At 65.4% G+C, this 56,097-nt stretch carries 54 protein-coding genes (2 of these 54 cut by a window edge); 25 read left to right on the top strand and 29 right to left on the bottom strand.

All coding sequences use genetic code 11. The features are described from left to right. From QF118_RS13295 to QF118_RS13275, 5 genes are all read left to right on the top strand, one after another. Positions 1-3,750: the 3' portion of a hypothetical protein gene (locus QF118_RS13295; protein ID WP_282299537.1), read on the top strand. 210 nt of this gene lie to the left of the window's left edge; the window shows 3,750 of its 3,960 coding nt (coding positions 211-3,960); its start codon lies beyond the left edge, outside the window; the stop codon is at positions 3,748-3,750. A 12-nt stretch (positions 3,751-3,762) separates the two neighbouring features. Next, positions 3,763-5,424 (top strand): Kelch repeat-containing protein, encoded by a 1,662-nt coding sequence (locus tag QF118_RS13290; protein WP_282299536.1) that lies wholly within the window; start codon positions 3,763-3,765, stop codon positions 5,422-5,424. 23 nt (positions 5,425-5,447) lie between these two features. After that, positions 5,448-7,463, top strand: a complete 2,016-nt coding sequence (locus QF118_RS13285) for a hypothetical protein (protein ID WP_282299535.1) — start codon at positions 5,448-5,450, stop codon at positions 7,461-7,463. A 66-nt stretch (positions 7,464-7,529) separates the two neighbouring features. Next, positions 7,530-8,399: a glycosyltransferase family 2 protein gene (locus tag QF118_RS13280; protein WP_282299534.1), complete on the top strand. Its 870-nt coding sequence runs from the start codon at positions 7,530-7,532 to the stop codon at positions 8,397-8,399. Between the two features lie 18 nt (positions 8,400-8,417). Continuing rightward, positions 8,418-9,347 (top strand): AEC family transporter, encoded by a 930-nt coding sequence (locus QF118_RS13275; protein ID WP_282299533.1) that lies wholly within the window; start codon positions 8,418-8,420, stop codon positions 9,345-9,347. Positions 9,348-9,533: 186 nt separating this feature from the next. Here QF118_RS13275 and QF118_RS13270 read toward each other — a convergent pair whose 3' ends face one another. Then, positions 9,534-10,748 (bottom strand): NADP-dependent isocitrate dehydrogenase, encoded by a 1,215-nt coding sequence (locus tag QF118_RS13270; RefSeq protein ID WP_282299532.1) that lies wholly within the window; start codon positions 10,746-10,748, stop codon positions 9,534-9,536. Between the two features lie 176 nt (positions 10,749-10,924). On the opposite strand from QF118_RS13270, the gene QF118_RS13265 reads away from it, so the two are divergent. Together QF118_RS13265 and QF118_RS13260 are read left to right on the top strand one after the other, a co-directional pair. Continuing rightward, on the top strand, positions 10,925-11,254 hold the full coding sequence (locus QF118_RS13265; protein ID WP_282299531.1) for a hypothetical protein: 330 nt from the start codon (positions 10,925-10,927) through the stop codon (positions 11,252-11,254). Further along, the gene (locus tag QF118_RS13260; protein ID WP_282299530.1) at positions 11,251-12,807 is read left to right on the top strand and encodes a methyl-accepting chemotaxis protein; all 1,557 of its coding nucleotides are present in this window, start codon (positions 11,251-11,253) and stop codon (positions 12,805-12,807) included. The genes QF118_RS13265 and QF118_RS13260 overlap by 4 nt, the downstream gene beginning before the upstream one ends. Positions 12,808-12,816: 9 nt before the next feature. Here the strand turns inward: QF118_RS13260 and QF118_RS13255 are convergent, their stop codons facing one another. The 4 genes from QF118_RS13255 to QF118_RS13240 form a co-directional block, all read right to left on the bottom strand. Further along, positions 12,817-14,028, bottom strand: a complete 1,212-nt coding sequence (locus QF118_RS13255) for a multidrug effflux MFS transporter (protein WP_282299529.1) — start codon at positions 14,026-14,028, stop codon at positions 12,817-12,819. 138 nt (positions 14,029-14,166) lie between these two features. Then, positions 14,167-14,526: a potassium channel family protein gene (locus QF118_RS13250; protein WP_282299528.1), complete on the bottom strand. Its 360-nt coding sequence runs from the start codon at positions 14,524-14,526 to the stop codon at positions 14,167-14,169. Continuing rightward, positions 14,523-15,173 (bottom strand): DsbA family oxidoreductase, encoded by a 651-nt coding sequence (locus QF118_RS13245; RefSeq protein WP_282299527.1) that lies wholly within the window; start codon positions 15,171-15,173, stop codon positions 14,523-14,525. Before QF118_RS13245 ends, QF118_RS13250 begins: the two co-directional genes overlap by 4 nt. Positions 15,174-15,243: 70 nt before the next feature. Further along, positions 15,244-16,755 (bottom strand): class I adenylate-forming enzyme family protein, encoded by a 1,512-nt coding sequence (locus QF118_RS13240; protein WP_282299526.1) that lies wholly within the window; start codon positions 16,753-16,755, stop codon positions 15,244-15,246. 66 nt (positions 16,756-16,821) lie between these two features. Between QF118_RS13240 and QF118_RS13235 the strand changes: the two genes are divergently transcribed. Then, on the top strand, positions 16,822-17,442 hold the full coding sequence (locus QF118_RS13235) for a helix-turn-helix domain-containing protein (protein ID WP_282299525.1): 621 nt from the start codon (positions 16,822-16,824) through the stop codon (positions 17,440-17,442). A 39-nt stretch (positions 17,443-17,481) separates the two neighbouring features. Here the strand turns inward: QF118_RS13235 and QF118_RS13230 are convergent, their stop codons facing one another. The 8 genes from QF118_RS13230 to QF118_RS13195 form a co-directional block, all read right to left on the bottom strand. Continuing rightward, on the bottom strand, positions 17,482-17,715 hold the full coding sequence (locus tag QF118_RS13230; RefSeq protein ID WP_282299524.1) for a hypothetical protein: 234 nt from the start codon (positions 17,713-17,715) through the stop codon (positions 17,482-17,484). 70 nt (positions 17,716-17,785) lie between these two features. Next, positions 17,786-19,075 carry a branched-chain amino acid ABC transporter permease gene (locus QF118_RS13225; RefSeq protein WP_282299523.1) on the bottom strand — a complete coding sequence of 430 codons (1,290 nt, stop codon included), beginning with the start codon at positions 19,073-19,075 and terminating at the stop codon, positions 17,786-17,788. Beyond that, positions 19,072-20,082 carry a branched-chain amino acid ABC transporter permease gene (locus tag QF118_RS13220; protein WP_282299522.1) on the bottom strand — a complete coding sequence of 337 codons (1,011 nt, stop codon included), beginning with the start codon at positions 20,080-20,082 and terminating at the stop codon, positions 19,072-19,074. The genes QF118_RS13225 and QF118_RS13220 overlap by 4 nt, the downstream gene beginning before the upstream one ends. Next, entirely contained in the window at positions 20,082-20,549 is a 468-nt protein-coding gene (locus QF118_RS13215; RefSeq protein WP_282299521.1) for a hypothetical protein, read from the bottom strand. Before QF118_RS13215 ends, QF118_RS13220 begins: the two co-directional genes overlap by 1 nt. Before the next feature lie 19 nt (positions 20,550-20,568). Further along, positions 20,569-21,393, bottom strand: coding sequence for an ABC transporter ATP-binding protein (locus tag QF118_RS13210; protein ID WP_282299520.1), 825 nt, complete (start codon positions 21,391-21,393; stop codon positions 20,569-20,571). Between the two features lie 139 nt (positions 21,394-21,532). Next, positions 21,533-22,168, bottom strand: coding sequence for a hypothetical protein (locus QF118_RS13205; RefSeq protein ID WP_282299519.1), 636 nt, complete (start codon positions 22,166-22,168; stop codon positions 21,533-21,535). Continuing rightward, positions 22,165-22,944 carry an ABC transporter ATP-binding protein gene (locus QF118_RS13200; RefSeq protein WP_282299518.1) on the bottom strand — a complete coding sequence of 260 codons (780 nt, stop codon included), beginning with the start codon at positions 22,942-22,944 and terminating at the stop codon, positions 22,165-22,167. The genes QF118_RS13205 and QF118_RS13200 overlap by 4 nt, the downstream gene beginning before the upstream one ends. A gap of 92 nt (positions 22,945-23,036) precedes the next feature. After that, positions 23,037-24,233, bottom strand: coding sequence for an ABC transporter substrate-binding protein (locus QF118_RS13195; RefSeq protein WP_282299517.1), 1,197 nt, complete (start codon positions 24,231-24,233; stop codon positions 23,037-23,039). Between the two features lie 150 nt (positions 24,234-24,383). On the opposite strand from QF118_RS13195, the gene QF118_RS13190 reads away from it, so the two are divergent. Together QF118_RS13190 and QF118_RS13185 are read left to right on the top strand one after the other, a co-directional pair. Beyond that, positions 24,384-25,466, top strand: a complete 1,083-nt coding sequence (locus QF118_RS13190; protein ID WP_394357060.1) for a PQQ-dependent sugar dehydrogenase — start codon at positions 24,384-24,386, stop codon at positions 25,464-25,466. Positions 25,467-25,547: 81 nt separating this feature from the next. Continuing rightward, positions 25,548-25,958, top strand: a complete 411-nt coding sequence (locus QF118_RS13185) for a hypothetical protein (RefSeq protein ID WP_282299516.1) — start codon at positions 25,548-25,550, stop codon at positions 25,956-25,958. Here QF118_RS13185 and QF118_RS13180 read toward each other — a convergent pair. Together QF118_RS13180 and QF118_RS13175 are read right to left on the bottom strand one after the other, a co-directional pair. Then, positions 25,942-26,451, bottom strand: coding sequence for a GNAT family N-acetyltransferase (locus tag QF118_RS13180; RefSeq protein ID WP_282299515.1), 510 nt, complete (start codon positions 26,449-26,451; stop codon positions 25,942-25,944). The genes QF118_RS13185 and QF118_RS13180 overlap by 17 nt on opposite strands. After that, positions 26,448-27,458 carry a GlxA family transcriptional regulator gene (locus QF118_RS13175; RefSeq protein ID WP_282299514.1) on the bottom strand — a complete coding sequence of 337 codons (1,011 nt, stop codon included), beginning with the start codon at positions 27,456-27,458 and terminating at the stop codon, positions 26,448-26,450. Before QF118_RS13175 ends, QF118_RS13180 begins: the two co-directional genes overlap by 4 nt. A gap of 177 nt (positions 27,459-27,635) precedes the next feature. Here QF118_RS13175 and QF118_RS13170 point away from each other — a divergent pair, with 177 nt between their 5' ends. Next, entirely contained in the window at positions 27,636-29,009 is a 1,374-nt protein-coding gene (locus QF118_RS13170) for a class II 3-deoxy-7-phosphoheptulonate synthase (protein WP_282299513.1), read from the top strand. Between the two features lie 162 nt (positions 29,010-29,171). Here QF118_RS13170 and QF118_RS13165 read toward each other — a convergent pair whose 3' ends face one another. Further along, positions 29,172-29,924, bottom strand: coding sequence for a PAS domain-containing protein (locus QF118_RS13165; protein WP_282299512.1), 753 nt, complete (start codon positions 29,922-29,924; stop codon positions 29,172-29,174). A gap of 283 nt (positions 29,925-30,207) precedes the next feature. On the opposite strand from QF118_RS13165, the gene QF118_RS13160 reads away from it, so the two are divergent. The 12 genes from QF118_RS13160 to QF118_RS13105 all read left to right on the top strand — a co-directional run bounded on the left by QF118_RS13160 (position 30,208) and on the right by QF118_RS13105 (position 41,315). Then, entirely contained in the window at positions 30,208-31,098 is an 891-nt protein-coding gene (locus tag QF118_RS13160; RefSeq protein WP_282299511.1) for a YicC/YloC family endoribonuclease, read from the top strand. A 3-nt stretch (positions 31,099-31,101) separates the two neighbouring features. After that, a complete protein-coding gene (gene gmk, locus QF118_RS13155) occupies positions 31,102-31,743 on the top strand; it encodes a guanylate kinase (protein WP_282299510.1) in 642 nt (213 codons plus the stop codon). Further along, a complete protein-coding gene (locus QF118_RS13150; RefSeq protein WP_282299509.1) occupies positions 31,740-32,261 on the top strand; it encodes a gamma carbonic anhydrase family protein in 522 nt (173 codons plus the stop codon). The genes gmk and QF118_RS13150 overlap by 4 nt, the downstream gene beginning before the upstream one ends. A gap of 109 nt (positions 32,262-32,370) precedes the next feature. Further along, entirely contained in the window at positions 32,371-33,546 is a 1,176-nt protein-coding gene (locus QF118_RS13145) for a trans-sulfuration enzyme family protein (protein ID WP_282299508.1), read from the top strand. A 12-nt stretch (positions 33,547-33,558) separates the two neighbouring features. Then, positions 33,559-34,593: a sensor histidine kinase gene (locus QF118_RS13140; protein ID WP_282299507.1), complete on the top strand. Its 1,035-nt coding sequence runs from the start codon at positions 33,559-33,561 to the stop codon at positions 34,591-34,593. A gap of 225 nt (positions 34,594-34,818) precedes the next feature. Then, positions 34,819-35,853: a substrate-binding domain-containing protein gene (locus QF118_RS13135; protein ID WP_282299506.1), complete on the top strand. Its 1,035-nt coding sequence runs from the start codon at positions 34,819-34,821 to the stop codon at positions 35,851-35,853. Positions 35,854-35,948: 95 nt separating this feature from the next. Beyond that, positions 35,949-37,406 carry a phosphate ABC transporter permease subunit PstC gene (pstC, locus tag QF118_RS13130; protein ID WP_282299505.1) on the top strand — a complete coding sequence of 486 codons (1,458 nt, stop codon included), beginning with the start codon at positions 35,949-35,951 and terminating at the stop codon, positions 37,404-37,406. Next, on the top strand, positions 37,403-38,755 hold the full coding sequence (gene pstA, locus QF118_RS13125) for a phosphate ABC transporter permease PstA (RefSeq protein WP_282299504.1): 1,353 nt from the start codon (positions 37,403-37,405) through the stop codon (positions 38,753-38,755). Before pstC ends, pstA begins: the two co-directional genes overlap by 4 nt. A gap of 21 nt (positions 38,756-38,776) precedes the next feature. Further along, positions 38,777-39,577, top strand: a complete 801-nt coding sequence (pstB, locus tag QF118_RS13120; RefSeq protein ID WP_282299503.1) for a phosphate ABC transporter ATP-binding protein PstB — start codon at positions 38,777-38,779, stop codon at positions 39,575-39,577. A 3-nt stretch (positions 39,578-39,580) separates the two neighbouring features. Next, positions 39,581-40,321, top strand: coding sequence for a phosphate signaling complex protein PhoU (gene phoU / locus QF118_RS13115; protein ID WP_282299502.1), 741 nt, complete (start codon positions 39,581-39,583; stop codon positions 40,319-40,321). Positions 40,322-40,325: 4 nt separating this feature from the next. Beyond that, complete coding sequence (gene phoB, locus QF118_RS13110) at positions 40,326-41,015, top strand: phosphate regulon transcriptional regulator PhoB (RefSeq protein WP_282299501.1); 690 nt, start codon at positions 40,326-40,328, stop codon at positions 41,013-41,015. A gap of 129 nt (positions 41,016-41,144) precedes the next feature. Then, complete coding sequence (locus tag QF118_RS13105; protein ID WP_282299500.1) at positions 41,145-41,315, top strand: hypothetical protein; 171 nt, start codon at positions 41,145-41,147, stop codon at positions 41,313-41,315. A 116-nt stretch (positions 41,316-41,431) separates the two neighbouring features. Here the strand turns inward: QF118_RS13105 and aroQ are convergent, their stop codons facing one another. The 9 genes from aroQ to cydD form a co-directional block, all read right to left on the bottom strand. Further along, positions 41,432-41,866, bottom strand: coding sequence for a type II 3-dehydroquinate dehydratase (gene aroQ / locus QF118_RS13100; RefSeq protein ID WP_282299499.1), 435 nt, complete (start codon positions 41,864-41,866; stop codon positions 41,432-41,434). A 132-nt stretch (positions 41,867-41,998) separates the two neighbouring features. Continuing rightward, the gene (locus QF118_RS13095; RefSeq protein WP_282299498.1) at positions 41,999-42,355 is read right to left on the bottom strand and encodes a DUF5368 domain-containing protein; all 357 of its coding nucleotides are present in this window, start codon (positions 42,353-42,355) and stop codon (positions 41,999-42,001) included. Positions 42,356-42,367: 12 nt separating this feature from the next. After that, positions 42,368-43,693 (bottom strand): NAD(P)/FAD-dependent oxidoreductase, encoded by a 1,326-nt coding sequence (locus QF118_RS13090; RefSeq protein ID WP_282299497.1) that lies wholly within the window; start codon positions 43,691-43,693, stop codon positions 42,368-42,370. 76 nt (positions 43,694-43,769) lie between these two features. Next, entirely contained in the window at positions 43,770-44,207 is a 438-nt protein-coding gene (locus QF118_RS13085) for a hypothetical protein (RefSeq protein WP_282299496.1), read from the bottom strand. Between the two features lie 139 nt (positions 44,208-44,346). Beyond that, positions 44,347-44,484: a cytochrome bd-I oxidase subunit CydX gene (gene cydX / locus QF118_RS13080; RefSeq protein WP_282299495.1), complete on the bottom strand. Its 138-nt coding sequence runs from the start codon at positions 44,482-44,484 to the stop codon at positions 44,347-44,349. 14 nt (positions 44,485-44,498) lie between these two features. Then, positions 44,499-45,659, bottom strand: coding sequence for a cytochrome d ubiquinol oxidase subunit II (cydB, locus tag QF118_RS13075; RefSeq protein ID WP_282299494.1), 1,161 nt, complete (start codon positions 45,657-45,659; stop codon positions 44,499-44,501). A 6-nt stretch (positions 45,660-45,665) separates the two neighbouring features. After that, positions 45,666-47,279: a cytochrome ubiquinol oxidase subunit I gene (locus QF118_RS13070; protein ID WP_282299493.1), complete on the bottom strand. Its 1,614-nt coding sequence runs from the start codon at positions 47,277-47,279 to the stop codon at positions 45,666-45,668. 122 nt (positions 47,280-47,401) lie between these two features. Then, complete coding sequence (locus QF118_RS13065; RefSeq protein ID WP_282299492.1) at positions 47,402-49,066, bottom strand: amino acid ABC transporter ATP-binding/permease protein; 1,665 nt, start codon at positions 49,064-49,066, stop codon at positions 47,402-47,404. Continuing rightward, complete coding sequence (gene cydD / locus QF118_RS13060; RefSeq protein ID WP_282299491.1) at positions 49,063-50,694, bottom strand: thiol reductant ABC exporter subunit CydD; 1,632 nt, start codon at positions 50,692-50,694, stop codon at positions 49,063-49,065. The genes QF118_RS13065 and cydD overlap by 4 nt, the downstream gene beginning before the upstream one ends. 118 nt (positions 50,695-50,812) lie before the next feature. Here cydD and QF118_RS13055 point away from each other — a divergent pair, with 118 nt between their 5' ends. Next, positions 50,813-51,289: an RrF2 family transcriptional regulator gene (locus QF118_RS13055; protein ID WP_282299490.1), complete on the top strand. Its 477-nt coding sequence runs from the start codon at positions 50,813-50,815 to the stop codon at positions 51,287-51,289. A 53-nt stretch (positions 51,290-51,342) separates the two neighbouring features. Here QF118_RS13055 and QF118_RS13050 read toward each other — a convergent pair whose 3' ends face one another. The 3 genes from QF118_RS13050 to QF118_RS13040 form a co-directional block, all read right to left on the bottom strand. Continuing rightward, on the bottom strand, positions 51,343-51,642 hold the full coding sequence (locus QF118_RS13050; RefSeq protein ID WP_282299489.1) for an SH3 domain-containing protein: 300 nt from the start codon (positions 51,640-51,642) through the stop codon (positions 51,343-51,345). Positions 51,643-51,848: 206 nt separating this feature from the next. After that, entirely contained in the window at positions 51,849-52,826 is a 978-nt protein-coding gene (locus QF118_RS13045) for a hypothetical protein (protein ID WP_282299488.1), read from the bottom strand. Continuing rightward, positions 52,823-54,763 carry a peptidoglycan-binding domain-containing protein gene (locus QF118_RS13040; RefSeq protein WP_282299487.1) on the bottom strand — a complete coding sequence of 647 codons (1,941 nt, stop codon included), beginning with the start codon at positions 54,761-54,763 and terminating at the stop codon, positions 52,823-52,825. Before QF118_RS13040 ends, QF118_RS13045 begins: the two co-directional genes overlap by 4 nt. A gap of 166 nt (positions 54,764-54,929) precedes the next feature. Here QF118_RS13040 and QF118_RS13035 point away from each other — a divergent pair, with 166 nt between their 5' ends. After that, positions 54,930-55,862: an IS5 family transposase gene (locus QF118_RS13035; protein ID WP_282299042.1), complete on the top strand. Its 933-nt coding sequence runs from the start codon at positions 54,930-54,932 to the stop codon at positions 55,860-55,862. Between the two features lie 121 nt (positions 55,863-55,983). Here QF118_RS13035 and QF118_RS13030 read toward each other — a convergent pair whose 3' ends face one another. Next, a protein-coding gene (locus QF118_RS13030) for a site-specific integrase (protein WP_282299486.1) crosses the window boundary here: on the bottom strand, positions 55,984-56,097 show its 3' end. 1,824 nt of this gene lie beyond the right edge of the window; the window shows 114 of its 1,938 coding nt (coding positions 1,825-1,938); its start codon lies beyond the right edge, outside the window; the stop codon is at positions 55,984-55,986.

The raw sequence follows: 56,097 nt of genomic DNA, 5'->3' as shown, positions 1-56,097 counted from the left end.
CTGCACTGGCTTTTGCCGCAGGCCTTCGGCCATGGCACCCAGTCCGGTGACGGCAGGCTGGTGCATCCGCATATTCCGAACCGCTGGCTGGTGCGGCGCATCCGCCATGCGCCGGGCCGCCAGGCCATCGTCGATATCGCCTCGTGGATGATCGAAAGCGATTTCCTGCACGACTTTGCCCAGACCCAGCGTCTTGAGGGCGCGGCGAATTTCCTGCACGAACCCAGCCCCCAGCTGTTCGCCAATGTCGGGCAGGCAACGCGGCTGGACAAATGGACCGAGACCCAGGCCGATTACCGGCTGACGCTGACGGCGCTGGGGTCGGGCAGCGCGGATTTCGCCGCCTCTTACCCGGCGTCCCGGGGCGTTCTGGGCTTTCACGATGCCGATCCGTCCGAAGGCGATGACGGGGACTGGCAGGTCAGCTATCAGGTGATCGGCTGGTGCTCGGACCCGGCCCGCGACCTGCTGGCTGGGGCCAGTGACACCGATCTGGCCGCGCGGCTTGATGCGCTGGACTTCGAGATCAGCGACACCGCCAAGGCGCTGGGGCCGATGAACCGGGTGCTGTGCCACGGCGCGGCGACGCGGGTGGGCTGGAACAAGGCCGATCTGCATGTCTCCTCGGTGCCCTCGGGGGCGGCGACGGTCTGTGTCGGCAATTCCTCGGGCGAGGCGCTGGCCAGCATGCTGGCCCCGATGATGACCGGCACCTCGGGCGATCCCGCGACGCTTGAACCGATCCTGACCGCCTTTCACTATGACATGCTGGGCAGCGATCACAGCCTCGAGGATGTGGGCGCCGAACTGCACCGCCACCGCTTCAACAGCCGCGCGGGGCCGGACCGCTTTTCGATCGACGCGCGGCGCAACCCGGTGTCGGCGCTGGCCGCCAGCGGCGCGCCCGAGGCCGTCCAGCCGCCGCGCCCGGTGGAAACCCTGCCGCCCGAAATCGCCCGCGCGCTGCACGGGCTGAACGAACAGGCGCGCGCCGCCTTTGATGCGACAGTCGCGCTGGCCCGCGCCCGGCAGGATCTGTTTACCCTGTGGTGCCAATGGGCCGCGCGGTTCTATGCCAGCCGCGCAGAGCCGCTTGACCTCGGCCTGCAGATCCTGCGCGCGCGCGAACTGGTCGATCTGGCGGCGCAGCAGGCCAGCGGCGCGGCCGATGACCTGGCCCGCCAGCGCAGCGCGCTGGAGCAGACCCTGGCGCAGCGCCTGCCGGACCTGGAGCTGGCGCAATCGACCACCGATCCGTTCTATCACCCTGCCGATCCGGCGGTGCTGATCACCGGCAAGGGCTTTGCCCCGCGCAATGTCTACACTCAGTACAGCCACCCCGACAAACTGCCCTGTCGCCACGGCGGAGAGCTGATCGACGGGGTCTCGGCCCTGCTGCCCAACCAGTCCAGCCGCGCCACCGTGCGTCTGCAGCAGCTGTTCCCGCTGACCGGCATGACCGCGCTGCCCGATCTGGCCACCGGACCCTATCGGGACCTGGCCGACGGGCTGTTGCGCGAAACCCTGCTGCTGGACCCGGTCGATCCGCGCAACGCCGCCCCGCAGCAGCCCGCAAGCATCGCGCCCCTTGTCGATGCCTTCGTGGCGCAAAGTTCGTCGGTGCCGTCCACCGCCGCGCTCAAGCAGCTGGGCGACGACATCGCGGCGCTTTTGTCAGGCACACCAAGGCCGGGCGACGATGCCCCAAGGTTCAGCGCCCTGACCCCGGCCGCCCCGGCGCGGCCTCCGGCGCAGCCGGGCCTCAGACGGTGGCAGGGCAATCCCTGGCGGCCGGTGTCCCTGACATGGCAGATCGCCTGGCAGCCGCAAAGCGGCGCGGGCGGCAATGGCGATCTGGCCAGCGGCTGGACCAGCTGGGGGCTGGACAGCGGCGGCGATGATTTTACCCTGCCTGACACTCTGACCTTCGACCCCGAGCCCAGCATTTACGAAGGCCACGCCATGCTGGCGCCCAATGCCGGATGGGTGCTGCGGCGGCGGCTGGAAAAGCTGATCGAGCACAAGGCCAACGACAGGCTCAGCGATATCGTTTCGGCGATCGACGATCTTCCGGCGCTGGGGCAGACCCTGTCCGGCTTTCACGAAGCGCTTGTACAATTGCTGCCCGGCCTGCAACTGCCGCCGATCAACCCGGCCTATGTGCTGGGCGGCGCGGGCGCCAAACCCGATGCGGTCGGGCGCGACATCGGGGATGTGGCGGCGCTGGACCCGCAGGCCATGCATGCGCCCGATCTGGGCGATGGCGGCGCGCCGCGCACGGCCTTTCAACCGATCCGCGCCGGCCTGATGAAGCTGCACCGGCTGGCGGTGGTCGATTCCTTTGGCCAGATGCGTGTGGTGATCGACCCGGCCGGGGCCAGCGCGCCGGTGGTTGCCTCGTTCGGCTTGCCGCAGACGGCGCAGGCCAGGGCCGACAATGCCATCATCCTGCCGCCGCGCCATGTGCAACCGGCGCGGCTGGACTTTCGCTGGCTTCCGGCACAACCCGGCACGCCCGGCGGATCGCCTTTGTGTGGCTGGGTGTTTTCCAACCATCTCGATCAAAGCCTGATGGTCTGCGATGCCCGGGGGCAGCTGCTGGGTGCGGTGCAACGGGTGATCCGTGCCCCCGGCGCCGGGGGCGGCACGGCCGGGGCCGGGTTCTTCTGGGTGCCCGTACCCGGATCGGACAATGGCCCCGAAACCATCGCCGACCCTGAACTCAGACGCTTTGTCGCCGGTCTGTTGCGGTTGGGTCCCGACGCGGGCGAGGATTTCCTGAGCGCGCTGGCCGCGGCGCAGGCCCAGGGTGAAAGCGCGGTACACCACGATGCCCGCTTGTCCGTGCTGGTGGGCCAGCCGCTGGCACTGGCCCGCGCCGAGCTGACCATCCAGCTTGAAGGGGCGCCGCTGCGCAGCATCGCCGCGCCCTTGCCGGACGCGGATTTCCCGGCGCCGACGCGCGGCGCGCAGGACGTGGCCTTTCCGCTGCAACTGGGCGGCGGGGCGCTGGCGGCGGGCGGGTTGGCGGGCTTTTTGCTGGCGGGCGACGATACCTTCTATCCGCGCCACGGGCTGCGCGGGCGCGATTTCCCCGGCGCGCTGGTGCATGGAAAACAGGTGCCGCTCAGCGCCGGCACCCCGCTGCCGGTGACCTTGCTGATGGACCCGCATGCGCCGGTCTATGCGCGCACCGGGGTTCTGCCGCGCCATGGGCTGACCCTGCCCGAAGAGGTGGCCGCAGGCCTGTCGGCGATCCGCGACGTGTTCTTTCAAAGCGCGCCGGTGCTGGGGCCGCCGGGCGCGCCGCGCGTGCCCAGCCCGTCGGATGACTATGGCCAATGGTCCTGGGCGGTGCGCCCGCAGGTGACCCACTGGAAGGAATACGCCGACATCTCCGATCCCGGCGATCGCGGCGGCTTTGGCCCCGCGCCGCAGGAATTGCAGGAAGGCTGGCTCAAGCTGGTGATGAACCCGGTCAACATCGCGGCCTTTTGGGTCAAGCAGGGCGCATTGAAGGTGCCCGCCGGAACCCGGGTGACGCTGGGCTGGATGGTCGAAGGCGCGCAGACCCTGACCCTTAGCGCCGAGGGCACGCCAGATCCGATCGCCCAATGGACCGCCACCCAGGACGACCCGCTGCCGCAAGACGCGCCCTATGTGGTCACCGCCGCCGTCAAGCTGGTCCTGACGGCCACTGACGCCAGCGGCAACCGCAGCACGCGACCGCTAAGATTTGACGTGGAATAGGACACAGCCGCCATGACCAAGGACAGTTTTACCCTAAAGGTTGTCTCGCAGGAGTTGCGCGTCAAGGATCCGCAGAATGCGCGGGTGTCGATCCAGATCACCAATGCCACCGACAGCGATCTTGTTCCGGTGCTTTACCTGTTGATCCCGCTTTCGCTGGTCGCGCAAAACGACATGGGCCTGGTGCGGTTCGCCCCGGCGGCGCTGAACGGCCTGGCCCAGCATCCGGCGCCGGACGGGATGGCGCGGTTTCGCCTGGGCGCGGCGCGCGGGGTGCGCATCGCCGCCGGGGCAAGCCTGACGCTGGAGCTGTCGCAGATCACCGCGCAGACCGAGGGGCCGCAAAGCCTGACGCTGCAATGGGACCTGTTCAGCCAGGCCAGCGGCAGCGCCGATGTCACGCTTGACGTGATGGGCGCCGATGCTACGCCAAAGATCCTGTCGTTCCGCGCCCGCGAAACCGTTCTGACCAACCACACCAACAAGGACCCGGTGCGGCTGGAATGGGAAACCAGCCCCGGCGCGACGGTGCGGCTTTTGCGGCTGAACGACACGATCGCCCCGGCCGAGGGCAAACCGTCCGCCCCGACCAAGACCCAGCCCGATTTCCGCGATACCGGTTACGAAGGCGTCGGCCTGTGGCCCTATCGGCTGGAGGTCAGCGAGGACGGCCGCACCATTTCGCGCACCGTCTATGTCCGGGTGCAGGCCCCCGGCTGGAACCAGATCGCCTGCGCGCAGGGCGCGCCTGTGGCGCTGCTGCACGATGCGGCGCGCGCGCTTTATGGTATCTTTCACACGCAGAACGGCTCGGCCATCTATCCGCTGGACCCGGCCACCGGCGACATGGGCCGGCAGGGTGCGATCTGCCCCAATGGCATCGTGCCCGACCCCCATGGCAAAAGCCCCGCGGCCTTCTTCAACAACAAGATCTACCTTGTGGGCGGCAGCCAGATCGACGACGGCGTGTTTTCCAACGCGGTGCAGTGCTATGATCCGGTGGCGCAGACCATGACGCAGGTCGCGCAGACTGCGCCCTGGGCGGCGCGGCTGGGGCACAGTTGCACGGTGCATGACAACCGGCTTTGGGTGATCGGCGGCGTCGATGAAAACGGCAATACGCTGAACGACGTGCACCATACGGCCAACGGGGTCGACTGGACGGCGGCGACGCCGCTGGGGCAGGGGCTTTGCCTGCATTCGGCGCACAGCTATGCTGGCAGGCTGTGGCTTTATGGCGGGGTCGACACGCCCTTTGGCATCCCGCAGACCGGGCTTTGGCAAACCACCGACGGCGCGGACTGGCGTGAAACCCGGTTCTTCACCTCGACCGATGGCGATGGCACCGATCCCGGCTTTGGCGCGCCTTTCGGGGCTGCCCTGACCACCCAGAGCAGCAGCAAGGGCGCGGAAACGCTGAAGGTGATTGCCACCTACCAGCCGCATTCGGCCGACCTGGTGTCGGGGATGTACCAGTTGCAGGGGCTTGGGCCGGCCAACCTGATCAAGGACAAGGACCCGATCACCGAACAGGCCGGTTGGGCCGTGGTGACCGATCCGCAAAGCCTGCCGCAGCCCTTCCGGCTCTGCGCCGCCAGTTTCAGGTCCTACATCTTCGTGCATTCGATGCTGGTTGATTATCCGACCAACACGCTCAGCTTTCACATCCAATAGCGTCAGCCCCCGGAGAGTTCCCGATGACCCAGACCGTCAAAACCATGATCCTCGCGGCCCTGACCCTGCTGGCAACGGCTGCCGCGGCGCTGGCCGGCACGATCCAGGTGGCGGTGATCCCCGCCACCATCAGCGGCGATGGCGACAGCTTTGCCCTGGGCGCCGAGGGCAAGACGACGGCCGATCTGGTCTTTGATCTGTCGATGCTGCCGCCGGGGGTGACGGTTTCGGGCGCGCAGCTGCGGCTGGTGCCGATCGGGCGCGGGGCGGGCTCGCAATTCGTGCGGATCTTCGAGACTGGCAAGCCGGGGCAGTCGATCGGATCGCTCAGCGTCGGGCCGGGCGAGGCGCCGGTGCTGTCCTCGGGCAATGGCATCGCCGATCGGCTGATGCAGGGCGGCGGGACACTGGGGCTGACGCTGTCGACCCAGTCGGTGCGGGTTGACCGCAGCTATGCCTCGATCAAGGCCAAGGCCAGCAGCACGCGGCCCCGGCTGATTGTCGAATGGAACGACACCGCCCCCGCGCTGACGCAGCAGGGCGCGCGGCTGACCTATCGCGGTGCCCCCGATGACGTGACCCCCTGGACCCTGATCCCGGTGGGCGGCGCCAGGCTGACCGGGATGTTTGCCGCGCGGCAGATCCTGACCGGCCCGGTCTTTGTCGGCGCCGATGTCATCGTAATCGCCGATGACGGGCAGGGCCCGCGGCTGGTCGGGCTGAACCCGCTCAAGGGGCTGTCGTGGCGCTATCCGGCCAACCAGCCGCTGCAGGCCGCGCCCTGGAAATACCTTCGGGTGGATGCGCGCGGGCGGCTTTTGGCCTTTCGCAACGACGGTGTGGTGACGGTGTTCGACGGCTTTGGCGCGCAGGGCCCCACCGGCATGACCGATCACGCCATCCCCGATCTGCTGGTGTCCAAACGCCCGGTGGTCAGCGCTGGCGGCATGATCGCCTTTCTCGGCGACCAAAAGCCCGGCGATCTTGGCAACCACATCTACAGCTACAGCCCGCTGCCGGGGGCTTTGGCGCTGTGGCGGTCTGACCAGACCGTGGGCAAGGCGACGGCGCCGGTGCTCAGCCCGCGCATGGGCGATCATCTCGTCTATGCGATGGTGGATGGCCCGGACCGGGGGCTTGCCATCTTTGAGGCCGCCACCGGCCTGCTGCGCTTTCCGGTGGACGGGCAGGGCGCGGGCTTCCCGCAGGGCAGCGACCTGGACAAGTTTTCGCAGTTTCACCCGGTGCTGCCGGTCGCGGTGCCCGGCGCGAACGGAGCGCAGGAATGGGCCTATCTGGCGGGCTATGGTGCCCAGACCGGCACGCTCGAAGGCTATGCCGACCTGACCCTGCCGGGGCGTCCGGCGCAATGGGCCGCGCCGCAGTCCGGTGCGATGTCACGCTGCGTCTCGCCGCCCGTGGCAGAGGGGGACAGGCCGGCCGTGATCTGCGTGCAGGACAAAGGCCTGCGCCGCTATGATTTCGCCAGTGGCAAGGAGCTGTGCCGCTCGGATCCGGCCAGCGGCGATTTCGTGGCCACCTCGAACCTGATCGGCGATGGCGCCGGCAACGTGGTCTTCTGGCAAGAGGATACCGCCAGCAGCGGCGCGCTGCATGGCTTTGACAGCGCCTGCCAATGGCAGTTCTCGCAGCCCCTGGATGGCATTCCCGCGCGCACCGACGGCATCGAGGTGCTGGAGCTGCGGATCGCCCCGGACGGGATGATCTATCTTGTCAGCACCACGCAGCTGCTGGCGATCCGGTTGATGACACCGGGCGACAGGCGCGTGACCGCCATGGCGGCGCAGACGCAATACGCCGCCTCTGGCGTGCTGTCCTTTGCCGGGGCGCAGGCCCCGGCGGGCGGGCCCATCGCGCTATATGCGGCGGATCGGCTGGCGCTGGCGGGGCTGAGCATTTCCGATGGCGCGCAGGTCTTTTGCACCGCGAGGAACGGCATCGGCTTTGGTCCGGGGTTTCGCGTCGAAAAGGGCGGGGCGCTGCGCTGCGGCTTTGACCGCTTTGAGGCACCGAACTAGCCGCGCGTCGCGCCACCGCTTGACACCGAGGCCGCCATGCGGCACCCGGTTCCCTGTGGGGGTCCGATGAAAATCTGCGCTTTGACAATGGTCTATCGGGATTACTGGGCGTTGTCGCGCTGGTACGCCCATCATGGCGCGCAGCTGGGCCCCGAAAACCTGTTCATCGTGGCCCATGGCGCCGATCCGCAGATTGCGCAGATCTGCCCGGGGGCCTCGGTCATCACGATCCCGCGTGACGATTTCGCCAACTTTGACCGCAACCGCGCGGCGCTGTTGAACGGCATCCATGCCGGGCTGGTGCAGGCCTATGACTGGGTCATCCGCACCGATGCGGACGAATTGATCTGCTTTGATCCGGATCGCTATAACTCCCTTGTGCAAGCCTTTGAGAAGAATTCGGAATTCCCGGTTTTGACGGCGCTTGGCTTTGATCTGGTCGAAATGCCGGGCGACGCCCCCCTGACAGAAGCTGCGCTATTCTCTCAGCGTACCAACCTGGGCTTTTCCGGCCATTATTCCAAGGCGATCGCATCGCGCAGGCCGATAGAATTCCTGCTGCATGGGGTGCGCGTCGCACCGCGCCGCTTGGACAGCTTTCCCTTTGCCATGCCGCGCGGGCTGTTCCTGGCGCATCTGAAATACGCTAACCGCGCCGTGCTGGACGCGGTCAACAAGGTGCGCATGGACATCGCCAACCGCGATGCCCCCGGCCTGCCCGGAACCGGTTGGAGCGAGGCCGACGCCGACGCCGCGCGGTTTCACGACAGCTTTGCCGAAAAGAAGCTGATCGACTGGGACAAGGCCGAGCAGAAGGCCTTTGACACCCTGTCGGTCAAACCCGCCCGCATCGAGAAAAGCGCCATCGTCAAGACACGCGCGCTCAAACTGCCGTACCGGACCCGGCTGCCCGCCCGGTTTGGCGCGCAGGGATGACCCCGGACATGACCTGCCATGCTTGACCCGCTGCTGTCGCTTTTGCCGATCTACCTGCTGCTGCTGCTGGGCGCCGGAGCCATCAAGACGCGCCTGATCCCCCCCGAGGCGCTGCCCCATCTCAGCCGCTTTGCGCTGGTGATCTGCATGCCGGTGATCGTTGCCTCGGCGGTGATGCGGGCGGGGGATCTGACGCAGTTCAACTGGCTGTTCATTGCCGGCTATGCTGCGGCGGCGCTGATTGTGCTGGCGGTGGGCGCCGTGATCATGGCGCGCGGCTTTGGCATTCCCGGCGCGCTTGCGGCGATGATGGGCATGGGCATGTCCAGCGCCAACACGATCTTTCTGGGCTATCCCGTCGCGCTGGTGCTGTTCCCCGAGCAGGTCGACCGGCTGTTTGCCTGGATCATCGTGGCCGAGAACCTTGTGGTGATCCCCGTGGCCATCGTCGCCTCCGAGGTGCTGAGCGGCGAAAAGGGGCGGGGTTTCGCGGCCTCGCTGCGCCAGACGCTGGGGCAGATGATGCGCAGCCCGGTGTTGATCGGGCTGGTGTCGGGGCTGGTGATTGCCGGGCTCGACGTGCCGCTTCCCGACCCGATAGACCAGACGCGCGCGCTGGTGACCGCGGCGGCGCCGCTGCTGGCGCTGTTCTTTGTCGGCGGCACGGTGGCCAACGCCCGCTGGCGCGAAACCGGCGCGCCGGTGCTGGTGATTGCCCTGGGCAAGCTGGTGCTGCATCCGCTGGTGGCCTTGGGCGTGTTGTCGATGCTGCCTGGGATCGCGCCGCAAACGGCGATTGCCGGCATGGTCTTTGCCGCCATGCCGATGTTCGCGATCTTCCCGATCCTGTCCGCGCGCCATGGCGGGGCCGAGCTTGCCTCGTCCGCGCTGGTGGTCACGACGCTGCTGGGCGCGCTCAGCGTCGGCGCGCTGGTGCTGGTGATCTGAACCGGGGAAGCCGCGCGCCCGGCCATGGTTGCCAAGTTCTGGATGCCGCCCCGCGACACGGACCAAGAGGTGCACAAATCAACCGGACAACGCCGGGCTCTCCGAGGTTTTGGAAACAATCCGGCACAACGCCGGTATTTGTTTCGTAAAAGGAAACGGGGCCGCGCGGGCCCCGTTTTGTCTGGCTTAGCCGGCCAGCGCCTTGTTCAGGTTCTCGTCGATCTTTTCGAGGAACCCCATGGTGGTCAGCCAGCCCTGGTCAGGCCCGACCAGCAGCGCCAGGTCCTTGGTCATGTACCCCGCTTCGACGGTTTCCACGATCACCCGTTCCAGCGTTTCGGCAAAGCCCTTGAGCGCGGCGTTGCCGTCCAGCTTGGCGCGGTGCCGCAGGCCACCGGTCCAGGCATAGATCGAGGCGATCGAGTTGGTCGAGGTCGCCTCGCCCTTTTGGTGCTGGCGGTAGTGGCGGGTGACGGTGCCATGGGCGGCCTCGGCCTCGACGATCTTGCCGTCGGGGGTCATCAGCTGGCTGGCCATCATGCCAAGCGATCCAAAGCCCTGCGCCACGGTGTCCGACTGCACGTCGCCGTCATAGTTCTTGCAGGCCCAGACGAATTTGCCGTTCCATTTCAGCGCGCAGGCCACCATGTCGTCGATCAGGCGGTGTTCGTACCAGATGCCGGCGGCCTTGAACTGTTCTTCGAACTCTTCTTCATAGATCTGCTGGAACAGGTCCTTGAAGCGGCCGTCATAGGCCTTGAGGATGGTGTTCTTGGTCGACAGGTAGACCGGCCAGCCGATGTTCAGGCCATAGTTCAGCGACGCGCGGGCAAAGTCGCGGATCGAATCGTCAAGGTTGTACATCCCCATGTAGACGCCCGCCGAGGGCGCGTCGTAGACGATCTTTTCGATCACCGTGCCGTCCTCGCCTTCGAATTTCATCGTCAGCTGGCCCTTGCCGGGGAAATGGAAATCCGTCGCCTTGTACTGATCGCCAAAGGCATGGCGGCCGACCACGATGGGATCGGTCCAGCCGGGCACAAGGCGCGGTACGTTCTTGCAGATGATCGGCTGGCGGAACACCACACCGCCCAGGATGTTGCGGATCGTGCCATTGGGGCTGCGCCACATCTGTTTCAGGCCGAATTCCTCGACCCGCGCTTCGTCGGGGGTGATGGTGGCGCATTTGACCGCGACGCCGACCTCTTTGGTCTTTTCGGCGGCGTCGATGGTGATCTGGTCGTCGGTGCGGTCGCGTTCCTCGATGCCCAGATCGTAGTACAGCAGATCAATGTCCAGATAGGGCAAGATCAGCTTTTTCTTGATGAAATCCCACATGATACGGGTCATTTCATCCCCGTCCATTTCGACTATCGGGTTGTCGACCTTGATCTTTGTCATCGCCTGTTCCTTTGAATGACGGAGGCTTTGAGCCCATCTCTAGCCCATGTTCGCGGCGGCCTCAATCTGTGTATGCAAGTGTATACCGAAAATTGGACGCTGATCCCGGGATAATGGCTAAAACTGAAGCGGAAACTAACGGTTTCGAAACGCGTCAGCCATTAGGTGTGATCGCCATGAAAGCGGACCGACGTGACGCAGTGGATGCAGGCATGGGGATTTTCGCGCTGGTGCTGGCGGCGGGGTTGTCGCTGCGCGGGCTTGTCGGCCCTTTGCCGCAGGACGCCGGGTTGCCGGTGCTGGTGGTCGCGCCGCCCTGGGGGGCCGGGGCGGCAGCGCTGGTGCAACAGGCGGGCGGCCAGCTGGTGGGGCCGGTCCAGGCCCCGCTGGGCGCGCTGGCCGTGTTCGAAGGACCCGTGCCCCGGCAAAGACTGTTGTCGCTGGGCGCGTGGATGGTGCGGGATGGTCGTTTCGTGGCGACCCTCTGCCTGGATGGGAAAGAATGATGGAAACGCCGAATACCTCCAAGCGGTCGAACGAAGCCGGCAAGGCCGTGCTGGCGCTGGCCTATGCGATGATCCTGTTGCAGGTCCTGTCCGATTTCAAACTGGGGACCAGCCTGCTGTCCGGGACCGCCGGGACTGTCTTGCTGGCGCTTGTGGCGACGCTGGCGGTGCGGCGCCAGTCGCGGCTGGCCGGAGATGTGATCGCCGTCTGCCTGGTCGGGCAGGTGGCGATCCTGACCGTCACCTATCGCGGGCATCCCTGGCAGATCGACACGCATATGGTCTATTTCGTGATGCTGGCGGGGATATCGACGCTGGGCAACATCCGCGCGCTGTTGGTCGGGGCAGGGGCGACTGCGGTGCATCACCTTGGCCTGACCTTCTTTTTGCCGGCGCTGGTCTATCCGACCATCGACCTGATGCAGAATATCGAACGCACGGTCCTGCATGCGGGGGTCGTGGTCTTTGAAACCGCGATCCTTGTGCAATCCATCGCGCGCAGCAACGCGCTGGTCCGGCGGATCACCGAACAAAGCGAATCGGTTGCCGACCAATCGCACCGCGCTGAAATCGCCGAGGCGAAGGCCCGCCAGATGGTGGCCGAGGCCGAGCAGGCCATCGGCCTGCTGCGCACCAACCTGCACCGCCTGGCGGATCGGAACCTGACCTGCGAAATCAAGGACACCATGCCCGAGGCCTTCGAAGACCTGCGGCGCGACTTCAACCTTGCGGTGCTGCGGCTGGACGCGGCGCTTGGCCATGCGCAGGGCATGGCCCATGATTTCGACGGCGAAGCGCGGCTTTTGGGGGATTTGCTTGAACATCTGGCCCAAGGGACCCAGGCGCAGGCCTCGGGGCTGGGGCGGCAGGCGGAACTGGTGCAGCAGCTCAGCGGACGGCTCGAGGCCTCGGCCCGGCAGGCAGAGCGGGCGGCGCAGCGCGTGTCCACCGCCCGGGACGAGGCCGACCAGGGCGGCGAGATCACCAACAAGGCCGTCGCCGCCATGCAACGGATCGAGCGCAGCTCGGGCGAGGTCAGCAACATCATGGACCTGATCGACGACATCGCCTTTCAGACCAACCTTCTGGCGCTGAATGCCGGGGTCGAAGCGGCGCGCGCCGGGGCCTCGGGGCGCGGCTTTGCGGTGGTCGCGGGCGAAGTGCAGGCCCTGTCGCAACGCACCGCCGAGGCCGCGCGCGGCGTCAAGGAACTGATCTCCAGCAGCGAGGAACAGGTTGCCTCGGGGGCCAAGCTGGTGAATGAGGCCGGCCGCCGCCTATCGAAGATCGTCGAACACGTCAACGAAGTGAACGCGATGATCGAGGATATCCGCAAGGATGCGGGTAGCCGCGCCACGGAAATGGCCGATGTGTCGCAACAGATTTCGGAACTCGACAGCAAGGCGCAGGCCATTCTTGACCAAAGCGCCGAGATGGCAGGCTCGGGGCAGCGGTTGCGCAGCCACGCCGATGAACTGGCCCATGTGATGGCGCGGTTCACCATAAACGACAGCGGCGCCGATGCCGGCGATGCGGCCCGGCGCCGGGCGTGACCCGGGTGGTCAGGTGACCGGCTGTGCCGCCTCGGCGCGGCGCAGCCACTGCATCGCGATCAACGCGCAGATCACCTGCACCAGAATGCCGATGGCGACCGGCAGGGGCGTGCCGTCAAACAGCAGGCTGACCGGAATGGCCAGCGCCACCGCGCCCACCGTCGCCAGCGCCCCGATAATCGAGGCCGCCAGCCCGGCGATATGGCCCATCGGCTCCATCGCCAGGGCGTTCAGGTTGCCCAGCGTCATCCCGGCCTGAAAGAACACCGTCGTCTGCCACAGGACAAAGGCCGCAAACAGCGCCGTGCCCGACAGCCCAAAGGCGATCAGCAGCACCATCGTCGTGCTGAACAGCACCTGCGCCGACAACATGCCCGTCACAAGACGGCGCATCCCGACACGCATCACCAGCGCCGCGTTGAGAAAACTGGCCGAGCTTGAGGCAATGGCAATGCCGCCGAACCACAGCGGGAAACTGTCCGCGCGCTGGAAAAAGACGTCATAGATCGGCTGCACGTTGGAAATCATGCTGAACAGCGCGGCAAAACAGAAGGTCTGCGCGACGATCGACAAGCGCACCACCGGATGCGTCAGCACCTCGAGCGTGGCGGCGCGCAGTTTTGCCGCCTGGAACGGGCGGCGGTTTTCGCGCGGCAGGGTTTCGGGCAGGCGCAGCGCGAACCATGACGCCGTCAGAATGGAAAACAGCGCAAAGCCCCAGAACACCGCGTGCCAGCCACCAAGCACGATCAGCTGCGCCCCCAGCAGCGGCGCGATCGCCGGAACCAGCGTGAAAATGATCATCACAAAGGACATGATCTGCGCCATGCCGCGCCCGGCATAAAGGTCGCGCACGATGGCCATGGCCACAACGCGCGGGCCCGCCGCCCCCAGCCCCATGAAGAACCGCGCCAGCAGCAGCATTTCCAGGCTGTGCGCCAGGATGGCCGTCAAAGACGACAGGATATACAGCCCGGCCCCCGCAAGAACCACGGGCTTGCGGCCAAAGGCGTCGGACAGCGGCCCGGTGACGAGCGTTCCCAGACCCATGCCCAGCACAAAGATCGTCACCACCAGTTGCACCCGGTTGGGATCCTCGGGCGAAAACTCGGCCGTCAACTGGGGCAATGCGGGCAGCATGGCGTCGATCGCAAAGGCGATGGTTGCGGTCAACATCGCCACAATGGCAACGAATTCACCCTTGCTGGGAAGGTTGGGCATGGGGGCCTCGGACGGTTGGATTTGGGGAAGGGGCGTAATAGCCCGATCAGACCCTGCCGGGTCTATACCCATTGCCTTGGGCAAGCCAAGGGCCCGCGGCGCAAAGCCCCTCTGACCTCAGGGCATGACGGCGCCGCGTCAGGGGGCGCCGCTTGTCGGGGCGTCATCCTCGTTGGCGGGGTCCGTGTCGTCGCCCAGCCGGGCAATCAGCCATTCGGTATGCTCTTCGCGCTTGCGCATCGCGAACAGGCCGAACTGCTGCACCGCCACGGCAAAGACGCCCAGCCCCAGCAGGATGAACACGGTGGTGCCGATCTTGCCCGCGACGGTGGCCGGCACAAGGTTGCCGTAGCCCACCGTCGACAGGGTCACCACGGTGAAAAAGTAGGAATCGAGCCAGGACCAGCCCTCGACCTGGCGGAAATAGACCGTGCCGATGGCAATGATCGCCACCAGCGTCGCCACCAGGGTCAGGATTTTCAGCCAGCCGCGCTTCATCCCTGGTCGGCCCCGACCTCGCCGCTTGTCAGCTCGCGGATGACCTGGCCCCAAAGCTCGGGCGATTGCGCGCCGGGCACCGCATGCTGCTGGGCGACGATGAAGGTCGGCACCGAGGTGATGCCCATCCCGCGCGCCGCGGCGTCGCGTTCAAAGATTTCGCGGCGGTCTTCTTCGGTGGCCAGCAGCCGCAGCACGACCGAGGCATCCATTCCGGCACCATCGGCAATGTCGGCCAGCACTTCGGGTTGCCCGATGTCGCGGCCATCGACGAAATAGGCGCGGAACAGCGCCGCAACCACCGGAGTCTGCGCGCCCTCCAGCTCGGCCCAATGGATCAGGCGGTGCGCATCAACCGTGGACGGCGTGCGCGCGATGGCGTCAAGGTTCAGCTTCAGCCCGGCTTTTTCGGCATTCTGCACCACTGGCATATAGGCGTCGATCGCGCCTTTCTTGCCGCCGAACTTGGTTTCCAGGTATTCGCGCCGGTCGATGCCGCCCTTGGGCATGTCGGGGTTCAACATGAAAGGCAGCCAGCGCACCTTGAAAGGATGCCCGGGGTGGGCCTCGAGCGCGCGGTCCAGATTGGCCTTGCCAATATAGCACCAGGGGCAGATGGGGTCGGAAAAGATATCAAGCTGGATCATGGGTCACCTTTGGTTCCCGACCCCCTTAGCAAGTCCTGAGCGCAATTGCGAGAGAGCGCCGCGCCAGCGGTCACACCGGGCGCAGGTCCTTCAGGGTTTGGCGCAGGATCTTGCCATTGGGATTGCGCGGCAGGGCGGCGACATGGACATAGCCGCGCGGCTGCTTGTACCGCGCCAGCCGTTCCTGGGCATGCGCGGTCAGCGCGTCGTCGTCCAGGGCCTCCGGGCCGGTGTAAAAGGCCATGATGATGCGCACGCCGGGCTTGATCTCGACATCGGTCACCGCGACCTCTTGCAGGCCGGGCATGGAGGCCAGCGCCGCCTCGACCTCGAGCGGGGAAACCCGATAGCCGCCGGCGTTCATCATGTCGTCCGAGCGGCCAAGGTAGGTGACCTGGTGATCGGCGTCCATCACGCCACGGTCGCCGGATAGGAACCAGTCGCCGGCGAACTTGGCCCGGGTCGCTTCGGGCGCGCCGACATAGCCCAGCATCAGCCCCGGATCGTCGCGGTGCACGGCGATCACGCCTTCGTCGCCCAGCGGAACCGGCGTGCCGCTGTCATCGACCAGCGCGATATGGCGGCCCGGTTGCGGCGCGCCCAGACGGCCGGGGGCATGGCCGCGCCCCGGCGCCGAAGAAATGAAGGTCGAACATTCCGACATGCCGTAGGCTTCGTAGATCTCGGTCCCGGTGGCCGCGCGCCAGCCGTCGCGCACCGTATCAGGCAGCTTTTCCCCGGCGGCCAGACCATGGCGCAGCTTGGGCAAGGGCGGCAGCGGGAACTTGAGAAGTTGCCGGTAAACCCCCGGCGCGGCGGCAAAAATCGTGACGTCGTTGCGTTTCATCAACAGCGCCAGCTGCGCCGGGTCGGTGCCCGCGGCAGGGATCAGGGCAGCGGCGCCCATGGTCCAGGGGTCCATCAGCCCGGTGCCCAGGGTAAAGGTCCAGTTGAACGCCCCCGCATGCAGCAGCCGGTCCGAGGGTTGCAGCCCGTACCAGCCCTGCATCATCATCTGCCGCGCCCAGATCGCGCGATGGGCATGGCCCACGGCGCGCGGCGTCCCCGAAGTGCCCGAGGTATAGACGATATAGGCCAGCCTTTCGGGATCGCCCATGGCATAGTCGGCGGGCGGCAGGCTGTGCCAGGCCTCAAAGCGGTCGGGGCCATGCACGGGGATCTGCGTCGGCGGGCAGGCCACGCCCTCGCCGCGCAGGATCGCCTTTGGCGACAGGTACTCGATGATGCCGGCCACCTCGCGTTCGGTCAATTGCGACGAGGTCGGCACAGGCACGATCCCGGCGGCAATGGCGCCCAGGTAGGCGATGGGGAAATCCACCGTATTGCCCAGCCGCATCAGCACGATGTCACCGGGTTTCAACCCGCTTTGCAGCAGCCCCGTGGCGGTGCCGCGCACGGCGGCGATCAGCCGGGCATAGGACCAGCGCTGCGCCCCGGTCGGCTTGACGATGGCCAGGGCGATCTTGTCGGGCTGCGCCGCGCCGGCGGCCAGCACATGGGCGGCAAGGTTGAAGGGCGCGGGGCAGGGCGCAAAGGCGCCTTCGTGGAACAGCGATATCATGGGCCTAGGGTTAGGCGCGTGGCTGCACGCTTGCAAGGGCAGGCGGCGCGGCCTATAGGAATTTCCATGTCAAAAGACCCCAAATCCCTGATCCGTATCGCCCGTGAAAACGGTGACGACCATATCGCCGAGCCTCTGGATCTTGGCCAGCGGGTGCGCGAATTGCGCAAGGAAAAGGAATGGACGCTGGAACAGGCGGCGCGCCAGGCCGGGCTTGCCCGATCGACCCTGTCAAAGATCGAGAACGGGCAGATGTCGCCTACCTATGACGCGCTGAAAAAGCTGGCGGTGGGGCTGGAAATCTCGGTGCCGCAGCTGTTCACCCCGCCGCAGCAGGAAAAGGTCAATGGCCGCATGGCCGTGACCCGCAATGGCGAAGGCCAAAGCCACGCCACAGCGACCTATGAACACGAACTGCTGGCGGAAAACCTGACGCGCAAGAAAATGCTGCCTTACCGCGCCCGGGTGCGGGCGCGCAGCATGGATGAATTCGACGGCTGGGTGCGCCACGACGGAGAGGAATTCCTGTACGTTCTGACCGGGGTGGTGCGGCTGTACACGGAATTCTACGAACCGGTCGACATGCGCCGGGGCGACAGCGCCTATTACGACAGCACGATGGGCCACAACGTCATTTCGATCAGCGACGAAGATGCGATGATCCTTTGGGTGACATCGCTGGGCTAGGCCCGCAGGTTCCTGCCGGAACGTCCTGGTCTGCGCGCCTCAGCCTGCGCGCAATTCGCAGGCCTGCCGTGCCAGATCCTCCAACCCCAGAAAATCGCGCAGCTCTTCGCTGGCCTCAAGCAAGGTCAGGTCGTGCTGCTGCGCCAGGTGGCGTGTCAGCTCGGCCGGGTCCTGGACCGGATCGGCAAGCAGATCGGGGTCGACATGCGGGAAACGATGTCGAAGACGGTCCAGAAAACCGGACCAATTCGTGGTGTGGCGCGTCAAAGGCATGGCAGTGTCTCCTTCCATGCCTTTGATGCTGGGCGCAAAACCTGAAGATTTCGTATATCTTCGCGCGCCCCTATTTTTCCGGCAACAGACCCCGCGGGCTGAAGCGCAGGACCAGCAGCAGGATCACGCCCATGGTCAGCAGTTTCAGGTGCTGCGCACTGTCCAGCAGATGCGCCTTGAGGTCGCCCTCGGCCATGCCTGCGGTGATTGCCGACATCAGCCATTGCGCCATCGGATCGACCTGCACCCACAGGAACCAGATGATGAACCCGCCCAGAACCGCGCCCAGGTTGTTGCCCGACCCGCCGACGATGACCATCACCCAGATCAGAAAGGTATAGCGCAGCGGCTGGTAGGTGCCGGGGGTCAAAAGCCCGTCCAGCGTGGTCATCATCGCGCCGGCGATGCCGCAGATCGCGCTGCCCAGCACAAAGACCTGCAGATGGCGAAAGGTCACATCCTTGCCCATGGCCCGCGCCGCGACCTCGTTGTCGCGGATCGCGCGCATCATCCGGCCCCAGGGCGATTTCAGCGCCAGCTGCGCCAGCATCAGGATGATGATCAGCACCACGGCGAACAGCCCGGCATAGGCCAGCTTGACCGTCAGGGTCGAAGCCGTGGTCGCATCCATGCCCCAGCCCGCCGCCGTTTCGACAAAGCCGGGATCGTTCTGCAGGTCGATCTCGTAGGGGACGGGGCGCGGCAGGCCGTTGACGTTTTTCACGCCGCGCGCCAGCCAGTCCTCGTTCTTCATCACCGCGATGATGATCTCCGAAATGCCCAGCGTCGCAATGGCCAGGTAATCGCTGCGCAGCCCCAGCGCCGTCTTGCCGATCACCCAGGCACCGCCCGCCGCCAGCAGGCCGCCGATCGGCCAGGCCATCAGCACCGGCAGGCCCAGCCCGCCAAGGTAACCCGACACCGAAGGGTTGACCGCCTCGACCGCTTCGACGCCGCCGTCAAAGACCGCGCGAAAGGTGAAAAACCCGCCCACGACGATCACCGCCACCAGCCAGCCCTTTTTCAGTCGCTTGTGCGCCAACACCGCCGCCACCAGAACCGCCACGCCGATCGCCAGCCCCAGCAGGATGCGCAAACCGCCCGCCGCCCAGGCCTCGGCCACCGGGGGCATCGAGGTCAGCACAACCGCAAGGCCACCCAGCGCGACAAAGCCCATGATCCCGACGTTGAACAACCCGGCGATGCCCCATTGCAGGTTCACCCCCAGCGACATGATCGCGCTGATCAGGCCAAAGTTCAGGATGAACAGCGCCGTGTTCCAGCTTTGCAGAAATCCGGTGCCGATGATCAGCACCGCCACCAGCGCAAACAGCGCCCAGGTCCGAAGCGTCAAGTTCATACCGATTTCCCCTTCATCAGGCCGGTGGGCTTGATCAGCAGCACGATCACCAGGATCACGAAGCTGACCGCGAATTTGTAGTCGGTCGACAGCAGCTGCACCAAGCCGTCCGGCGCCAGGCTGTCGGGCAGGGCATAGCCCAGCACCTTTTTCCAGGCATAGGTGATGCCGACCTCGGAAAAGGCGATGACAAAGCCGCCCAGGATCGCGCCCAGCGGGTTGCCAAGGCCGCCGACGATGGCCGCGGCAAAGATCGGCAGCAGCAGCTGGAAATAGGTGAAGGGCTTGTAGGACTTGTCCAGCCCGTACAGAACCCCGGCGATGGTCACCAGCGCGGCGACGATCACCCAGGTCACGCGTTCGACCTTTTCGGGGTTGATGCCGGACAGCAGGGCCAGGTCCTCGTTGTCGGAATAGGCGCGCATGGATTTGCCGGTGCGCGTGCGGTTCAGGAACCAGAACAGCGCCGCCACCACGATCACCGCGACAACCACGGTCAGCGCCTGCGTGGTGCGGATCGCCAGCGCCTCGTCAAGGCCGGTCATGGCCTTGAAATCACGGGCGGAAATCAGGAACCGTTCGCCATCGGCAAAGTTCTGGTCATCCGGCCCCAGGATGATCCGGGTGATGCCGTTATAGACGAACATGACCCCAAGCGAGACCATGACCAGGATCACCGGCTTGACCTTTTGCGCCCGGTAGAACCGATAGACGACCCGGTCGGTGCCCAGCACCAAAAGCGCGGTGCCCGCGATGCCGAAAGGAATGGCCAACAGCGCCGTGGGCAAGGGCCCCAGCGACAGACCCATGCTCTGGAACCACCAGGTGAACAGGATCGTCACCATGGTGCCAAAGGCCATGGTATCGCCATGGGCAAAGTTGGAAAACCGCAAGATGCCATAGATCAGCGTGACCCCCAGCGCCCCCAGCGCCAGCTGGCTGCCATAGGCGACCGCAGGGATCAGAACAAAATTGGCCAGCGCGACCAGCGCGTTGAGAAGATCCATCACTTCACCTCCAAGCATTGGCCGACATAGGACACCACCATGACCGGATCGGAATAGTGCACCGTATAGCGCGCCTCGCCCTCGGCCCCGATGGTCAACAGGTGCCGCCCTTCAAACCCGCCGCCCGACAGCGAATACAGCCCCTCCGAGCGGACACCGACCATCGGCACATCGCCGGTTTCCGACCGCAGCGTGCCGTCGACAACCAGCGTCTGCGGGTCCATGCCGCCGGCCCGGCCGGTCAGCTCGAACCCATAGCCCGCCTCCTGGCAGGCCTCGGTCTCGTAACATTCCTGCGCAAAGGCACAGCTCAGCGTCATGCGCTCCTGAACCGGGGCGGTCTCCACGGTCAGCTGCTCGGGCGCCTGCGCCAGTTCATCCTGCGCTGCGTCATCCTGCGCCAGCGCCGCGCCGGGCAGCAGGCACAGGGCCAGCACGCCCAGCTTCTTCTTGGTCCAAATACTCAATTGCAACCCCGCCACGCGCTCAGCCCCCAAGAAAGGAACGACGCACTTCGTCATCCGCCAACAGATCCTTGCCCGTACCGGTATGGGCATTCGCCCCCTGCACCAGCACATAGCCCTTGTCGGCAATCTCCAGCGCCTGCCGCGCGTTCTGTTCGACCATCAGGATGGAAATCCCGGTGCGCGCGACCTCGATGATGCGGTCGAACAATTCGTCCATGACGATGGGCGACACCCCCGCCGTGGGCTCGTCCAGCATCAGCACCTTGGGCTGGGTCATCAGCGCCCGGCCCACGGCCACCTGCTGGCGCTGCCCGCCCGACAATTCGCCCGCCGCCTGGTGGCGCTTTTCATGCAGGATCGGGAACAGCTCATAGACCTGCGCCATGGTCTTGCGAAAATCATCGGTGCGGATAAAGGCCCCCATCTCAAGGTTCTCTTCCACCGTCATCGAGGTAAAGATGTTGTGCGTCTGCGGCACAAAGCCCATGCCCTGCCGCACCCGCGCCTGCGGGCTCAGCGCGGTGATGTCCGCGCCGTCCAGCCGGACCGAGCCGCTGCGCACGTCCAGCATGCCAAAGATCGCCTTCATCGCCGTCGATTTGCCCGCGCCATTGGGGCCGACGATCACGGCAATCTCGCCTTTTTCGACGGCAATCGTGCAATCGTGCAGGATATCGGGTCCCTTGCCATAGCCGCCGGTCATCGCCTCGCCGATCAGGAAAGGGCCGGGCGCGCCGGGACGCGCCACGCCGTCGCCGCGATAGCCATCCACCGTTCCCATGCCCGCCGAATTGCCCAGGCTCTGGTCGCGGTTGCCGCGATCGTCATATGCTCCACTGTTCATGGCCAGCTCCGGTTTGTCGTTGTGCTTGCGCTGCCCGCATGGGGGCGGGCTGCGATGCGGGCCGATCGGTCAACGGCCTGTCGCCGCTGCGACAAACGCCGGGTGGCGCCGCAGCCCCGTGTGTGCTCAGCAGGTGCCGTCATTCGGCAATGTCCAACACGTCAAGGAATTCGGCGTGAAAGGCCCGGTGTTGATCAGACATTTCACGCGCCCCGATCACATAGGTCTGAAACTGGAGCGCGCGTTTGGGCAGGATCACCATGGTATTGGCCATGACGATCGGCGTGCCGTTTAAATCGACGAAATAGGCCAGCGTGCTGGCATCATGCCCGTCAACGTCGGTCTTTTCCTCGAACAGGATGGGCACGCCTGCTGGCGTGGTGCCCGCGGCCTGTGCGGCATAGCCCAGGGCGGCCTGGCGCAGCAAAGCAAGGGTCACCCCCTGGTCGGCGCCGATTTCCTCGACCACCGTTTGCGCCCACTGTGACGCGTCGCGGCTGAACTGTGCCGTGATGCCTGTCGGCGTCACCGAACTGCGCACCCAGTCACGGGACAGGCCGCAGAAATTCAACCCTTTGGCCAGGGGCGTACAGGACGCGGCCTTGGCATCGGAATAGGCCCAGGTCCGGTCGGAATAAAGCGTGACCGTCTCGCCCGCGATGACTGCGGTTCCCACAACCTCCTGGGCTGTGCCGGGGATTGCGGTGGCGGCCCATAGCGCGCCGGCCAGTGCCAGCGCGGATACAACCGGGTTCTTGCGGGAAAAAATGGTCATCCAACCTGATCCTTGTTCTTCAGACCGGTGCCCAGATAGGCCTCGATCACCGCTTCGTTGGCCTTGATCTGGTCCAGCGTCCCCTCGGCCAGCTTCTTGCCCTCGGCCATTACGATGACCGGGTCGCAGATCTTGCCGATGAAATCCATGTCGTGTTCGATCACGCAAAAGGTATAGCCGCGTTCCTTGTTCAGCCGGATGATCGTGTCGGCGATGGTCATCAGCAGCGTGCGGTTCACACCTGCGCCGACCTCGTCCAGAAAGACGATCTTGGCATCCACCATCATGGTGCGCCCCAGCTCCAGCAGCTTTTTCTGCCCGCCTGAAATCGCGCCCGCCGGGTGATCGGCCAGGTGTTCGATGGTCAGGAACTCCAGCACCTCGTCGGCCTTGGCGCGCAGGGCGCGTTCCTCGTCGGCGATCCGCTTGCGGCCGAACCAGGTGTTCCACAGAACTTCGCCAGATTGCCCGCCCGGCACCATCATCAGGTTCTCGCGGCAGGACATCGACCCGAATTCATGCGCGATCTGAAAGGTCCGCAGCAGCCCCTTGTGGAACAATTCATGCGGTGGCAGCCCGGTGATGTCCTCACCGTCCATGAACACCCGCCCCGAGGTCGGCGGCAGTGCGCCGGCGATCACGTTGAACAGCGTGGTCTTGCCCGCACCATTGGGCCCCACCAGCCCGGTGATCGAGCCGGTCTCGATCTCAAGCGATGCACCGTCCACGGCGCGAAAGCCGCCAAAATGGCGGTGAAGGTTTTCAACCCGGATCAAAGCGCATCCCCCCGGAGCATTTTGCTCTCTTTAGGTAGTGAAACGGCGCGAGAGAGCCTCGCGCCGCCTGTTTGTAAACGTGCCTGTGGCGATCAGTGGTAACCGACCACTTTCAGCGCGCCACCTTCCACGGTGTATTCGGCATAGGACCCGGCAGCTTCGCCCGGACCGACCAGTTCGACACCAGTTGCGCCAGCATAGTCGATCTCGCCGCCCGCGGCGAGGATCTCGAGCGCCTTGTCCAGCTCGCCCGGCAGGATCACTTCACCCGGGGCGTTGGCCACGTCCATGATCTTGCCCGCGTAATCGGCAGGCTCGGACGAGTTGGCCGCAGCCATCGCCAGCAGGATCAGCGCGGCGGCGTCATAGCTTTCGCCCGCGTAAACCGCGGTGCCGTCGATCCCGGCAGCAGCGGCCAGCTCGGCGAACTTCGGGCCACCTTCGTTTTCGGAACCGGCGATGGTGCCGATGGCGCCGTCGATGTCCGAGCCGAACTTGGCGGTCAGCGAATCGCCGATCATGCCGTCACCCAGCGCGAATTGGTCGAATGCACCGGTGTCCAGCGAGGCCTGGATGATGCCTGCGCCGCCCTGGTCGACGTAGCCCAGAACCACCAGCGCGTCGCCACCGGCCGAGGCCAGCGCGCCGACTTCGGCAGAGTAGTCTGCCTTGCCGTCTTCATGCGCGGCGGTCAGCGTCACCGTGCCGCCACCGGCGGTGTAGTTTTCGTTGAACGCATCGGCAAAACCCTTGCCGTAGTCGTTGTTGGTATAGGTCACGGCAACGCTGTTGATGCCCTTGTCCAGCAGGATGCTGGCCAGAACCGCGCCCTGACGTGCATCCGACGGCGCGGTGCGGAAGAACAGGCCATTGTCTTCGGCCGAGCTGAGCGCCGGCGAGGTGGCGGAGGGGGAGATCATCACCATTCCGTTCGGCACGGCCACGTTGGCCAGGATCGCCCCGGTCACGCCCGAGCAATCCGAACCCATGATGCCCTTGACGCCATCCGAGGTGATCAGGCGTTCAGCGGCGGCGGTGGCCGCGGCGCTGTCGACGCAGGTGCTGTCGGCGCGGACCGGCTCGATCATGGCGCCGCCCAGCAGTTTGCCACTGTCGCTGATTTCCTTCATCGCGATTTCCGCGCCCGCTGCCATCGACGGGGTCAGCGATTCGATGGGGCCGGTAAAGCCCAGGATCACACCCATCTTGATGGCATTGGAATGGCTTTCGGCATGGGCCGCGCCAGCGATCATTGCGGTGGCCGTTGTGGCCAGCAGAATCTTTTTCATTCGTTCAACTCCCTTGTTGGAACGTAAAGTCCAGCGCACAGATTAAGCGTGGCGCAAACAAAAGAAAAGGGGCGTCGAAACCTTTGCCGTATCGTAAACGCGCCTTGTCTGGCAGCGCCGCGGACCCATATTCGTGGCAGGAGGATTGCTATGAAACGCTTTGCAACCGCAGGTTTTTTCCTGGCTCTTGGCAGCGCCGTGATGGCCGGCCAGATCGACACATCCGCAGGCCCCAGACAGGCGGTTGCCGTGGCCGAGGGGCTCGATACGCCTTGGGCCTTTGATTTCCTGCCCGATGGCACCGTCCTGATCACCCTGCGCGATGGCGCCTTGCTGGCGGTCCGCGATGGTCAGCGCTGGCAGGTGGACAATGCGCCAAAGGTGGTCGCGGACGGGCAGGGCGGGCTGCTGGATATCCTCGTTCCATCGGATTTCGCCGAAACGCGTCAGGTTTTCTTTACCTATGCCAAGAAACAGTTTCTGCGCGGATCGGGCACCGCCGTCTATCGCGCGCGCCTGTCCGACGACGGCACAAGTCTTGAGGACGGCAAGACGATCTTCGAGATCGCGCGCGGCTCGGGCGGCGGCTTTCACTTTGGATCGCGCCTGGTCGAGGCGCAGGACGGCACGCTGTTCGTCACCATCGGCGATCGGGGCGACGGCGATCAGGCGCAGAACCTGATGATGCACAACGGCTCGGTTCTGCGGATCGACCGCGATGGCAATGCACCCGCCGACAACCCGCTGGTCGGGCAATCGGATGCGCTGCCGGAAATCTACAGCTATGGTCACCGCAACCCGCAAGGCGCGGCGCTGGACAGCGCGGGCCAGCTGTGGGTCGCCGAACATGGCGCCCAGGGCGGCGACGAGGTGAACCGCGTCACCGCCGGCGCCAACTTTGGCTGGCCGGTGATTTCCTACGGCGTCAACTACGACGGCAGCAAGATCGGCGAAGGCACCGCCAAGGACGGCATGGCGCAGCCCGAAATGTACTGGGATCCGTCGATTGCGCCCTCGGGGATGGCCTTTTTCACGGGCGGTGACTGGGACGGCGACGCCTTTGTCGGATCGCTCAAGTTCGACTATATCGCGCGCCTGTCGGGCGATCCGCTGCGCGAGGTCGAACAGATCAGCGGCCCGGAAACCGAGCGCGTGCGCGACGTGGCGCAGGGCCCCGATGGCGCGCTGTGGTTCCTGTCCGTGGGCAATGGTGCGCTGTACCGGCTGGAATAGCACGGTCAGGAAAACGGGACTGGTCAGCGCCCGGGGAAAGCCGCACACTGGGCGCATCACCTTTCAAGCGGAGCCTTTCCCATGCGTTTTCTTCTGCCCCTTTTGTTGATTCTGGCCGGCGCTGTCGGCGCCCAGACCCGTGACAGCGTCTTTGACAGCTATGACGCCTACGAGGCCTATGTCGACGAAAAGATCATGTCGCGCGACTTCATCCCGCTGGTGAAAACGCTGGGCGGTCGGGACGAATACACCGAGGCGCAGCTTTCCCAGGTCAACACGCAGCTGATGGCCGCCTTTCCGGTCGATTTCGAAAACGTCACGCGGTTTCGCCAGACCGACCTTGGCGGCGGCGTCCGGCAAGAGGGGCGGTTGTACTGGAACGGCGAAAGCTATGCCTTCTACTACGCCATCCTGCACGAACGCGGCGATCAGATCGTGGTGCTGAACTTCAACCTAAACTCGTCGATTTCGACCATCATGGCGCAGTTCTGACGCGCGGCAGGGTATAGACGGCGGTGTCACACCACTCGATCCCGCCATAGTCGAAATCCTTTTCGCGCAGCGCGGTTCGGGTAAACCCCAGCCGCGTCAGCAGCCCGATCGACCCGGCATTGCGCGGATCGACCTCGGCGCTCAGCGCATCTAGATCGGCAAACCGGTCGAAACAGCGCGGAATGACCGCCTGCATCGCCTCGCGCGCAAGGCCCATGCCCCAGAAATCGGGATGCAGGATGTAGCCGACCTCGGGTTTGCGCCACATGCCTGCCTTGCCGATGCAGCGGCCCTGGTACTCCAGCATGTATTCTTCGCGCCGATAAGGGTCGGGTGTCATGAACCAATCAAGAAACCTCTGCGTCGGCTCGATCTCGTCATAGGCGGGCCGATCCCAATAGCGCATGGCACTCGGGTTCGAAAAGATCGCGTGCAGATCGTCCAGATCGTCGGGCCGGGCCGGACGCAAGGTCAGGCGCGCGGTGCGGATCACACCGACAGGCGCGCCGCGTGGGCGCCGCGTTCGCGATAGGGCGTGGTGTCGTAATGCGCCCGGTAGCATTTGGAAAAATGCGACGGGCTGGCAAAGCCGCAGGCCAGCGCCACGTTGATCACGCTCATGTCTGTCTGCATCAGCAGGTTGCGCGCCTTTTGCAGGCGCAGTTCCATGTAATAGCGTTTCGGGGATCGGTTCAGATAGCGCCGGAACAGCCGCTCCAGCTGGCGCGTGCTCATCCCCACGTCCCGCGCCAGGATCGCCGGGCTGATCGGTTCCTCGATGTTGGATTCCATCTGCTGGATGACCTGGCTCAGCTTGGGGTGGCGCACCCCGATGCGCGTCGGCACCGACAACCGCTGGGTGTCCTGGTCCGTCCGGATCGAAGAATAGATCTGCTGATCGGCCACCGCGCTGGCCAGTTCCTCGCCGTGGTCATTGGCGATGACCTGCAGGAACAGATCAATCGAAGATGTCCCCCCGGCGGTGGTCAGGCGGCTGCCGTCGATGGTGAACACCGACTTGGTCAGGATCACCTCTTCGAATTCCTCGGCGAAACTGTCCTGATTCTCCCAGTGGATGGTGGCGCGCTTGCCGTCCAGCAACCCCGCCTTGGCCAGCGCATGGGCGGCGGTGCACAGCCCGGCAAAGGCCACGCCCTTGCGCGCCTCGCGGCGCATCCAGCTCAGCAGGCGTTTCGTCGTGGCCTTTTGCACATCGGCGCCGCCGCAGACCACAACCGTGTCGTCGCGGTGCAACTCCTCAAGACCTGCGTCCAGGTTGAACACCGTGCCGGTGGAACAGGCCACGCTGTCGCCATTTTCGCCAACGATCTGCCAGCTATACAGTTTTCGCCCCGACATCCGGTTCGCCAGCCGCAAGCAATCCAGCGCCGCGGCAAAGCTGAGCAGCGTGAAATTTTCCAGCAGGACAAAGACGAACCGGCGCGGTTTGTCCGGAACCTCGTCCAGCTCGACGATCTGGCGCTGTGCGGGTGGCAGCATCTTGCGACGTCCTTCAGTCCTAAAACGACCGCTGGGGTCGCGTATTGGCAATGACTTGGACAGATGCGGCAAGGCGCGTCAAGGGAGCCGTTGAATTTCATGGGTTGGGCTGGCAGGCTGGTTTGGTTATAGACATTGAACGTTAACGCTCACTTTTTGAGAAACCGGAGAAGACCAATGACCGAGTGGCAGAAATCGAACTGGCGCAACAAGCCGCGGGTTCAGATGCCTGATTATACGGATGAGGCCGCGCTGAATGCCGTCGAGGCACAGCTGTCCAAATATCCGCCGCTGGTTTTTGCCGGCGAGGCGCGCAAGCTGAAGAATGCCCTTGGGGCCGCCGGTCGCGGCGAGGCCTTTCTGCTGCAGGGCGGCGATTGCGCCGAAAGCTTTGAACAGTTCAGCGCCAACGGCATTCGCGACACCTTCAAGGTGATGTTGCAGATGGCCATGGTCCTGACCTTCGGCGCCAAGGTGCCGGTGGTCAAGGTCGGCCGCATGGCAGGCCAGTTCGCCAAGCCGCGCAGCGCCCCGACCGAGGTGGTGAACGGGCTGGAACTGCCCAGCTACCGCGGCGACATCATCAACGAGCTGGACTTCACCCCCGAAGCCCGCATTCCGAACCCGAACAAGATGCTGCAGGCCTATACCCAGGCCGCCGCAACGCTGAACCTGCTGCGCGCCTTTTCGACGGGCGGCTATGCCGACGTGCATCAGGTGCACCAGTGGACGCTGGGCTTTACCGACCGCGAGGAATCGGAAAAGTACCGCGACATGGCGAACCGGATTTCCGACGCGCTGGACTTCATGAAGGCCGCCGGCCTGAACAGCGACAACGAACCCAGCCTGCAGACCGTGGATTTCTACACCAGCCACGAATCCCTTCTGCTGGAATACGAAGAGGCGCTGACCCGTCTTGATTCCACCTCGGGCAAATGGCTGGCAGGCTCCGGTCACATGATCTGGATCGGCGACCGCACCCGGCAGCCCGACGGCGCGCATGTGGAATTCGCCCGCGGCGTGCTGAACCCGGTTGGCCTGAAATGCGGCCCCTCCACCACCGCCGAGGATCTCAAGGTGCTGATGCAGCGCCTGAACCCGGCGAACGAGGCGGGCAAGCTGTCGCTGATCGCGCGCTTTGGCGCCGGCAAGGTGGGTGAAAACCTGCCGCGCTTGATCAAGGCCGTGCAGGAAGAGGGCGCCAATGTCACTTGGGTCTGCGATCCGATGCATGGCAACACGATCAAATCGGCCACCGGCTACAAGACGCGCCCCTTCGACAGCGTGTTGCGCGAGGTCCGCGAATTCTTTGCCGTGCACGCGACCGAGGGCACCATCCCCGGCGGCGTGCATTTCGAGATGACCGGCCAGGACGTGACCGAATGCACCGGCGGCGTGCGCGATGTCACCGAAGAGGACCTGAGCGACCGTTACCACACCGCTTGCGATCCGCGCCTGAACGCCTCGCAGTCGCTGGAGCTGGCCTTCCTCGTTGCCGAAGAACTGACCGCGCGCCGTCTGGCCGCGGCCGAACAGGCGGCCAACGGCTAAGGCCCGGTCCGCCCGGCAAACAGATGACCCGCCGTGCATCCCTGCGCGGCGGGTTTTTCCTTGTCCGGCTTGCGGGGCAAAAAAAATCGGGGTCAGGAATTCTTCCTGGCCCCGATCGAATGCAAGGGTCGGCCCTGAAGGGCCCGGTCCCGTCTGAAATCCTCAGTCGTTCGAAACGACCAGCCGCAGGTGTCCGCGTTGCGGTGCAGCCGGGATGGCGCTGCCTTGGAAGGCTTTGCGCGGTTCTTCGAAACCGGCGCTGTCCGCAGGGGTTTTCGCGGCGGGCTTGGGCAAGCCAAGCCGCAGCATGGGGGCCTTTTCGCCCTGTTGCTCGGGCGTCGGCAGAGCCGGTTTGGCAACCGCGGCGGGGTTCAAAGCCGGGCTCACCTCGATATGGGTGATCGAAAAGCGGCGCGGGGTGCGACCGATGCGGCCCTGAGTGACCAAGGCGCCAAGGGCGCGGCTGATATCGCCAAAATCCGAGCGCAGCGGCATGATGATCATGTGGCCTTCGAGGTCGGGCTTGCCGAACCCCCCTTCGGCGCGCAGGTCGATGCGGATCACGGCAGGTTCGGCAAACAGGCTTTCGATGGCCTGGCCGAATTTCTCACGATCGGCGGGGGCAATCAGCGTCGACAGCGGCATTCCGGCGATCTGCATGCCCATCAGGTCCGACAGGTGGGTGCCCGCAACGCGGACCTTGCCCATGGTCGGCGCGATCTTTTCCATCAGAAAGGCGTTTTCCAGCGCGCTTTCCATGCCGCGCGGGTCGACTTGGCTGCGCAGCGGCACCTTGTCCTCGGCGCACAGGCCCAGCCAATAGCTTTCGACCGCCCTGATCGGCGCCAGCCGCCGTGCTTTTTCGCGATCCGTCATCGACACCACGTCCCGACCTTTTCCACCATTCCCCAGCATTGTCGTCGCTCCTAGCGTTTCTTCCGTCCGGCAGGAGCCCCCTTCCGCCTGACACACATTTAATCATTCTTGCTGAGTCCTTACTAGCAGAACCCTGTCCCAATTTCGCCTTATTTGTGACCAAAAGGTTAACCGCGCGCTAGACGGCCGCGCCCGGTGGTGTCGGCGTCGCCTGTGGAAATAGGGCGCGGGGTCAATGCGTTAACGATTATGAACCGGCATCATGCTTGCCATGGCGGTTCCGGGCCGCTAGGCCAATCGTGGCAGAACAAAGGAGGCCGGAATGCGGCAGTCGATGACAGGGTTCGCCTCGCTTCAGGGCGAGGCCGCGGGGTTCAGCTGGACCTGGGAATTGCGCGGCGTCAACGGCAAGGGGCTGGACCTGCGCATGCGGCTGCCCGACTGGATCGACGGGCTTGAACCGCAGGTGCGCGCCCTGGCCGGCAAGGCGCTGGTGCGCGGCAACGTGCAGATCGCGCTGCGTATCACCTCGGTTGCGGGCGAGGGCGCGCTGCGGCTGGACGCGGCGCAGCTGGACGCGGTGCTTGATGCGATGACGCAGATCGAACATCAGGCCATGGCGATCGGGCTGTCGCTGGCGCCGTCGACGGCGTCCGATATCGTCGGGCTGCGCGGCGTGATGACCAGCGAGGCAGGCGATGTGGATCAGGGCGCGCTGCTCAAGGCGCTGATGGCCGATTTCGAACAGGCCCTGGCCGCCTTCGTCGACATGCGCCGCGCCGAAGGCGTCAAGCTGGCCGAGGTCCTGTCGCGCCAATGCGACGAGATCGCGGCCCTGGTCGATGCGGCCGAAACCCAGGCCCGCGCCCGCGAAGGCGCGCAGGCCGACAAGCTGCGCGCCCAGCTGGCGCGGGTGATGGACAACAGCGATGGCATGGACGCCGGGCGCATCGCGCAGGAACTGGCGCTGATCGCGGTCAAGGCCGACGTGACCGAGGAAATCGACCGCCTGCGCGCCCATGTGACCGCGGCGCGCGACCTGCTGGCCGAGGCAGGCTCGGTCGGGCGCAAGCTGGATTTCCTGATGCAGGAATTCAACCGCGAGGCCAATACCCTGTGCTCCAAATCCGGCGATGCGGCCTTGACCCGGACCGGGCTGGCGCTGAAAACGGTGATCGAACAGATGCGCGAACAGGTTCAGAATGTGGAGTAAGTCATGACGCGGCGCCGCGGCCTTTTGATCATCCTTTCCTCGCCTTCGGGCGCGGGCAAATCGACCCTGTCCAAACGCCTGCTGGCCTGGGATCCCTCGCTCAGCTTCTCGGTCTCGGCCACCACCCGCGCGCCGCGCCCGGGCGAGGTGGACGGCCAGGATTACCACTTTCTGACCGATGCGCAGTTCAAGCGGGATGTGAACAACGACGGCATGCTGGAACACGCCCATGTCTTTGGCAACTTTTACGGCAGCCCGCGCGGCCCGGTGCAAGAGGCCATCGACGAAGGGCGCGACGTGCTGTTCGACATCGACTGGCAGGGCGCGCAGCAGATCGTGAACTCGGCGCTGGGGCAGCACACGCTGTCGATCTTCATCCTGCCGCCCTCGATCGCGGAACTGCGCCGGCGGCTGATCAGCCGCGGCCAGGACAGCGACGAGGTGATCGCCAAGCGCATGCAGAAGAGCTGGGACGAGATCAGCCACTGGGGCAGCTATGACTATGTGCTGGTCAATGACGATCTGGACCGGACCTTTGGCGATCTGCAGACCATCGTGACGGCAACCCGCCTGCGGCGGCTGCAACAGCCATCGCTGGTGGCGCATGTGCGCAAACTGCAAAAGGAATTCGAGGAGCTGGCATGACGCTGTATTCTTTGGACGGGATCGAGCCCGTGGCGGCGCCCGATGCCTGGGTGGCGCCGGATGCCAACCTGATCGGCAAGGTGGTGCTGGAGGCCGGCGCAAGCGTCTGGTTCGGCAGCACCCTGCGCGGCGACAACGAGGAAATCCGCGTCGGCGCCGGATCGAACCTGCAGGAAAATGTCGTGTGCCATACCGACATGGGCTTTCCGCTGGTGATCGGGGCAGGCTGCACGATTGGCCACAAGGTCATGCTGCATGGCTGCGTGATCGGCGAGAATACCCTGATCGGAATGGGGGCAACCATCCTGAACGGCGCGAAGATCGGCCGCAATTGCCTGATCGGGGCAGGGGCGCTGATCACCGAAGGCAAGCAGATCCCGGACGGCAGCTTGGTGATGGGCATGCCGGGCAAGGTGGTGCGCCAGCTGGACGAGGCGGCGATCGAGGGGCTGCGCGGATCGGCGCGCCACTACCAGGCCAATGCCGCGCGCTACGCCAAGGGTCTGCGCGCGCTTTGAGCCGGGAGGAAAATTTTTCGGGGAAAATTTTCCAGGTCCGGGGGCGCTGCCCCCGTCGGTGCGCGACTCCCCCGGGATATTTTGGGCAAATGGAAACCATGAGGTTGGAATGAAACGCACTTTGCAACGGCCGGTCGTCCCGGGGGTAGGGGCCTCTCAGCCCGTGGTGACACCGATCATGCCGTCGGTGGTTTATGCGTCGGAGAGCCCCGATGCGCTGGATGCGCAGTACGAGGGGCGGGTCAAGGGCCATACCTATGCGCGCGAGGGCCATCCGAACGCCGATGTGCTGGCGGCGCGGATTGATGCCATGGAAGGGATGGACGGCGGCATTGTCACCGGGTCCGGCATGGCAGCGGTTACGGCGGTCCTGTTGGGGCTGTGCAAGGCGGGTGATCATGTTGTGGGTGGCAACCAGCTTTATGGGCGCTCCATGCGGATGATGGCCGAGGATCTGCCGCGGCTGGGGATTGCCACCACGCTGGCCGATCCCACCGATGTTGCGGCGGTCGAGGCGGCTTTGCGGCCCGAGACGCGGATGGTGTTGATCGAGGTGGTGTCCAACCCGACCTTGCGGGTGGCCGATCTGGACGGGATCGCGGCGCTGTGCCGGGCGCGCGGGGTTTTGCTGGTGGTGGACAACACCTTTACCACGCCGGCCGCCATTCGCCCGGTCGAGCATGGGGCCGATATCGTCCTGCATTCGGTGACCAAGCTGCTGGCGGGGCATTCCGATGTGACGCTGGGCTGGGTGGCGGCGGTCGATCCCGAGATCACCGCCAGGATGCGGGTCTTTGCGGTGACCACCGGGTTGACCGCCAGTCCCTTTGACTGCTGGCTGGCCGAGCGCGGTCTTGCGACCTTTGGTTTGCGCTTTGCCCGCACCCAGGACACCGCGCAGCGGCTGGCGGCGCATCTGGCGGGCCAGCCCGGGGTGCGCCGCGTGCTGTACCCGACCCGCGCCGATCATCCCGATGCGGCCCGCGCGCAGGGGTTGTTGCAGGGGCAGGGCTGCAACATGGTGAGTTTCGAGATCGAAGGCGGGCGCGCGGCGGCCAATGCCTTTGCCAAGGGCGCCAGCGGCATCGCCTTTGCGCCGACCCTGGGCGATGTGGGCACGACGCTGTCGCATCCCGCGTCGTCGTCGCACCGGGCGCTGACGCCCGAGGGGCGCGAAGCGCTAGGCATGTCCGAGGGGTTCTTTCGCGTCTCGGTCGGCCTTGAGGACCCCGAGGCGCTGCTGGCCTGTTTCGATGACGGTCTGCGCGCTGCGGGCCTGGTGTAGGGGATTTAGGGCATGTCGGCCCAGGCCTATCTGGATGCGCTGCCGCTGCCGGTCCTGCTGATCGGCCAGAACGAACGGGTCGCGGCGGCGAATGCGCCGGCGCGGGCGCTTTTGGGGGCGGCGCTGGCGGGGGGGCATTTCATCAATGCCCTGCGCCAGCCCGCCCTTCTGGATGCCATCGAGGCCTGCCTGTCCGACCGGGCCCCGCGCGAGGCCGAGTACCTGACGCGCGATGGCGATCAGGACACCACCTATTTCGCCACGGTGCGCCCTGTCCCGCTTGAGGCGGGCGGCACCGGGGTGCTGGTCTGTTTCCAGGATGTCAGCCACCTGCAGCAGCTGGACCATATGCGACGCGATTTCGTCGCCAATGTCAGCCATGAACTGCGCACGCCGCTGACCGCCATCATGGGGTTCATCGAAACCCTGAAGGGACCGGCGCAGGGGGATGCGCCGGCGCGGCTGCGCTTTCTTGAGATCATGGAGCGCGAGGCGGCGCGCATGAACCGGCTGGTGGGCGATCTGTTGTCGCTCAGCCGGGTCGAGCAGGAACAGCGTGTGCGGCCGACGGGGCGTCTGGACCCGGCCGAGCTGATCTCGGACACGGTGCGCGGGTTGTCGCAGGTGGCCCGCGATGCCGGCGTGACGCTGGAGTGCCAGCTGCCGGACACGCCCTGCAAGATCACCGGTGACGCGGACCAGTTGCGGCAGGTGCTGACCAACCTGATCGAGAACGCGATCAAGTATTCGGGGCAGGGCGCAGCGGTCACCATCCGGCTGAGCCCGCCCGAATACCGCCCCCGCCTGCGCTGCGAAGGCATCCGGATCGACGTGCAGGACAGCGGGCCGGGCATTGATCCGCTGCACCTGCCGCGCCTGACCGAACGCTTTTACCGCGTCGACAGCCACCGGTCGCGCGAAAAGGGCGGCACCGGGCTGGGCCTGGCGATCGTCAAGCACATCGTGTCGCGCCACCGCGGGCGGCTGAGCATCGACAGCGCGCCTGGCCGGGGCAGCTGCTTTTCCGTCGTGCTTCCGGTGGAGTGATGCCCGCGCGGCGGGCCTGCGCTGCCAGCCGCACTCAGAGGCTTGGACCGGGGCACGCGGCTTTGCCGCCCTTCAATCCCCTTACGTTGCGACAGGCCGGGCAAAACGCGGCCTTGTCATGAAACTGTTACACGGCTGTCACAAAAGGATTGCGCAAGATCAATAGCACCCGGTCACAGGGCAGGCATCAAGGGGATGCCCGTCACAAGACTTCAGGAGTTCGACATGAACGTGAAACTCACCGCCTCTGTCCTGGCGATTGCTGCCGCCTCTGCCACTGCCGCCACCGCGCGCGACAACGTGCAGGTTGCCGGATCCTCGACCGTGCTGCCCTATGCCTCGATCGTGGCCGAGGCCTTTGGTGAAAACTTCGACTTCCCGACACCCGTGGTCGAATCCGGTGGCTCCTCGGCGGGGCTCAAGCGGTTCTGCGAAGGCGTCGGCGAAAACACCATCGACATCGCGAACGCATCGCGCGCCATCCGCGAAAAGGAAATCAAGGCCTGCGCCGAAAACGGCGTGACCGAAATCATCGAAGTGCGCATCGGCTATGACGGCATCGTGTTTGCCAGCCAGATCGACGGCCCGGCCTTCACCGCCTTTGAACCGGCCGACATCTACAACGCCCTGGCGCCCAAGGTCCTCAAGGACGGCGCGCTGGTCGACAACCCCCATACCCTGTGGTCCGATTTCAACGCCGATCTTCCGGCGGTCGAAATCGCCGCCTTCATCCCGGGGACCAAGCACGGCACCCGCGAAGTCTTTGAGGAAAAAGTGCTGGCCGCAGGCTGCGAGACCACCGGCGCACACGAGGCGATGATCGCCGCAGGCATGTCCGAAGACGACGCCGAAGCCGCCTGCATCGCGGTGCGCACCGATGGCAAATCGGTCGACATCGACGGCGATTACACCGAAACCCTGGCGCGCATCGACAGCAACGCCAATGGCGTCGGCATCTTTGGCCTGGCCTTCTACGAAAACAACACTGACAAGCTGAAGGTCGCCACCATGGGCGGCGTCGAGCCGACCACGGAAAGCATTTCGACCGGCGAATACCCGGTCTCGCGCCCGCTGTTCTTCTACATCAAGAAGGCGCATATCGGCGTGATCCCGGGCCTCAAGGAATTTGCCGAATTCTTCGTGGCCGATGAAATCGCAGGCCCCGATGGCCCGCTGGCCGAATACGGCCTGGTGTCCGACCCGGAACTGACTGCAACCCAGGAAACGGTTGCGGACGAAAAGACCATGGGCGACATGTAAACCAATCACGGGCCGGGGCGGCGCATGATGCTGCCCCGGCCTTTTTGCAGGCCCCTGTCAGGGCCCGCTGCTGAACCAGAACACCCGGGGGAAAAATGCCGCTTTTCTGGCTTGCCACACTCGTGATCGCGCTTGGCGCCCTCGGCTTTGCCCTTGGGCGCTTTCGGGCGCTTGGATCGGTCCAGGGGGACCGGCGCAAACTGCATTCGCTGCCCAACTATTACGGCTGGAACGTCGCGCTCAAGGTGGTGACACCGGCCTTTGGGCTGCTGGTGGTCTGGCTTCTGGTGCAACCGCTGCTGATCAACGGACAGGTTGCCGGGCTGCTGCCCGACAGCGCCATTGCCGAAGGCGGCAGCCGCGGGCTGGTGATGTCCGACGTGCGCCGCGTCGCGGACGGGCTGGACAGCGCCGTGCGGCAGGGCGCCCTGACCGCCCGCCAAAGTGCCGAGATCGCCGCCGAAGATGTGCGCGACGTGCTGGCGGGTGCCGGCGTGGCGCTGGGGTCCGATGTCACCCCCGAGGTTCTGAACGCCGCTGGCCGCTACCGCGTGCTCAGCGCTGCGGGCAACCTGTGGATGACCATCGCGGTGCTGGGCGCGGCGGCCATCGGGCTGCTTCTGGGGCTGCGCCAGTGTTACGGTGACTACCGCGCGCGCAATGTGGTCGAACAGGGGGTGCGCGGCCTGTTGCTGTTCGCCGCCTCGATCGCCATCCTGACCACGGTCGGGATCGTCTTTTCGCTGATCGGCAATACCATCCGGTTCTTCGACCTTTACCCGGCGCGCGACTTCTTTGGTTCGCTGACCTGGTCGCCGTCCTTTGGCGGTGGCTCCGAGTTGGGCATCTGGCCGCTGCTTTGGGGCACGTTCTATATCTCGGTGATCGCGCTGGCGGTTTCGGTGCCGATCGGCCTGTTTGCCGCGATCTACCTGTCGGAATACGCCGGACCCAGGGTGCGCGCCGTGGCCAAGCCGCTGCTCGAAGTGCTGGCGGGCATTCCGACCATCGTCTACGGCCTGTTTGCGCTGCTGACGGTCGGTCCGCTGCTGCTGGGCATCTTTGGCCGCGACGGGCTGGGCTGGATGCAGGCCGGAACCGCGGTGATGACCGCCGGGCTGGTCATGGGCATCATGCTGATCCCCTTCGTGTCCTCGCTGTCCGATGACATCATCAACGCCGTGCCGCAGTCGCTGCGGGATGGCAGTTATGGCCTGGGCGCAACGCAAAGCGAAACCATCCGCCAGGTGGTGCTGCCCGCCGCCCTGCCGGGCATCGTCGGCGCCGTGCTTCTGGCTGCCAGTCGCGCCATCGGCGAAACCATGATCGTGGTGCTGGGGGCAGGGGCCGCGGCCCGCCTGTCGATGAACCCCTTTGACGCCATGACCACCGTCACCGCCAAGATCGTCAGCCAGCTGACCGGCGACGCCGATTTCGCCAGCCCCGAGGCGCTGGTCGCCTTTGCGCTTGGCATGACGCTGTTCGTCCTGACGCTGGGGCTGAACGTCCTTGCCCTTTATATCGTGCGCAAATACCGGGAGCAGTACGAATGACCGACACCCGCCCCAACGCCGCCGAAACCGCGCCGCGCCCATCGCTGATGTCGGCCGATGCGCGCACCACCCGCCGCAACCGCGCCGAGCGCCGCTTTCGCGCCTATGGCATTGCCGCCATCGCCACCGGCATCTTTTTCCTGGTCGTGCTGCTGACGGCGATCCTGTCGAACGGGCTGGGCGCCTTTCAGCAGACCTTCATCACCGCCGAGGTCTACCTGGACCCGGCCAAGCTGGACAAGAAGGGCAACGGCGATCTCGAGGACATCAAGAAGGTTTCGACCTTTGGCTATGACCCGCTGGTGCAAAAGGCGATCTTTGCCAAGGTGCAAAAGCTGGGCATCGACACGCCGCTGGCCAAGGACAAGGACATGAAGGCGCTGATCTCGGCCTCGGCCGCGGCGCAGGTGCGCGATGTGGTCATCGCCAACCCCGCGCTGATCGGCCAGACCGTCGAATTCCGCATTCTCGCCTCGTCCCGCGTCGATGGTTACATCAAGGGCCGGGTGACCCGCGACAGCGTCGCCCGCGACAAGAACATCGACGCCGAACACCTTGATCTTGTGGATGCCTTGCGCGCCGCCGGGGTGGTCAAACGGGCCTTCAACACCGATTTCATCACCGGCGCCGACGCCTCGGAATCGCGCCCCGAACAGGCCGGGCTTGGCGTGTCCATGCTGGGATCGCTGTTCATGATGCTGGTGGTGCTGGTGCTGTCGCTGCCCATCGGCGTCGCGGCCAGCATCTACCTCGAGGAATTCGCCCCCCAGAACCGTCTGACCGACCTGATCGAGGTGAACATCTCGAACCTTGCCGCCGTGCCTTCGATCGTCTTTGGCATCCTTGGTCTTGCGGTGTTCATCCAGTTCGCGCACCTGCCGCAATCGGCGCCGCTGGTCGGCGGGCTGGTGCTGACGCTGATGACCTTGCCGACGATCATCATCTCGACCCGCGCCTCGCTCAAATCGGTGCCGCCCAGCATCCGCGACGCGGCGCTTGGCATCGGCGCCTCAAAGATGCAGGCGACCTTTCACCATGTCCTGCCGCTGGCCATGCCCGGTATCCTGACCGGCACCATCATCGGGCTGGCACAGGCGCTTGGGGAAACCGCGCCGCTGCTGCTGATCGGCATGGTCGGCTATATCGCCACCAACTATCCCGGCGGCATCGCCAGCGGCTTTCTTGACCCGAACTCGGCCATGCCCGCGCAGATCTACGAATGGGCGAAACGCGCCGACCCGGCCTATTACGAACGCGCCTGGGGCGGCATCATCATCCTTCTGGTGTTCCTTCTGACCATGAACATCATCGCCATCCTGCTGCGCCGCCGCTTTGAACGCCGCTGGTAAGCCGGCAAAGGGATCCCTACCATGTACGACGCACCGCATAAATCGGAGAGAACCGTGGCCACGAATGACATCAAGATCGGCGCACGCGGCGTTCAGGTCTATTACGGCGACAACCAGGCCATCAAGGACGTGGATGTCGATATCGAAGACAAGACCGTGACTGCCTTCATCGGCCCCTCGGGCTGTGGCAAATCCACCTTCCTGCGGTGCCTGAACCGGATGAACGACACCATCGACATCTGCCGTGTCGAAGGCCGCATCGAACTGGACGGCGAAGACATCTATGACAAACGCGTCGACCCGGTGCAGCTGCGCGCCAAGGTCGGCATGGTGTTCCAGAAACCCAACCCCTTTCCAAAGTCGATCTATGACAACATCGCCTATGGCCCGCGCATCCACGGCCTGGCCCGCAACAAGGCCGAGCTGGACGAGATCGTCGAAAAGGCCCTGCGCCGCGGCGCCATCTGGAACGAGGTCAAGGACCGCCTGCAAGCCCCCGGCACCGGCCTTTCGGGTGGCCAGCAACAGCGCCTGTGCATCGCCCGTGCCATCGCCACCGAACCCGAGGTTCTGCTGATGGACGAGCCTTGCAGCGCGCTTGACCCCATTGCCACCGCCCAGGTCGAGGAACTGATCGACGAGCTGCGCCAGAACTACTCGGTGGTGATCGTCACCCACTCGATGCAGCAGGCCGCCCGCGTCAGCCAGCGCACTGCCTTCTTCCACCTCGGCAACCTGGTGGAATTCGGCGACACCGCACAGATCTTCACCAACCCCAGCGACCCCAGGACTGAATCCTACATCACCGGACGGATTGGATAAGCCATGCAGGACCAACATCAGCACATTTCCTCGGCCTTCGATCGCGATCTCGAAGGCATCCAGGCCAAGATCCTCAAGATGGGCGGGCTGGTCGAACTGGCGATCCGCGACAGTGCGGTTTCGCTGGAAACCCGCGATGTCGAGCTTGCCGAAAAGACCCGCAAGGCCGACAAGGTGATCGACGCGCTCGAAGAAAGCCTGAACGACGAGGCCGCCCGCGTCATCGCGCTGCGCGCGCCCACCGCCATTGACCTGCGGGTGATCCTGTCGGTCATGCGCATGTCCGCCAACCTCGAACGCATCGGCGATCTGGCCAAGAACATGGCCAAGCGGACCAGCGTGCTGGTGGATCTGCCCTCGATCCAGGGCAGCGCGACCTCGTTGCGGCGCATGGCGCGCGAAGTCGAGGTGATGCTCAAGGATGCGCTTGACAGCTATATCCACCGCGACGAGGCGCTGGCCCTGGACGTGATCGACCGCGACCGCGAGATCGACCAGATGTACAACACGCTGTTCCGCGAACTTCTGACCTTCATGCTTGAGGACCCGCGCAACATCACCGCCTGCATGCACCTGCATTTCATCGCCAAGAACATCGAACGCATGGGCGATCACGTCACGGCGATTGCCGAACAGGTGGTGTTCCTGACCACGGGGCGCAAACCCGACGAGGCGCGCGAAAAGCAGGACATGACCTCGACCGACGCGGCGCTCAGCCGTGCGCTGGACGCAGACAGGGATTAGGACCATGGCCGCCGATCAACCGCTTGTGCTGCTGGTCGAGGATGAACCGGCCCAGCGCGAGGTGCTGCGCTACAATCTCGAAGCCGAGGGGTTTCGCGTGGTGGCCGCCGAGGATGGCGCCGAGGGTCTGTTGCTGGTCGCCGAGGAATCGCCCGACGTGATCGTGCTGGACTGGATGCTGCCCGAGGTCTCGGGGATCGAGGTCTGCCGCCAGCTCAAGACCCGCCCCGAAACCCGAAGCGTGCCGATCATCATGCTGTCGGCGCGCTCGGACGAGGTGGACAAGGTGCGCGGGCTGGAAACCGGCGCCGATGACTACGTCGTCAAACCCTATTCGGTGATCGAGCTGATGGCGCGGGTGCGCGCCCAGCTGCGCCGCGTGCGCCCCTCGACCGCCGGGCTGGTGCTGGAATACGCTGACATCCGGCTGGACGCCGAAACCCACCGTGTTACGCGCGGCGAGGCGGCGCTGAAACTGGGCCCGACCGAGTTTCGCCTGCTGTCCACCTTCATGGAAAAACCGGGGCGGGTGTTTTCGCGCGAACAGCTGCTGGACCGGGTCTGGGGCCGCGACATCTATGTCGACACCCGCACCGTCGACGTCCATGTCGGCCGGCTGCGCAAGGCGCTGACCCGCGACGGCGGCGACGACCCGCTGCGCACGGTGCGCGGGGCAGGCTACGCGCTGGGGTGATGGAGGGGCGCGCGCCCGGCGATTAACCCCGATCAAAGACGCCCATGGTGGCGCTCTGCCAATATCCACTTGCTTGGCCCCGGTTGGGTGCACTGACCGGCGGCAGACACGCGAACAAGGACCCCGGATATGACAGACAATCAGCAAAAAGACATGGACGCCCGCCACAAGGCCAAGGCCAACGAGATCATCACCAGGATGACCGAAAACGGTGCCTCGGCCAGTGAAATCGCGGCGCAGAAAGCCGCCAACAAGCAAAGCTTTGGGCACGAAGGCGAATTCGACCCCGAAAAGCACTAGCCCGGCACCGGCGCGCCCATTCCGCTCGTCTTGACACAGCCCTTGACCCGGGGATGTAGGCCGGGCTTTCAGCCCGGCGCTCCGTCGCCGTTACCCCGGGCGCTGCATCACCTGCGTCAACCTTGGGTCAACTGGCAGATGCGGCGGACGGCGGCGGCATAGCCTTCCAGCCCCAGCCCCGCGATCACCCCATCGGCGCGCATCGAGATATAGGAATGGTGGCGAAAGCTTTCGCGCTTGTGCACCTGGCTGATGTGCACCTCGATCACCGGACCGTCAAAGGTGTTCAGCGCGTCCAGGATGGCCACCGAGGTATGCGTGTAAGCCCCGGCATTGATGACGATACCACAGCCGTCTTCGCGGGCTTCGTGGATCCAGTCGACGATCTGGCCTTCGTGGTTCGATTGCAGCTGGCGGATGGCAAAGCCGTCGTGCGCGACGCTCTGGCACAGCCGTTCGACATCGTCCAGCGTGTCATGGCCGTAGATCTCGGGTTGACGCTTGCCCAGCAGGTTCAGGTTGGGGCCGTTCAGAACATAGATGGTTTTCATCGGCTGTCTCGCTTGCATTGCCACGCTTTGGGCCTAGCCGAGACAGCGCCCAAAGGGAAGTGCCCGCAAGGCGCGGCAGGGCGAAACCGGCAAAGGAATGCGGCCCGCCAGCACCCCGGCGGGCCGACCTGCCTAGGCCGACGGGGGTCTGCGCAGGAACAGCGATTGCGCGGTGTAGACCAGGATCGCGGTGCCGACGGCCCCGGCGGCGGCAATGCCAAGAAAGACGATCACGTCCACCGGCCCGCCAAGATTGCTCAGGCGTGAATTGGTCACCGCCAGCACGAACCAGACCGCCGCGACGGCGCCAAAGGGCATCGACAGCTGCGCCAGCAGGAACTTGCGCCACGAAATGCTGTGATCGCGGATCAGCACGTAGATATAGGCCAGCGTCACCAGCACTGCGGCCACCACCATGGCCCAGAACAGCCCGCGGCCAAAGATTTCCTCGAATACCGCAAGGATGGTCCAGAATGTCAGATCTTTCATGTGCTCTCTCCTTTATGCGCGGCCGCGCAACATGGCGTTGTAGGTGGCCTTCAGCGCCACTTCCTTCATCAGCCAGCTGATCCACAGCTCTTCCAGCGGGGCGATGATGCCCGGGAAGGACGGGGTGAGGTTGTTGTTGTAATCGAACTCCACCAGCATGGCGCGGCCGACGCGGGTGATCATCGGGCAAGAGGTATAGCCGTTGTAGGTCTGGGTCGGCTCGCGGCCTTCTATGGCGGCGATCAGACCGTCCTCGACCACCGGCACCTGCCATTTGACCGACGCGGCGGTCTTGCCCTTGGGCACGCCAGCCACGTCGCCCAGCGCCCAGATGGTATCGTGGCGCAGGTGGCGCAGGCTGGCCTTGTCGCATTCGACCCAGCCCTGATCGGTCCATTTGTCGGCCCAGCTCAGCCCGGACTGGCGGATCACATCGGGGGCGCGTTGCGGCGGGATGACGTGGATATAGTCGTAATCGCGCGTGACGCTGCCGGTGGGGGTGTCAAAGGTGGCGGTGCGGGCGCCAGCGTCGATGGCGCGCAGCACATGGGAATAGGCCGGGGTGATGCCACGATCGCCGAACAGCATGCGCACCTTTTCCGACACGATGGGCACGCCGAACAGGCTGTCGTTGTTGGCCATGTAGTGCACGTCCAGCTTGCCGCGCGTGCCGGCGCTGCGGGCGATGTCCTCGATCAGGAAGGTATGCTTGAGCGGCGCCCCGGCGCATTTCATTTCGGTCGCGGGGCGGGTGAACAGACCGACGCCGCCGGTTTCGGTGTAGGCCTGCGCCGCCTTCCAGGTGGCCTCCGCATAGCGCGGCCCGGCATAAAGCGCGCCGATCCCGTTCTGCCCGACCATGTCCAGCGAGAAACCCTCGATTGCGTCATGGTCCAGCACCAGACCGGGGGCCAGAACCAGGAAATCATAGGGCAGGGATTGCCCGTCAGCGGTATCGACGGTTTTGGCCTCGGGGTCGATCGCGGCGGCGGCCTGGGCGATCAGGGTGACGCCATCGGGCAGCCAGTCGGTGGTTTTCGACACCACGTAATCCGCCGGTTTCAGGCCCGCGGCCACCAGCGAAAGGCCGGGCTGGTACAGGTGTTCGACACGCGGGTCGATCAGGGTGATCTGCGCGCCCTCAAGCCGGGTGACCAGCCGGTTTGCCAGCGCCGTCCCCCCGGCGCCTGCGCCGATGATCACGATGCGGGCCTTGGTGGCGATGCGCGCCTGCGCCGGGCTGGCCGCGCCTGTTGCGGCAAGGGCCGTGCCCCCGGCCGCCAGCGTCAGCAGCTGGCGTCTGTTCAGTTTGCTAAGTCCGTACGGTTTGATATCCATGGTATTCCCTTCCCTTGGCGTCAAAGTGTCGAAGGCTGCGGCCCGCCTGCCACCGGGGGCAGGCGGGCGCGGGCCTTCAGTAGCTGGCGATGCGGGCGTTCGGCGCGATCATCGCCGCCGCCATCGCGGGCGGCTGGGCAACACCCACGCCGTCCAGCAGCACATCGGGTTGTGCGCCCTTGGCGGGCAGGTAGATGGCGCAGACCTCGACCTTGGCGCCGGGCATGGCGGCGATCTTGGTCAGCAGGCCCTGGGGGCTCATGTCGCGCGGCGGCTGCGGCGCGGTGGCCGAGGCGGGCGCGTCCCTGAGCGCCAGGTCGCCGGCCGGACCGCACAGCAGGATATGCGGCGCCGCGCCCTGTTCGGCGGCCTGCATGGCCAGGACCATGGCCATCAGCTGGGTCTGCGGTTCGGGGGCGGTCAGGATGGTGACCAGCGTTTCGGGGGCCTGCTGGGCCTGGGCTGCGCCGGCCAGAGACAGGGCGGTACAGGCGGCAAGTACGAGGGTTTTCATCACGGTGTTCCTTTTCCAGGATGTGTAAAACTGCGGTGTCAGTGTCAGTGTCAGTGTCAGTGTCTGTGTCGGTGACGGGGGCCCAGGCCCGGCCCGGGCCCCCGCCGACACGGAGGGCGGAAGGGATGCCCCCCGCGTGTCAGTGCCTGTGTTCGCCGATCGGGCAGTCCCCTTCGTCGGACAGGCAGGCATCGGTGCGCATTTCCAGCCAGATCGCGTTCAGCACGGCGAACATCGCGGCAAGCGGCAGTCCAAGAAGCCAGGCGAAATACCACATTCCAGGTGTCTCCTTCAGTAAACAGTGTCAGGGTTTTCAGTGACTTGGGCCTCGGTGACCTTGCCCCACAGCACCTTGTAGACCCAGGCGGTGTAAAGCAGGATCAGCGGCATGAAGATCGCCGTGACCACCAGCATGATGAACAGCGTCTGGTGCGACGACGAGGCATCCCACACCGTCAGCGAACTGTTGGGGTCCAGCGTCGAAGGCAGGATGAAGGGGAACATGGTCAACCCGACCGAGGCGATGATCCCGAAGATCCCCAGCTTGGACCACAAGAGGGTCGACACCTCGCGTCCGGCGCGCAGGCCCATCACGGCCAGACCGATCCCGAGGAACCCAAGGGCAGGGGCAATGGCGATCCAGGGACGGTCCGCATAGGCGGCCAGCCAGGACCCGCCGCGCGTCACCTGCGAATACAGCGGGTTGGACGGGCCATTGGCCGCCACCTCGCCCAGGGCAAAGCCGTCGATCCCGGTCGCCAGCCACAGCCCGGCCAGCGCATAGCCCGCCGCCGCGACGATCCCGGCGCGGGTGCCGATGGCACGGGCGCGCGCCGCCACCGGGCCTTCGGCCTTGAGCGACAGCCAGGCCGCGCCATGCATCAGCAGCATCGACAGCGACACCACCCCCGCCAGCAGCGCAAAGGGCCGCAGCAGGCCAAGGAACTTGATGGCGAAATTGCCCGGATACATCGGCATCAGGTCTTCGGTCAGGTAGAAAGGCACGCCCAGCAGCACGTTGCCGACCGCCACCCCGAACAGCAGCGCCGGAACCGCCCCGCCGGCGAACAGCGCCCAGTCCCAGCGCGCGCGCCAGGCCGGATCGGGCCGCTTTGAGCGGTACTTGAAGGCCACGGGGCGCACGATGAAGGCGGCCAGCACCACGAACATCGCCAGGTAAAAGCCCGAAAAGCTGACCGCATAAAGCGGCGGCCAGGCGGCAAAGATCGCGCCGCCCCCCAGGATGAACCACACCTGGTTGCCTTCCCAGACCGGGCCGACGGTGTTGATCGCCACGCGGCGTTCGATATCGGTCCTGGCGACAAAGGGCAGCAGCGCGCCAACCCCCATGTCGAACCCGTCGGTCAGGGCAAATCCGATCAGCAGCACGCCCAGAAGCGTCCACCAGATCACGCGCAGGATGTCATAGTCGATCAGTTCATAAAGGATCATCGGTCTTTACTCCGCAGGGGTGGCAGCAAGCGCGGTGTCACCGGCATCGCGGCGCAGGCGCGTCTCGTGCCGTTGCATCCAGGCGTTGGTTTCATCCACGTCCAGGAACGGGCCCTTGCGGATGTATTTCACCATCAGGCTCATCTCGATCACGAAGAGCACCGAGTAGAAGGCGATGAAGCCGGCCAGGGTGATCAGCAGATCCATGATGCTCAGATGCGAGGCGCTCAGCGCGGTGGGCAGAACGCCGTCGACGGTCCAGGGCTGGCGGCCGAATTCGGCCACGAACCAGCCCAGCTCGGCGGCGATCCAGGGGGTCGGGATGATGGCGACGGCGGCATAAAGCGACCAGCGCGGGAATTGCATCTGCCGGAACGAGGCCCGGTAGAAGAAATAGGCCATGACCGCGATGAAGCTGAAGCCAAGCGCCACCATCAGACGGAAGGCCCAGAACAGCGGCGCCACGCCCGGCACGGTGTCATCGGCGGCCATCTTGATCTGCGCCTCGGTCGCGTCGCGCGGATCGTCGACATAGCGTTTGAGCAGCAGCGCAAAGCCCAGGTTCTCGGAATGCGCCTCGAAGGTGCTTCGTACCGATTGCGCGGTGTCCTCGCGCTGTTCGCGGATGGTCATCAGCGCGTCATAGGCGATCAGCCCGTCGCGGATGCGGTCCTCGGCTTCGGCGACCAGGTCGTTGATGCCGGGGATTTCCGTGTTCAGGCTGCGTGTGCCGATCAGGCCCATCGCCCAGGGAATTTCGACGGCGTAATGCGTCTCGCGGGCGGCCTGGTCGGGAAAGCCGACGGCGGTAAAGGGGGCAGGGGCGTCGTGGGTTTCCCACATCGCCTCGATCGCGGCCAGCTTCATCTTTTGGGTGTGGCTGGCCGAATAGCCGGATTCGTCCCCCAGCACGACCACCGACAGCGCTGCCGCCAGCCCAAAGGCCGACGCCACGGCGATCGAACGACGCGCCAGGTCGCGGTGCCGGTCCTGGATCAGGTACAGCGCCGAAACCCCCAGCACAAAGACCGAGGCAGTGACATAGCCCGCCGATACCGTGTGCACGAACTTGGCCTGCGCCACTTCGTTGAACAGCACATCAAAGAACGAGGTCATCTCCATCCGCATGGTGTCGGGGTTGAACTGGGCGCCCACCGGGTTCTGCATCCAGCCGTTGGCGATCAGGATCCACAGCGCCGAAAAGTTCGACCCGATGGCGACCAGCCAGGCCACCACCATGTGCTGGACGCGGCTCAGCTTGTCCCAGCCAAAGAAAAACAGCCCGACAAAGGTGGCTTCGAGGAAAAAGGCCATCAGCCCTTCGATGGCCAGCGGCGCGCCGAAGATGTCGCCGACATAGTGGCTGTAATAGCTCCAGTTCATGCCGAACTGGAATTCCATGGTGATCCCGGTGGCGACGCCCAGCACAAAGTTGATGCCGAACAGCGTGCCCCAGAATTTCGTCATCTGCCGCCAGATCGGGCGGCCGGTCATGACATAGACGGTCTCCATGATGGCAACGAGGATCGACAGACCCAGCGTCAGCGGCACGAAGAGAAAGTGATACATGGCGGTCAGCGCGAATTGCATGCGCGACAGCTCGACCAGTCCGATCTCCATTGGGGACTCCTTGAAACAGTTGATAAGACACATCTGTGATGTGGATTATCGCCTACATATGCTGATTCATGGATGTGTTATTTGATCTGGGTCAAAAACCCATATCACAGATACAGATTAATTCAGCCGGGCTGGCGCGGCGGGGTCAGGGCCACGACCTGGTCGGAAAAGGCGACCTCTTCGGGGCGGTGGGCGGCCATCAGGATCGCCGCATCCGGCAGGGCGGCGCGCAGGGCGGCCAGGACCTGCCGGGCCACCGGGGCATCCAGACCCTCGGTCGGCTCGTCCAGCAGCAACAGGGCAGGGCGGCGCAGCAACGCGCGCGCCAGCACCAGCCTGCGGGATTCGCCGCCCGACAGCCCGGCGCCGCGAAACCCCAGCGCCGCGTCCAGCCCGCCCCGGGCGTGGATCGTCTCGGCAAGCTGCGCGGCCTCAAGCGCCGCCCAAAGCGCCGCGTCACTGGCAGAAGGATCGGCCAGCCTGAGGTTCTGGGCAATGCTTCCGGCGACCAGCGCATGGCGCTGCGGCACCATGGCGATGGTCTGCGCACGCAGATCCGGGGCGATGGCCTGCAGGGGTGCGCCGCCCAGCGTCAGCTGCCCGGCAAAGGGCGCAATCTGTCCGGCCGCCATCAGCAGCACGGTGGATTTGCCGCAACCGCTGCGCCCGGTCAGGGCAACGGTCTGTCCCGGCACCAGGGTGAAATCCAGCGGCGCGAACAGCGGCGCGGCGCGGCCACCGCGCGTGGCCACCAGCCCGGCGGCGACAAGCGCTCCGCCCTTGCTGCTGGCCGGATCCGCGGGCCGGGCGGGGGCAGGGTGCTGCAGCAGCGGTTCGATCCGCCGCGCCGCCGAGCGCATGCGGCCAATCTCGGACAGGGCGCGGCGCACCGGGGCGACCGCCTCGGACAGGGCCAGGGCCGCAAAGATGCCGATGGCGGCCTGCGCTGCGGTGATATCGCCCGCCTGCACCCGCGCCGCGCCGATCCCAAGCGTCAGGGCGACAACCACCCAGCCGACAAGCTCGAGCCAGAACCCGGTCTGCCGCTCGATCCGCTCCAGCGCGGCCTGGCCCTGTGACTGGTATGCGCTTGCCCGGGTGACATCGGCGCGGGCCTGCTGCACCCGGCCAAAGGCGATCAGGTCCTCGCGCACGGCGATCAGGTCGATCAGGCGGCTGCGCATGGCCTGCATGCCGGATTCGGACCGCCGGCCCGGGGTCCGGGCCAGCCGCTGCCCGACCCAAAAAATCAAACTGGGCGCCGCGCCATAGCCCAATACGATGACCAGCCCCAGGATCGGCGCGACCAGCACCGCAACCGCCAGCCCGGTCAGCGCGATCACCGCAAGCCCCGCCGCACCCGGCAGCACCAGCCGCAGCGCCATGCCGTCCAACGCGTCCACATCCGCCGTCACCCGGTTCAGGAACACGCTGGCCCGCAACCGTTCAAGGCGTCGGTAAGGGGCGCTCAGCACCGCCCGCAACAACCGCAGCCGCAGCGCCGACAGGGCGCGCAGCGTGGCGTCATGGGTTGTCAGACGCTCGCCATAGCGCGCCGCCGTACGCCCCAGCGCCAGGAACCGGACCATGGCCGAGGGCGCAAAGACGTTGAACACGGTGCCCAGCCCGATCATGCCCGCTGCCGCCGCGGCGGTGATGAACCAGCCCGACAGCGCCAAAAGCGCGACCCCCATGACCAGCACGACAAGCGCCAGCGCCAGCCCCCTGGCAAAAGCGCGCGGTTCGTCCCGCACCAGCAGCACAAGCATCCTGAACAGCGGTTTCATGGCCGTGCCTCCAATGTCATCTGGCGGTCCATGCGGGCCATCAGCCTTGGGTCATGGGTCGCCACGATCAGCGTGCCGCCTTGCGCGACATAGGCCAGAAGCCCATCGATGATGTCCTGCGCGGTTTCGGCGTCAAGGTCGGCGGTCGGCTCGTCTGCCAGCAGCAGCCCGGGGCGCCGGTGCAGGGCGCGCGCCAGCATGACGCGGCGGGCTTCGCCGCCCGACAGGCCGGCGCCGGTTTCGCCCAGCGGCGTCCGATCACCCGCCGGAAGGGTTTCGATGATCGGCGCCACGCGGCTTTGGACAAGGATGGCACTGTCCAGCGCCTGTCCAAAGCCGATGTTGTGGCGTAGCGAACGCCCCAGAAAGCGCGGCGTCTGCGGCATCCAGCCCAGACAGGCGCGCCAGGCATCGGCGTTGTCCTGCGTCAGCAGATCGCGGCCCAGCCGGATCGCCCCGCCCGAGGGCGGAACCAGCCCCGCGATCAGCCGCAACAGCGTGGTCTTGCCCGCGCCGCTGGGCCCGCACAGGGCCAGGCTGTCGCCGGGGCGCAGATCAAGGTCGGGAAACCGCAGGGTCCGGCCGCCCTGATCCGCCTGCAGGCCTGTCAGTGAAAGCCCGCCAAAGCGCAGCGCATCGGCGGAGGCGCCCGTTCCCAGCACCGCACGGCGGTCGCCCGATCGCCAGTCGGCAAGCTCGGCCATCACCGCATCGGCGGCGGATTTGTCGTGCCAGGCCGCCGCCAGATCGCGCAGCGGCTGAAAGAAATCCGGCGCCAGCAGCAGCAGGAAAATGCCCCGGAACGGCGTCAGCGCGGTGCCCCAGGTGCCCCAGGACAATTCACCCAGCAGGGCAAATCCGACCCAGACCGCGATCATCGCCACCCCAAGCGCCGAGAACAGCTCCAGCACGGTCGAGGACAGGAAAGCGATGCGCAGCACCGCCATGGTCCGCTGCCGCAACGACTCTGATGCCTTGGCAAAGCCATCGATCACCTGCGGCCCTGCGCCCACCAGCCTCAGATCGGATAGCGCTGCCAGTCGGTCGGCCAGCAGGTCGTTCAGCGACCCGATTTCGACCATCTGGCGGGCGCTTGCCTCTTTCGCGGCCCAGCCCACCAGGGCCATGAACACGGGGATCAACGGGCCTGCCGCCAAAAGCACGACGGCCGCCGCCCAGCTGACCCAGGCCGTGATGGCCAGGATCACCAGCGGGGCGATCATCACCCGCAGCCGGGCCGGTTGGTAGCGCAGCAGGAAAGGGCGCAGCGCCTCGAGCTTGTCGCTGGTCAGGGCGGCGATGGCCCCCGCGCCGCCAAATGCCGAAGCGTCGGCCGAGGCGCTTTCCGTGCCGATGATCTCGTGGCGCAGGGCCTGCAGGCGGGTTTCGGCGGCGGCGGCCAGCGTGGCCAGCGCCAGCCGGTTCAAAACCGCCCGCGCCAACCCCAGCGCCAAAAAAGCCAGCGCCATGACCCAGCCGCGGCTGTCCTGGCCGGTCAGCAGCGCCGACAGGACGGCGGCGATGATCGCGGCCTGCGCGATCCAGAGCAGGCTGGCCGCCAGCGATAGCGCGCCGCCCAGCCGGGTTTTTCGTTCAGATGTCGCGTTCGCCGCAGGAAGATCGGCCATCGGAGGCGTGCCTTTCAGGTGGTTTCCGGCCTGCTAAGCCATTTTGCCCGGAAAAGACGTGATCTGGATCAAGTAAACTGGTATCTGTGATGCAGGATATTACACCGAAGGAGCCCGAATGCGCCTGACGACACGAACCAACCTTGCCGCGCGCACGCTGATGTTCTGCGCGGTCAACGACGGCCAACTGGTGCGGACTTCGGATATCGCGCGGCGCTGCAATGCCTCGGTCAACCACATTGCGCGCGTGGTCCAGCAGCTGCAGGCCGAGGGCTATCTTGAAACGGTGCGCGGGCGCAGCGGCGGCATCCGGCTGGCCCGGCCGGGGCAGCGCATTTCGATCGGGGCGGTCTTTCGGATCTTTGAAACCGACATTCCCTTTGCCGAATGCTTTGACGCGCAGCGCAACACCTGCCCGCTGGCGCAGACCTGCCGGCTAAGGACCTATGTGGTCCGGGCGCTCGAAGCCTTTTATCACGAGTTGGACATGGTCACGCTGGATGACCTGGTGCGCGGCAATTGCGGGTTGAACGACCTGTTGGCCATGCATCCCGTGCCGCCCGGGCCCTGTTCGGACCGTCCCTTGCAGGGGTGATGTCGGCGCGGCGCCGTTGTCAGCGCCGGGCCGAAGGGATCTGCCCGCGCGCGTCACATCTGCCGCAAATACGCCCACGAGACATAGCCGCGCAGCCCCGGCGCGCCGTCCAGCGACACCTTGCACCAGCGCGTGCCGCCGGTCTGCTCGCAACTGGTCACGCGCAGCCTGGTGCCGTTCGGAAGCCCCAGGATCACCTTGTACCCGGTGCCCGGGCCGGCCCGCATCTTGAGCATGTCATCTTCTTCGACACCCTGAACTTCGTAGCGATCCCGCCAGCCCGCCGCCGCCGGGTCTGCCAAAGCGGTGATCGCGATCCCGATGATGCCCGCCAGCAAGAGGGTTCTGTGCATCGTTCTCTCCTGTTTTCTGCCTCGGGGGGTAGAGTACCCAAAACAAGGGCCAAAGGAAACGCGAGAAGCAGTCCGATAGGTCATGCCCGGGGCGCGAGGCGGCATGACCCGGGAATTCTTGGGGGCAAGGTCTGTGATGACCGTCTGCCCTTTGAGCAGCCGCGAAACACCAGCAAAGGCCCGCACATATTTTCGAAATGATCGACCTAAGCCGGACCACCAGGAAACGACCCCAATTCATGTGGGAATGCATCAAGTGTCAGGGGCCCCGAAGGCGCCGTTTCCATTTCAGAAGGCGTGATGTGAACCGTGACGATCGGTTGGGGCTTTTGCGAGAAAGCGGCGCCCTCTGGCCAATCCGCAAGCATGGCTGTTGCCACACGAACGGCCTTGGCGTCGCCAAGAAACAGACTGGCCGCATGGGCGGCTGCCAAAGAGTGCGAAAGGATCACTTCGATCAGGTGATCCTTTGGGGGGATGCAGGCGCTTTTGTCGATTTCGATCTCGGTGTTCCGGGCCTCCAACACCATGCGGACATGGGACATGGTCTTTGGGACAAGAAGCACAAGCGACAGGGCCTGAGCGCCGGTGTCCGGTGCAAGACCCCAAATCATGGGGACGGGACGGGGCAGCTGTGACAGGACGCCAAGGACCCGCTCGAACAGAATCGCATCGGGGTCGTTGTCCATGTCTTCGGGGATGAGCGGCGTGCCCTCGCGCAGGCGGCCCAGCTCTGTTTCCAGCCATCTACGGGAGCGCCGCCGCCAAAGGCGCAACGCGTCGCCGTTTTTGGCCGGGGCCTTGCCAAGCGAGACAGCCGGAGGTTTGCCGTAGGGATAGGTACGCAAGCCGACAGTTTCGTGAACCAGCGTAGGGCCGGCCAGCAGAGCGTTTGCCGTTTTGACAAAGTCTGACAGCGCCTCGGCGCGTTTTTCAGCCGGGGCATCCGGGCGCGATTTTTCGGCGGTGTTCTTGGACCAGCCGGCACCCAGGACATAGGTTTCGGAAGCATAGGCCAGGGATGCGGGCACTGACACACCTTTGACGCGCGGCGGTGTCAGTGACTTCGCCACCTCGCGAAGGGCGGAAAGGGCGGGCTCTTTGCGCGGCGACTTGTAAAGCACATCGCCCTCGGCGGGCAACTGGACCGCCAGACCGGGGCGCAGGCTGATGGGATCGGTCATTGCGGGTCTCCCAGAAGGTCGGCGGCTTGTGACGGGGTCAACAGACCGGTTTGCGCTTCTCCGCGGGCCTGTTGGTAGGCCCGGATTGCCCGATCAGTTCCCGGGCCGGTCAAGCCGTCGATGGTTATCCGGTAAAAGCCCATGCGCTGCAGCCGCGTTTGCAGAACGCGTATGGCACTGCGATCCAGCGTTCTGGGATCGATCAAGACCTCGACAGCCCTTTCGGGCGCGGACCTGGGCCGGATCTGCGGGCTTGGGGGGGCGGATTGCGGCGCGGCGGGGGGGCTTTCGACGCTGGTTTGCGGTTCGACAGGCTTGACTGGAGGGTCAGCCGGTTTGGAAGGACCGACGCGGTTTTCCGGGTCACGCGCTGGTTCGGTTTGTGGTTCTGTCACCGGTTCCGGCACATCGGTGGTCTGAGCGGGGGATGCGGCGAGCAAGGACAAAGCAGCGTCGATATCAAGAAGATAGGCCTCCCTTTCGGTGACGGCCACAAGATTGCGCCCGCCGTTTCGCCCAAGCAGGGTCAATACCGCGCCATCCCCGTCAAGCTTCATGGCTACCTGGCGATCGACGCCATCGGTCAGTGTCAGCCCGCCTGCGTCCGCATTTGTCTGCACCCCAAGAAAACCCGACCCCGCGCTGTCTGCGGGCAGGGCGTCGTGGCGGGTGCGTGTGGCCACGGAAACGGTCTCGGTGAAGACCGAGATGGCTTCGGGGTGCAAACAGCTTGCGGATAGCCGGACAGGTCCTTGGTCGGCATCGCGCCCGAAAATCCGCAGGCCGTGTTCGCCGCGACGTTCGACGGCTTCGATCCGGACGCGGTTGTTCAGACGGGTCAAAATTGCATCAATGCCCGGGCAGTCGTCCGGATCGGGCTGTCCGTCCAGATCGTGCAACGCATTGTCCGTGACGGCGGCGTAGGTGCCATCAAGGCGGGCAAACAGCGCGGTTGCGCCGGAATGGCTGGCCAGATCCAACGCGGTACCGGACGGGGTCAAGGTCAGCACGCCCAGAGCGTTGGGCACCTTGATGCCGCCGGCATCGACGCGCGGCAACCCGGTGGCCACGAGATCGGTAAACCGTCCCTTGGCAATGTTGCGGCGCATCACCGGTCCGTTCGAGGCCGTTCCGGTGGCCTCGACCCCGGAAACGGGCCCTTGCCGATAGCTCCAAAAGCCATCGGTTCCGCGCCAGTCGGCGCATCGGTCAACGGCACTGGGGGTTCCATCGACGTCGTATTGGACCGTTCCGGCCTTTGTCTCAAGGCAAAGAAGCGCTTCGCTGCCTTCAGGCGATCGATCAGACGTCGCGGTGCTGACCAAGGCAGGATCGTCCACAAACCCCGGTCGCGCGCCTTGCAGCAGACCAAAGCGACCCGCGGGATGTTCCCGAAGTCCGTCCGAAGCAACCAGATGCCAGGTGCCGGAAAAGGGCAGGGCCAGGGCGCGATAATCATCAAAGGCAAAGCGACCCGCTGCCAGGGCGACTTGTTCGCCTTGAAACCGCACCTCGCTGACAGGGGGCTGGTCAGGGCGGGGCTGCAGGATGGTCCAGGTCCAGGGCGCCGTGTCGATCGTGTCGCGGGCCGCGAAGGGATCACTGTCAAGCAGCGTCAAGGCGCCGATGTCGCTTGCCCCGGGGGCTGTATCCTCGGCGAAAACACGGCCGTCCAGGCATCGTATGCGCCGTGCGTCATGGGCTGGTCCGCCAAAACCCAGTTGCGCCAATGTTGCGAAATTGGCGGGTGTACAAGTGCCCAGGGAACCGGCTTTGGGGCCTTCGCGGACCAACAGGGTGTCGGGATCGACCGCAAGACGGCTTCCCTGAACGGATTGGCGCAGCAGTCCGATCGGGGTCAGCCGGTCCAATCCGTTCGGTGCGGCGGCAAGGGATTTCGTGACATCCAGTGCGGGCCTGCCTGCCGCCCAGGGCATGATCCGCCATTCACCGTCCATAGTTCTGTATTCCAGGCCGGCCCAGGCCGGTCCGGTCCGTTGCCGCAGCCTTTCAGCCTCGTAGGGGATTTTGCCCTGAACCGGCTCTGTTGCACAAATCGCGTGAGGGATTCATCTCGTGAATCCAGCGTGGTAGCTGGGATGCATGAGCAGACCCATACCCCCGACCTACAAGACCAGAAACTGGCCAGCCTACAATGAAGCGCTCAAGCGCCGGGGCTCGCTGACGATCTGGTTCGACCCTGAGATGATCTGGGATGCCGTGCCGACAGGCAGGCGTGGCCGCCAGCAGAGCTATAGCGACGCCGCCATACAGACGTGCCTCTCGATGAAAGTGCTGTTCGGCATGGCGCTCCGGCAGACGACCGGGTTCGTCGAGAGCCTGCTGCAGCTGGTCGGTCTGAACTGGACGGTGCCCGACTTCAGCACGCTATCTCGCCGCCAGAAGACCTTGGCCGTCAACATCCCATACCGCGGCTCCAAGGGGCCGTTGCACCTGTTGATAGACAGCACCGGGATCAAGGTCGAGGGCGAAGGCGAGTGGCACGCCCGCAAGCATGGCGGCCCTAAACGCCGCGTCTGGCGCAAGATCCACTTGGGGATTGATGAGGAAACGCTGGAGGTTCGGGCCGTCGAAATCACCGGGAGCCACATCGGTGATGCGCCGATCCTACCCGACCTTCTCGACCAAATCCCGCAGGACCAGGAAATCGGTAGCGTCACGGCTGATGGCGCCTACGACACGCGCAAATGCCACGATGCGATTGCAGATCGCGGCGCCCATGCCGTCATCCCGCCCCGCAAAAACGCGAAGCCCTGGAAGACGATCACCGCCGGAGCCGTGGCGCGAAACGAGGCCTTGCGCGCGGCGAAATACCTGGGCCGCGCACTCTGGCGACGATGGAGCGGATACCACCGCCGAAGCCGCGTCGAGACAAAAATGCATTGTATGAAGTTGCTGGGCCAGCGGCTCATGGCGCGGGACTTCGACCGCCAGGTCGCGGAACTCCAGGTCCGCATTGCCGTCCTGAACGGCTACACCGCGCTCGGCATGCCCGTCACGGAAGTCGTAGGATAAGTCCGCCCGGGGAAAGGGGAAACTCGGCGTTCAGCCGATTTGTGCAACAGAGCCTGAAAAGACCAGACGACGTCGCATGATCCACCGGATCGGTGAGAGTTTCTTTCTGATACTCCGGGCACTATGACTTGACCAACATGACATCCAGCCGCGGCAGTTTCTCAATTGCCTCACGCTTGATCGACAGAGGGGTGTCGTCCCGGTATGTCGAGGTGTTCGTGTCTTGGTCATCAGA

Source organism: Tropicibacter oceani (assembly GCF_029958925.1).
Taxonomy (GTDB): Bacteria; Pseudomonadota; Alphaproteobacteria; order Rhodobacterales; family Rhodobacteraceae; genus Pacificoceanicola; species Pacificoceanicola oceani.
Note: the sequence above shows the minus strand (reverse complement) of the source record. Positions and strands in the feature narration are given on the sequence as shown.

What these genes read in the sequence shown, in the direction of transcription:
- QF118_RS13045 (WP_282299488.1), bottom strand. Translation starts at nt 52,826, where the DNA reads ATGACCGATCCCATCAGCCTGCGCCCCGGTCTGGCGGTCCAGTTGCCC.
- QF118_RS13145 (WP_282299508.1), top strand. Translation starts at nt 32,371, where the DNA reads ATGAAACGCACTTTGCAACGGCCGGTCGTCCCGGGGGTAGGGGCCTCT.
- QF118_RS13220 (WP_282299522.1), bottom strand. Translation starts at nt 20,082, where the DNA reads ATGGATCTTCTCAACGCGCTGGTCGCGCTGGCCAATTTTGTTCTGATC.
- QF118_RS13190 (WP_394357060.1), top strand. Translation starts at nt 24,384, where the DNA reads ATGAAACGCTTTGCAACCGCAGGTTTTTTCCTGGCTCTTGGCAGCGCC.
- QF118_RS13040 (WP_282299487.1), bottom strand. Translation starts at nt 54,763, where the DNA reads ATGCCCTGGGCGGCAGGCAGGCCCGCACTGGATGTCACGAAATCCCTT.
- QF118_RS13225 (WP_282299523.1), bottom strand. Translation starts at nt 19,075, where the DNA reads ATGAACTTGACGCTTCGGACCTGGGCGCTGTTTGCGCTGGTGGCGGTG.
- QF118_RS13285 (WP_282299535.1), top strand. Translation starts at nt 5,448, where the DNA reads ATGACCCAGACCGTCAAAACCATGATCCTCGCGGCCCTGACCCTGCTG.
- cydD (WP_282299491.1), bottom strand. Translation starts at nt 50,694, where the DNA reads ATGGCCGATCTTCCTGCGGCGAACGCGACATCTGAACGAAAAACCCGG.
- QF118_RS13185 (WP_282299516.1), top strand. Translation starts at nt 25,548, where the DNA reads ATGCGTTTTCTTCTGCCCCTTTTGTTGATTCTGGCCGGCGCTGTCGGC.
- QF118_RS13290 (WP_282299536.1), top strand. Translation starts at nt 3,763, where the DNA reads ATGACCAAGGACAGTTTTACCCTAAAGGTTGTCTCGCAGGAGTTGCGC.
- cydB (WP_282299494.1), bottom strand. Translation starts at nt 45,659, where the DNA reads ATGATCCTTTATGAACTGATCGACTATGACATCCTGCGCGTGATCTGG.
- QF118_RS13265 (WP_282299531.1), top strand. Translation starts at nt 10,925, where the DNA reads ATGAAAGCGGACCGACGTGACGCAGTGGATGCAGGCATGGGGATTTTC.
- QF118_RS13195 (WP_282299517.1), bottom strand. Translation starts at nt 24,233, where the DNA reads ATGAAAAAGATTCTGCTGGCCACAACGGCCACCGCAATGATCGCTGGC.
- QF118_RS13270 (WP_282299532.1), bottom strand. Translation starts at nt 10,748, where the DNA reads ATGACAAAGATCAAGGTCGACAACCCGATAGTCGAAATGGACGGGGAT.
- QF118_RS13095 (WP_282299498.1), bottom strand. Translation starts at nt 42,355, where the DNA reads ATGAAAGATCTGACATTCTGGACCATCCTTGCGGTATTCGAGGAAATC.
- QF118_RS13250 (WP_282299528.1), bottom strand. Translation starts at nt 14,526, where the DNA reads ATGAAGCGCGGCTGGCTGAAAATCCTGACCCTGGTGGCGACGCTGGTG.
- QF118_RS13255 (WP_282299529.1), bottom strand. Translation starts at nt 14,028, where the DNA reads ATGCCCAACCTTCCCAGCAAGGGTGAATTCGTTGCCATTGTGGCGATG.
- QF118_RS13140 (WP_282299507.1), top strand. Translation starts at nt 33,559, where the DNA reads ATGTCGGCCCAGGCCTATCTGGATGCGCTGCCGCTGCCGGTCCTGCTG.
- QF118_RS13085 (WP_282299496.1), bottom strand. Translation starts at nt 44,207, where the DNA reads ATGAAAACCCTCGTACTTGCCGCCTGTACCGCCCTGTCTCTGGCCGGC.
- QF118_RS13035 (WP_282299042.1), top strand. Translation starts at nt 54,930, where the DNA reads ATGAGCAGACCCATACCCCCGACCTACAAGACCAGAAACTGGCCAGCC.
- QF118_RS13160 (WP_282299511.1), top strand. Translation starts at nt 30,208, where the DNA reads ATGCGGCAGTCGATGACAGGGTTCGCCTCGCTTCAGGGCGAGGCCGCG.
- pstB (WP_282299503.1), top strand. Translation starts at nt 38,777, where the DNA reads ATGTACGACGCACCGCATAAATCGGAGAGAACCGTGGCCACGAATGAC.
- QF118_RS13205 (WP_282299519.1), bottom strand. Translation starts at nt 22,168, where the DNA reads ATGACCATTTTTTCCCGCAAGAACCCGGTTGTATCCGCGCTGGCACTG.
- phoU (WP_282299502.1), top strand. Translation starts at nt 39,581, where the DNA reads ATGCAGGACCAACATCAGCACATTTCCTCGGCCTTCGATCGCGATCTC.
- aroQ (WP_282299499.1), bottom strand. Translation starts at nt 41,866, where the DNA reads ATGAAAACCATCTATGTTCTGAACGGCCCCAACCTGAACCTGCTGGGC.
- QF118_RS13240 (WP_282299526.1), bottom strand. Translation starts at nt 16,755, where the DNA reads ATGATATCGCTGTTCCACGAAGGCGCCTTTGCGCCCTGCCCCGCGCCC.
- QF118_RS13050 (WP_282299489.1), bottom strand. Translation starts at nt 51,642, where the DNA reads ATGCACAGAACCCTCTTGCTGGCGGGCATCATCGGGATCGCGATCACC.
- phoB (WP_282299501.1), top strand. Translation starts at nt 40,326, where the DNA reads ATGGCCGCCGATCAACCGCTTGTGCTGCTGGTCGAGGATGAACCGGCC.
- cydX (WP_282299495.1), bottom strand. Translation starts at nt 44,484, where the DNA reads ATGTGGTATTTCGCCTGGCTTCTTGGACTGCCGCTTGCCGCGATGTTC.
- gmk (WP_282299510.1), top strand. Translation starts at nt 31,102, where the DNA reads ATGACGCGGCGCCGCGGCCTTTTGATCATCCTTTCCTCGCCTTCGGGC.
- pstC (WP_282299505.1), top strand. Translation starts at nt 35,949, where the DNA reads ATGCCGCTTTTCTGGCTTGCCACACTCGTGATCGCGCTTGGCGCCCTC.
- QF118_RS13170 (WP_282299513.1), top strand. Translation starts at nt 27,636, where the DNA reads ATGACCGAGTGGCAGAAATCGAACTGGCGCAACAAGCCGCGGGTTCAG.
- QF118_RS13065 (WP_282299492.1), bottom strand. Translation starts at nt 49,066, where the DNA reads ATGAAACCGCTGTTCAGGATGCTTGTGCTGCTGGTGCGGGACGAACCG.
- QF118_RS13260 (WP_282299530.1), top strand. Translation starts at nt 11,251, where the DNA reads ATGATGGAAACGCCGAATACCTCCAAGCGGTCGAACGAAGCCGGCAAG.
- QF118_RS13235 (WP_282299525.1), top strand. Translation starts at nt 16,822, where the DNA reads ATGTCAAAAGACCCCAAATCCCTGATCCGTATCGCCCGTGAAAACGGT.
- QF118_RS13090 (WP_282299497.1), bottom strand. Translation starts at nt 43,693, where the DNA reads ATGGATATCAAACCGTACGGACTTAGCAAACTGAACAGACGCCAGCTG.
- QF118_RS13165 (WP_282299512.1), bottom strand. Translation starts at nt 29,924, where the DNA reads ATGCTGGGGAATGGTGGAAAAGGTCGGGACGTGGTGTCGATGACGGAT.
- QF118_RS13055 (WP_282299490.1), top strand. Translation starts at nt 50,813, where the DNA reads ATGCGCCTGACGACACGAACCAACCTTGCCGCGCGCACGCTGATGTTC.
- QF118_RS13245 (WP_282299527.1), bottom strand. Translation starts at nt 15,173, where the DNA reads ATGATCCAGCTTGATATCTTTTCCGACCCCATCTGCCCCTGGTGCTAT.
- QF118_RS13280 (WP_282299534.1), top strand. Translation starts at nt 7,530, where the DNA reads ATGAAAATCTGCGCTTTGACAATGGTCTATCGGGATTACTGGGCGTTG.
- pstA (WP_282299504.1), top strand. Translation starts at nt 37,403, where the DNA reads ATGACCGACACCCGCCCCAACGCCGCCGAAACCGCGCCGCGCCCATCG.
- QF118_RS13135 (WP_282299506.1), top strand. Translation starts at nt 34,819, where the DNA reads ATGAACGTGAAACTCACCGCCTCTGTCCTGGCGATTGCTGCCGCCTCT.
- QF118_RS13150 (WP_282299509.1), top strand. Translation starts at nt 31,740, where the DNA reads ATGACGCTGTATTCTTTGGACGGGATCGAGCCCGTGGCGGCGCCCGAT.
- QF118_RS13230 (WP_282299524.1), bottom strand. Translation starts at nt 17,715, where the DNA reads ATGCCTTTGACGCGCCACACCACGAATTGGTCCGGTTTTCTGGACCGT.
- QF118_RS13105 (WP_282299500.1), top strand. Translation starts at nt 41,145, where the DNA reads ATGACAGACAATCAGCAAAAAGACATGGACGCCCGCCACAAGGCCAAG.
- QF118_RS13070 (WP_282299493.1), bottom strand. Translation starts at nt 47,279, where the DNA reads ATGGAGATCGGACTGGTCGAGCTGTCGCGCATGCAATTCGCGCTGACC.
- QF118_RS13275 (WP_282299533.1), top strand. Translation starts at nt 8,418, where the DNA reads ATGCTTGACCCGCTGCTGTCGCTTTTGCCGATCTACCTGCTGCTGCTG.
- QF118_RS13210 (WP_282299520.1), bottom strand. Translation starts at nt 21,393, where the DNA reads ATGAACAGTGGAGCATATGACGATCGCGGCAACCGCGACCAGAGCCTG.
- QF118_RS13175 (WP_282299514.1), bottom strand. Translation starts at nt 27,458, where the DNA reads ATGCTGCCACCCGCACAGCGCCAGATCGTCGAGCTGGACGAGGTTCCG.